Here is a 57,671-nt window from a genome sequence, read left to right on the forward strand (position 1 = left end):
TAAAAATAAGAGATGTTTTTTCAGAACAAAGCATAGAAAAAAGAGGTGTAACCTCATAGACTTGTCAATTCAGTCTATTTCGTTACAGCCTCTTTGTATGTTCAAAAAACTATAGAAAAAAAAGTTATTTCGTATGAAAATACAGAAAAAAACAAAAAAAAACACCAAAATACGCAATCTTGGTGTATATTTATAAAAGCATACTTTTTTGTACGAATGAAGTTACTTTTAATTTCCAGAAATATAATCTTTATTCTTTTTATTTATAACGTATTTTTGGGCATTCGTCAATCTAAATTGGAAAATTTTGGTAATCGCATAAAATTGTTATCATGGACAAATCTTGCTTTGCTTATGCTAAACAAGCTTACAATAAATGAATTTCAAACACACTATCACAAACACATTACAAATATAAAAAGGGTGCTTTTTTTAACACCCCGAAGTATTCTTATAATTGTTTTTCTTTGATAAAATCAATCACACGATTTACATAAGATGCACAAAGTTCATCTGTTTCAGCTTCTACCATAACACGAATCAATGGCTCTGTTCCACTTGGTCTTACCAAAATTCTGCCATTATCGCCTAATTCCTGGGCAACAGCATCTACTTGTGCCTGCAATTCTTTATCTTCTAAAGCAGCCTGTTTATTCTTTACCACCGTATTAATCAATAATTGCGGATATATAAACAACCCTTCGCTCAGCTGTTTTAATGACTTTCCTGTTGCCTTCATTACTTCCAGCAGCTTTAATGCGGTAAACAAACCATCTCCGGTGTTTTCATGTTCATAGAAAATGATATGTCCACTTTGTTCACCACCGATTGAATAGTCATGTTCCCGCATGCATTCAAACACATATTTATCACCGACTGCCGTTTGTTCATAACGAATGCCCTTTTTATCAAACGCATGATATAAACCAAGATTGCTCATAACCGTAGTAACTACGACATCCTCATGTAACTGCCCTTTTTCATGCATATAACAGCCACAGATATACATCGTATAATCACCGTTGATAAGTTCGCCATCCTCATTTACCGCAATCAAACGATCGGCATCTCCATCAAAGGCAAATCCCACATGGTAATCGCCATCCTTCATCATCTGCTGTAATTCTTCCGGATGTGTAGAACCACATTTGGTATTGATATTCACACCATTAGGAGCTGAATGAATAACCTCTACCGTAGCGCCTAATGCGGTTAATGTTTCTGCTGCACAGCTAGTTGCTGAACCATTTGCCAGATCCAAGGCAATGCGCATGCCGTTCAAATCTAAAGGTACGATATCTTTTAAATGAGATTCATATAATTCTAATCCTTCATCCCATTCCAAAACTTTTCCTATTTTATCTTCATGCGCCAAGTCAATCATGATTTCACCATCGATATAACGTTCGACTTCTACTTCGATTTCTGGATTCATTTTGCACCCTTCGTGGTTAAAGAGCTTGATCCCATTATCATGATAAGGGTTATGGGAAGCACTGACCATGATACCACAATCAAAATGCTCCTTTTGTACCAAATACGAAACGGAAGGGGTAGGACATACCCCTAATAGATATACGTTTGCTCCTGTGGAAGTTGCACCAGCTGCTAATCCCATTTCAAACATATCACTGCTAAGGCGTGTATCTTTCCCAATCAAGATTTTTGCATGGCGCTTTTTTCCATAATACCATCCCAGATACTGTCCGATACGCACTGCCATATCCAAAGTGAGTGTATCATTGGCGCGTCCACGTGCACCATCGGTTCCAAAATATTTTCCCATAATGTCATTCCTTCCTTTTACTTTTCTTTCACCGCAATTGTTACTGTCGCATTTTTCACTGCATACGTCGCCAGTTTGTTTTTGCCTTCTACAATAAGTGGTTGCTCATACGTACCTGCCTTATCAATCTTACTGACATCTACATAAACATGCAGATCTTCGATCTTAACTTTATCAATGACCTTTTTTGCCCCGGAAATAGTCACACTTGCATTTTGCTGTGTACCATTTGCCAACGCAAAGGTAAAACCATCCATGCCATTTTCGATTTTGATTGGTACTTTATTCATGACACGTTCTTTTTTATCTGCCAATTTCACAGATATATTTACAACGCTTTCACTGATTTTTGTCACTCCATTAGGAGGAACAATCGGCATCGGGAAGTCACGATTGCTGGTCAGTGTAGATGCCGGTATTGTGATCGGTAATACTTCAATCTGATCCAATACACTTTGTTTTGCGTAGACTGTAACCTTATCATGATTTAATTTATACGATTCAATCGCTTTATTTGCCGGTATTACACCATTTGGCACAATGCTTAAGCTTACGCGCTTATTGGGCTTGCTGACTTTGACATGCGCATTCATCTTATCCGGAATAATATCCACATCCATCTTATTTCCTTTATCATCATATGCAGCTATCGTCGCTTCGGTCGTAAAATCACTTGTGTAATTTTTCTTAACATCAATCAAAGCTTTGACATAAGCAATCGAATCTAAAGTTTCCGCAGATGCCCGGACATGAACTTCGCCCTGCTCTAATTCTGGTTCGCCTAAATCGTAGATACTGTCCATATTCGAACGATTCACAAAATCATATCCTAACGTAAAACTGCGAATTGATTTTTTCTTGATGGTCACGATGCCATTGCTCGGTTCCAATACTACTTCAACACGACTTGGTGCACCCTCTGTCGTATATTTTACTTCATGTGTTCCTTCCGTAAGATCCGTCAAATTCGCAACGACACGGAAATTTTTCTGTTGTTTCACACTTTTGATATCACTGATATCCCCAATGATACGCACCTTTACCATCTCATCCAAACCAGTGACTTCATAAGCTTGATTGGATACGACCGCACTTACCTTATACTCTCCTAAGGTTTCCGCACTCTTCATATTTTCAAACAATCCACTATTATCAGAACTCATCCCGAAATAAAACAAAACAGCAACCATCAAAGCAACAATCTTGCCATGCTTCTGATTAAATAATAATTTATCTACCCAACCGCTAATCCAGCGAAAGACACGGCTTAAACGAATTTCCACATTGGCATATGTTTTCGCAAAAGTTTGGGACTTTTCAGCAATCGCCTTGGCTAACTCTGTCTTTCCTTCTGAGCTTAGCTGTGTTCTTTTTTTCTTCTTTGCCATTAAGAATCACTCCTTTCATCATCATTCTGTAAGGAGGAATCATCTTCTTCATCTGCTTTTTCATAATGCAATACGATTGCCTCAGGTTCAATGACATCATTAAAAAGATCATCGGCCATACCCATACTACTTAATGGATTTACTTTACTATGGTTTTCTGTATCATCATGTGACAGCTTCAAATCTTCTTTCTTTTTCTTTGTTTCTTTCTTCTGCTTCTTATTATCTTGACTTTCCTCTTTCTTACGATCTTCTTTTGCTTTATCCGCTTCTATTTGCGCTTTGGTACGACGTTTACGCTTTTTCTTTACCGGTTCCATCAAAGTCTCTTCCATCATAGATGTCTTATCAATAACCTCTTTGGTTTCCTCTTCCATGTCTTTTTTATCCGTCACGGTATCCGTATCAACAATTGTTTCAAATAGTTGATCTAATGGTGCATCCTGTTTTACAGCAAGATCTTCTATTTCAATCTTTTCCTTACTGTTTTCTACGATCACCACATCCTGTTCATGGACCGGTGCTTGTTTATCCTTCTTTTTCTTCGTATATTTATTAGCTGTTTCAACATTGTTTTTTACCCGTCGATTCTTTCCTTTGAAATAATGTGCAAAAACCCCTTGTTTCTTACCGGCAGGCAGCTTGTTGTCCGGTTTGCTTTCTTTCTTTTTCACACTGCTTTCTTCTTTTTCCTTCACATTGCTTTGTGTGCCTAAGATATTCATCAAGAATTCCCGCAAACTTGCTTCCGAATACACCGTAAGTTTTCCTTCTTGGGCAATCGAAATATTCCCGGTCTCTTCACTGACGATGATCGTGATGGAATCGGTAATTTCACTAATACCAACAGCAGCGCGATGACGTGCTCCATAACTGGTAGGCAGTTCTCTGGAAGTCGGTGGGAAATAGGCAGCAGCACAGGCAATCTTTACCCCTTGGATAATGACGGCACCATCATGCAGCGGCGTGCCATATTGAAAGATGGAGCATAATAACTCACTGGACACGACGGAATTCATCGGTGTTCCGGTTTTAATGAAATCACTTAACGAATGTCCTTGTTCTATCGAAATTAAAGCGCCGGTCTTTGTCTTAGACATCTCCGCACATGCTTTAACTAGCTCATCCACTAAATTTTCACGTTCATTCACTGTCAACGTGGAGATACGTGAAAAGACGCTGGTCTTACCAATTTTCTCCAGAATACTACGAATCTCCGGTTGGAAGATGATGATAATTGCAGGCACTCCCCAATTCATGATGGATGTTGTCATAGCAGCTATCGTATTTAATTCCAGATAAGTGGCAATGGCCTTAACAATGATAACCAATAGAATACCTTTAAAGATCTGAATGGTTCTAGAATTATTCTTAACGATTTTCAAACAATAGTATACCAATGCCCAGACGCAGGCAATATCAGCCAATTGTCTGATCAATACCCATAGATTATTCAGTGTGAAATAGCTCATGAGAAAAACACTCCTCTCGTATGTATTATTATAGCATAGAATCAAACACTCCCATACAAAAAGCGTCAAGATTTTGCCCCACACTTCTATCTTTTTTCGTTTTGTAAACAGATTTTACCAGAAACAAACCCTGCTCCTTTCCTGAAATAAAAAAAGATCCCACCTTTCATAAACAACGTTTATTTATTTCCGTTGTCTACTTTAGAGGGATCCTATCAAACTACATCTCTTTCATTATTTCATTAATACAATCCGCAACACTATCATACACTACACCAATTTGTTCTTTGATTACACTGCGGGCATGTGACAATGTACTGCCATGAAATTCTTCCAGCATCGGCAAATCGTTAAAGGAGTCTCCGATTGCATATATGGCATCATGATCCAACCCGAAATGATCTTCGATATAATACAACCCCTCAGCTTTGGATACCCCATGAGGAACAATGTCTACACAATTCACATTAATAAAAGCTGTCGCATAGCCTTTAAAATTCGCATTAATGTAATGCGCGATTTCCTCTGCCAGAATCGTATCGTTCAAAGATACGACCAGCTGCGCAATCTTACCGCGGTCTAAAATAGTTTCTTCCGCATCAGAAGCATCCGGCATATTTCCATATTTATGATCAATCTGATTTTTATCTACACTGAATTTATATCGATGATATCCATCATTAATAACATAAGAGACACAATCTAAAGTCTTAATATAACTGATGATGTCCAATGCATGATTATATTCCATAAACATACATTCCAACAAATTACCATCCCCATCATATATGACACCGCCATTGTTGGTTATGATAAAATCATACGTAAATCCATTACGCTCGATCTCCTTTTGTAAAGACTCCATGCTGCGTCCGGTAACGATACCAAACAGATTACCGGCCTTGCGAAAACGTGCAATTGCCTCAATATCCTTTTCTGCGACCAGCTCTTCTGTACGCAATGTTCCATCATAATCACTAGCGAGTATCTTCATAATCATCCTCCATCTTGCAGTTTTATTGTATCAAGTTTTACGAAAAAAACAATGTTTTCGTATAACTTTTTAGGAACATCCCATACTACAAGCAGGAGGTGTTAGAAATGGCACGAAAGAAATACCGTCCTGGAATGAACTGCGAAAAAACTGGTAAATATGCTTGCTATGATGCAAATGGCAACGAAATGTACCGTGATATCGACGTTGAAAAGGACAGACGTTTTCCTCCTTCTCAGGAAGAAGGATGCTACTACGAAGAGCAGTAGTATTCTAAATGACTGTTCGCACGTATGTGCATAAGAAAAATCCTTCCCATCCTTATCGGATATATGGAAGGATTTTTTTATGTTTAAACCGTATGATCTCGTTTTATCTGAAAGTTCCTTTTGGTTTTTCTACTATTGAGTTTTTTGATAATCCAACAGACGATATACAGCTCTGCCATTGCGAATACCTAATTGCAAGATTTTGATACTTTCTGTTTCTTCTTGCATCACCTTTACCAGACAATACTTATCTTTTAATAACTTTTCTGCCATCGCCTTGTTCATGGTTTTTCCAATCCCCTGTAAGAATCGATCCTCTTTCCAAAGTGCGAATTTACAGCCATTGCGATAATTGACACAGCCAAAGCCTTTCGTATTTTCCACGATTTTATTTCCGCATACTGGACAAATGCCAACGGCTTCACGTTTGTCATCAATAGGCACACTCTCCACCTTTACATGAGAAAGATCCTCTTTTAGATGGGGGATAAAAGCTTCCAGCACACTGTCTACCAGCGTTTTCACATCTGCTTTCCCTTCCTTGATATCTTCTTGAATGACCCACCATTTGGCAGTTAAATCAGCGGTTTTAATTTCGTCAGGCAATAGGTGATAAAAATCCTTTCCTAGCTGTGTGGATAAGATTTGTTTTCCCTTCATGACGACATATCCTCGTTTCAACAAGGTTTCCACAATTTGTGAACGCGTAGCACTCGTACCGATTGAACCGTTTTCGCCTTTTTTCCCTTTATCCTTTTTCTTTAGAATATCCTTAATTTCTTTATCCTTCACATACTTTGCGATGCTTGTCATGTCTTTGATCAACGTTGCTTGAGTATAACGTTTTGGTGGATTTGTTTCTTTTTCCACAAAGACATCCTCTTGTAAGACTGCCTCATAATTCCCTTTTGGTAAAGTAAACTTGCCACTGTCTGTTTCTTCATGATCGCCATCATCTTCTTTTTCCGGTTGAAAGAACTGTTTATAGCCTTCATCTAAGATAAAGGTACTGACTGCTCTTAATTCCCCTTGTTCGCTTTTGATACTGGCAATCACTTGCCGTTTTTTAATTGGTGGTAAAAATTGCATGATGTAATAACGGCATATTTCTTCATACACTTTCCGTTCATCAGGCAATAGTGCTTGGATAGGGAAATCACTCATGGTAGGAATGATAGCATGATGTGCCGTAACATATTTATCATTAAAGCATTCAGAATGAATTTGATAATCTACCGGATAGCTTTCCTGCAATTTTGCCATAACATGTGGCAATACTTTATCAGCCTCTGTAAAATGTTCTTCCTTTAAATACTGCGAATCACTGCGGTTATACGTGATTGCCTGATATTTATCTCGCAGCGTTTGTGTAATCTGATCTGTCTTTGCCAATGTAAAACCACATTTGGTATTCATATGTGCTTGCAATTTGGCTAGATTAAAAGGTAATGGCGGCCGCACTTCCATTTCTTTTTCCTCAACTTTTACTTTTTGTACATCCTGTTGATGAACCTGTTGTGCAATTTCTTCCAATATCTCTTTATGCAAGATATGTTTTCCATCATCCAACAAATCAGATTTCGGTTTAAAAACAAAAGGAATAAGAACATCTTCATGTAATAGTGCACCATCAACATGCCACTCATAATACTTTTGTTTTACATGGTTATCAATTTGCTCATCCCTTGTCACAATCAATCCAAGGGTAGGACTTTGCACACGTCCCACACTCATCCCACTGCGTCTTAATGCTAAGGAATATAAACGCGAATAATTAATACCCACCACATAATCCGCTACTGCTCTGGCATAGGCACTACGCCCTATAGCTATGAGCTTTTCATCATTATCAATAAGCTCATGGAAGGCTTTTTTTATATTCGCCGGAGTATTATCATTGATATATACCCGCTTAACAGGCTTCGTATTTTGCGCATATTGTAAAATTTCATCGATTAGAAATTGTCCTTCATCATCCGGGTCACCTGCATGAATGATTTGATCACATTGCTCTATCAATGCCATGATCTGCATGACGCGCTCTTTCTTATTGCCATCAGGAACTAGCTTCCAGTTTTCAAAACAAATCGGCAGATCTTCTTTACGCCATTTTTTATATTTTGCATCATACTCATCTGGTTCACAAAGACGCAATAAATGACCATATGCCCAAGTAATCGTCACATTCTTTTTGACAATGACTCCTCGCACTTCTTTACTTGGTCCATCAATGGCCTTTGCGATTGCTCTTCCTAATTCCGGTTTCTCTGCAATGATCAAGGAATGCACACAGCCTCATCCTCTCTTTTACACTCATTAGCTTGCATGGTTTTGGATAATATCTTACCTCATCCAGCCAGCAGGTACTGCCAATTATAGCATATTTCGGCAAAAGCATGAAGAAAATCTTAGTAACCAAACTGCTCATGATCGTGGTATTGCTCGCTATGGCAAAGTGTTCAAAAGACTGACTAGCCCTATATTCTTTTTCACATTTTTGATAATTTTATCGTATGTACCTTTATTCACACACAATAACCTTGAATATGGTATCCAGCATTCCAGATACATTTTTTTATAAGGAGATTCCTATACAAAAAGATCACTCCTTTTGTAAACAACGTTTTATTTATTTACGTTGTCTACGAAAGAAGTGATCATATCACATGTTACTTTCTTTATCCTTCTTTATTTTACAATCAAACGTGCCATGACAATACCTTCACGTTCCTGTAAGCGCTGCACCAATTCTTCACTTACTTCATCATTGGTTTCTAAAATGGTATACGCATAGTCTTTCTTACCTTTACTAGCCATGTTTTCAATATTGATACCATGATTACCTAACGCTGTGGATACGCTGCTGATCATATCCGGAATATTTTTATTAATGATACAGATACGATACTTGGTTTCCTGTGTGATTTGCATATCCGGTAAATTCACAGAGTGCGTAATATTGCCATTTTCCAGATAATCCATGATTTCCTTAGCTGCCATCACGGCACAATTTTCTTCACTTTCCGGTGTTGAAGCACCTAAGTGAGGAACCCCAATAACATTATCAAACTGCATGAGCGCATTGGTAGGAAAATCGGTAACATAGCTGCCAATCTTACCTGCCTGTAAGGCTTTTACCATTGCTTCATCGTCCACAAGACCACCACGAGCGAAGTTTAAGACACGTACGCCATCCTTCATCATGGCAATGCCTTCCGCACTGACAATGTTTTTCGTAGCTTCCATGTAGGGTACATGCACGGTGATATAATCACATTCCTCAAAGATCGTTTTTAAATCCTTTGCATGATGAATGCGGGACTTTAAGGTCCATGCCGCCTGTACGGAAATATAAGGGTCATACCCATACACTTCCATGTCCATGGCTGCCGCTGCATTTGCCACTTGTACACCGATGGCACCTAAACCAATGACGCCCAACTTTTTTCCGGCAATCTCCGGACCGACAAACTGGCTCTTACCTTTTTCAACCGCCTTGGAAATATCTTCACCTTCCAGTGATTTCACCCAGTTCACACCTTGAGCAATTTTACGGCCACTTAAGATCAGCGCCGCAATCACCAATTCTTTAACCGCATTGGCATTTGCTCCCGGTGTATTGAAGACAACAATACCTTGCTCACTGCACTTATCCAATGGAATATTATTGACGCCGGCACCGGCTCTGGCAATACATTTCAAAGAAGCTGGAAATGCTACATCATGCAGCTTCGCGCTACGCACCATGATGGCATCATAGTCATCAAAGTCTTCGCTAAAGCTATATTTGGTTTCATCAAACTGTTGAATTCCTGCTTCTGCTATCTTATTAAATAATTTTACTTTCATATGGTTTTCCCTCACTTATTTTCTTCTTCAAATTTCTTCATGAAGGCAATCAGTGTTTCTACACCTTCCATAGGCATGGCATTATAAATGGATGCCCGCATACCACCTACTGCACGATGGCCTTTCAGGTTGCTCATACCGGCTGCCGCACTTTCCTTCGCAAACAGTGCATCCAATTCTGCATTCGGAGAACGGAAAGTCACATTCATCAAAGAACGATCACTTGGATTTACCTGTGTCTGATAGAAATCGCTTGTATCTAAATACGTATATAACAGCTTCGCTTTTTCTTCATTACGCTTTGCCATGACAGCTAAGCCACCCATCTCTTCGATCCATTCCAATACTAAGCCTAAAATATAGATGGCATACGTTGGTGGTGTGTTGTACATAGAATCTTTTTCGGCAAGTGGTGCATAATCCATCATAACAGGTGTAAATTCCTTCGCATGGCCAATCAGATCCTCACGTACAATGGCAACAGTCAAACCGGCGCAGCCCATGTTTTTCTGTGCTCCGGCAAAGATGATGCCATAATCCTCTACCCGAATCGGTTTTGATAAGATATTGCTGGACATATCCGCAACGATAGGCACTCCCTTTGTATCCGGTACATATTTCCACTCTGTACCATAGATCGTGTTATTGGCGCACAAATAAACATAATCCGCATCCTTGTTTAATGCCAGCTCCTGCTGTTTTGGAATATACGTAAAATCTTTATCCTTACTTGTTCCTGCCAAAGCAATATCCCCATATTTCTTCGCTTCGGCATATGCTTTATTGGCAAAATATCCGGTGACGATATAATCTGCTTTCCCTTTTTGCAGCAGATTTAAAGGCACCATTGAAAACTGTGAAGTTGCCCCTCCCTGCAGAAATAATACTTTATAGTTATTAGGAATTGCCAGAATGGTTCTAAGTCTTTCCTCTGTCTTTTTAATAATGGCATCATATGCCTTGGAACGATGACTCATCTCCATGACCGACATTCCACTGCCCTCATAATTCAGCATCTGCGATTGTGCTTTTTTCAATACCTCCAGTGGCAGCATGGATGGTCCAGCTGAGAAGTTGTAAATTCTTTTTTCGGCCATAATTCGGCACCTTCCTTTCTTTTTACTTTATGTATGTGATGATAATTATAGCACATATGAAATAAAATGAAAGTGATAATGTAAAAAGCTTATAAATTTTCTGAAATAGTTTTCTTAACATAAACAATCCGGCGATGCTTGTCCTTGTATCAAAGACACAATAAAAAAAGCACTATCCTAAAACGCTTTTACATTAACGTCTAAAAGATAATGACTTTTTACTCTATGCAGATGGCATAAGCTCCTCTTTGCTGCCTTCATCATAAACATATGTTTAGGCAAAAACAACTTGAATCAGCATCATATAAACAAACGTGCCGCCAATAATACTGATCATATTATTACGTTTCCATATATGTAACAAGACTACACATCCAATTCCCAGAAACTCTGGAATTCCATAGGGATATGACATAAAGGCTGTATGGCGGACACAATATATGATAAGACAAAGCATGATTGCCATCGGTAATACTTTGCCAAGATATAGGATTCTTTTAGGAAGTTTATCCGGGTTTTTAAAGATGAGAAATGGTATCGCTCTGGTTAGGAAAGTACAAAAAGCTACAACTAAAATAATGCTCAACGATGCCTGTGTCGTTATCATGATCGTTCTTCCTTTCTTCGTTCAACTTTTTTCTCAAAGATCAGCAAGAAGATAACCAGAAGCAATAATGCCGGTAATAAAAAGTTATCAAAGCCAAAGACAACAATACTTATAAGAATGGCGAAAGCCGCAATATAAGCAGGCAGATGATTAACAGTATGCAGCCATTGTTCTACAAAGATGACAGTAAACAAAGCTGTCATAGCAAAGTCAATTCCGGTTGTATCAAAATTTAACAGACTTCCTAAAACGGCACCAATCACTGATCCTATGACCCAGTAGCATTGATCAAAGAGAGAAATGAAAAACATCAACTTCTTCCCATGTTCCTCTTTTTGATCAGGAATGGCACATAATAAAGAATAGGTTTCATCTGTTAAAGAGAATATCATATACCACTTCTTTTTTCCCATTCTGCTAAACACATCTAGAAAAGATAATCCATAAAACAATTGTCTAGCATTTACTGTAAGTGTAACTATTGCCGCCTCTAGCAAATGAAAACCAGAATGAAAAAAAGTTAACATAACGAACTGCATACTGCCTGCATAAACAAAAAAACTCATGAAAAAGGCCCACAGCGCAGAATATCCTTGTTGTTCACATAAGATGCCAAATGCCATACCTAAAAAGACATACCCAATCATAACCGGAAAGCTTAATTTTATAGCTTCTTTCACAATTTCTTTCAATACTATCACCCCTATTTAGTTTCTTATTGTAATGGATTTATTGAAATATTACAACTATACCATAGACAATAGCTTTTCTTTATCAATAAGAAATGATCGCATAGTTAAATTATACTTTTTCGTTAAAGTCGTTTATTGTCAATTTTTTCATTCTTTATTATTGACAAGATGACCCCCTGCATGATATATTATGTAAGCACTCAAGAAATGGGGTTTTAGCTCAGCTGGGAGAGCACCTGCCTTGCACGCAGGGGGTCATCGGTTCGATCCCGATAAGCTCCACCAATAAACATAGTAGATTCCGAAATATCGGGATCTTTTTTTTGGTAAAAAACGATTACTGAGATTGGCAAACACCTTATTGTTAAAACCACAATTGCTTATACGTAATCATAATAAAAAAAAGGCATTGCTGCCTCAATATATAAAAAAAGTAACCTGGGGACAGGTTACATTTAGGAACGCCTTTATCCTGTGCGTGCAAGAATTTAGAGAACAAAGGCTGAAATGTCCAGAATACGTCTGAGATATCGGCGACGCACATTCAAATACTGCATGGGAGTGCAATACTTCAACGTCTGAACATGATCCTTTTCCACCCATTGGGCTTCCCCCGGATCCCCCATTGCAAGAACTCACCCCGTTCTTGCACTTTTATTTTATCCTAAATCTTTATGTAAAACAATATTTTTGGTAAAAGTTGCCATTTATTTCAAAAAAAGTTAATTAAATACAAAATATGGCAAAAACCGTCAAATACGGATATATGTTTTATTGCGTTTAAAAGAACTTCAGCATCTGATACCATACATAAAGAAAACTTCTTTTTTAAGAAAAGAAGTTATACTTTTATATGGATTCTTGAATGTGAAATAGCAGCTGATGGTTTCGTGTCTGCAAATACACAAGTAGCCATTAAGCATAATCCACAAACACCAGCAATAAATAATTTTTTCATAATCATTCCTTATTTTAAAAAGCAAGAAAAGTCTCGTTTTCTGAATATCAGAATGCTATTTTCTTGCTTTTTAATTTTTTTAACTATATTAAAAATCTTTTATACTTTTATATGTATGCGAGATGGTGAAATTGCAGCTGATGGTTTAGTATCAGTAAAAACAAATGTAGCCATCAAACACAATCCACAAATACCAGCAATAACCAATTTTTTCATAATCATTAACCTAATTCCCTGATTATGTTTAGACCATATGCATATCATCATCGACAGGCATATGATAATTGATTATCTTGGATTAAACAATAAAACGGCCTTTTATTAATAATAAATAACTTTATTTTAAAATTTCGCTAAATTATCAAATAATTATCAACTTATATCATTTCTTCTAGAACTTTATCATATATATATAGTTTTTTATAACAATTAGTTTCATTTATTAATTTTCTTAATTCAAATTGGAAGACTATAGCAAGATCTTTATCTTTATTAAAAGGTAAGATTTTTTCCATTATTAAATCCTGTTTTTCTATTGAACTTAGCGCTTTGTAATTTGCATAGAAAAAGTACATATGTTGTGCAAAAACAGGATATTTCTCAATATTTTCAACCGGTGGTATGTTAATGTTTAATTCCAATCTACTCTGACAATTTGCCATATATAATAAGTCAATCAAATTAAATGTTTTTTGGTGTTTTACCATTAATTTAAAATATCTTAGAGATATTTGATATTCTTTTTCATAATGATATATATTGGCAAGTGTAGAGTATGTTTCTCCTATTTTATAATCTGACACTAATGCATTTTCTAATATCCCTTCCATTTTTTCTATGTAATCTAACCTTTTACTTTTATTTATATATGTATATAAGATAATATAGTAATTATATACATCAACTAATCTTATATAATTTTTTGCATGCAGAAAAGTTTGTTCCAAATCTGATAATACTTCATTCATACAATCAAATTTGTTAGTTATAGAAAAGTATTTTACGATTAATAGTTTCATATAGGGCTTATCACTTTTTATTAAATTATATTTTTTTATCGAATTAGTATAAGCCTCACAGTTTTCCGTAGCATAAAGTGCTGCTCTTTCTATAATCAATATTTTGTATAAATCACTATAAACACTTGGGAATATTTCGAGCATTTTCTCATAATGCTTTGCTTTATGTTCTGTTATAAATTCATTTTTTAAATAATGGTTTTTAACATCAGTAATCAATTCATGTATCTCAGAATAATAAACATAATTTTTTAATCTATTCAACAACCTTAGAATTTTATATGATATTGTCATAATAGCATCAATATCATAAAACTCAATCGCTTCATATAAAGAAGTTAAAGATAATTCAACAGCATCATCTACTTTTTTGAAAAATCCAAATTTTAAATTAAACTTTTGTAGAATTTCAGGATAAATGCTATTTCTACAAATATATCCTTGTTCTAACTTTTTTAAAGTATTAACACAACAAACATTCATACAAAAATTACTTTTATTGAACTTTTCAGAATCAAAACTAAATAACTCTTCTCTATAAACACCTATCAATAAACCAATTAAACGTTTTCTCTCTTTTATATTCATAAAGACTCCTAAACCTCATATAAAAAGTATCTTCATAAATCAAAATATTTATATGATTCATTATACCAAAATAAATACATAAATAAAAATCAATTAGATTTTTTTCAAAAAAGCATTAATTATAATCTTCACCATTGTTTTCTATCATTTCTTCAAACATATTCAAATAACTATAATTGTTTTTATTTACAAATGTTTTTCTTAGCTCATATCGTGTTATATCTATTAACCCTTTATCTGATAATAAAGGTGCGATTTTTTTCATGATAATTTTTTGTTTAACAAATGCTTCAACATCATAGTTTTGATAAAAGTTATACAAATATTGTAATACTAAAGGATGTTTTGCAAGAATATCTTGTGTTAAAGTAGGTATATCAATCAATAAATTCAAATGGCTTTGACAATTTGCCATATAGATTATATCAGTTATATGCATATTATCTCTATATTTCATAACTTTATTAAAATAGATAAGGGCTTCTTCATAATTCTTTTCCATGTGCAACGTATTTGCAATACTAGAACAAATTTCACTTACTTTAAATTTAGGAATATTTTCGTTTTCTAAAATCTTATTTATTTTATTGAGATAATGTATTCTTCGCTTTTTCTCAATTTCCGAAAATAATAAAAAGGCATAATTATAAATATCAATCAATCTAACAAAATTCTTCTCTTCTAGAAACTTGTCTTCCAAATAATCAATTTCCTCTTTCAATGATAGATATTGTTCCGTTATCGCATAATATTGTAACATGTACAACCTTAATAATGGATGATTATCATCTTTTATATTTAGCTTTCTTATCTTCTTACGATATTCATCTATGTTATCAATTGCAATCGATAAAGCACTCGCCATAATTAGCTGTTTCAATAAAACATCAAACTTTTTAGGTAATAAATTTAGAATCTGTTCATAATGTTTAGATGTAGTACTGGCAACCTCTTTATCCTCTAAATAATATCTGTTTACATCAAAAAATATATTATATAGTTCTGAATAATATACATAATTTCTAACACGTTCGAGCAAATTTAGAATTTTGTCACAAATCCTGCCAATGCCCTCTAAATCAAAATATTCAATCGCCTCATACAATGGTTCCATCATCATCTCAACAGCAGTGTCAACTTCGGGGAAATAATCAAAACGCAGCTTCAATTTAGCAAGTAATTCATCATATACTTCATCAGAACGACTACATTCGCCACTTTCAATTCTTTTTAAGGTATTGATCGTACAAATACCATCACAAAATCTTAATAACGTATACTCATTCTGTGTATTATGACGTTTTTCTTCACGGTAGATCCTTATTAATTTACCAATGACACGAATTCTGTTTTTGTTTTTAATTCTCACTAAAATTCTCCTCTACATAATCACTCCCCCTCACATAAGTATAAAGTATTTTCCATTTTTTGGAAATAGAATTAACAGAAAAGCGATTGAACTGAATTATTTCAAAAAAACAAAGAAAAAGAGCTATTCGCTCTTTACTAAAAACATTGGTAAATATTCCATAACATGAATAACTTTGTTCAAAATACGGTATATATAAGCAGCTTCTTCTTCACTTTTTGGCGTCATGGATTGGCTTTGTGACAAGGTATTCATACTGCGATAGGTCAATATATTATAGAAATGACAATTGGCAGCCTGTAGATATGGTATAGCTGTTTTAGCCGCAGCATAATTTTCTGTTTTCAATGATAATAGAAAACGTACATAACAATCCATTGCTGAATGCTGATCATATTTCTGTAAGAGCTCTTTGCAACTCTCATATTCTTCAAAATACAAAGATAGCGCATAAAGATAATGATGTGCACAGAAGGCATCAGAAGGATTTAGATTTAAAATCTCCTGGAACTGTTGTTGAGCTTTGCGCATACAGCCAGCTTCATAAAGTGCGCACGCATAAGTGAACTTAATATGAAATAAAGGTTTTGCCTGCTCAATAGAGTAAAAATCATCTACCTTGCGTAAGAAAAAATCTTTACCTAAATTCATAGTAGCTAATTCCATTCCCTCTTTATAACGCTGTATTCTTACTGCATGATCTTCTTCATAGGTTCCAAGCATCATATAGGCCTCAATACAGTCTTCACATATATCTAATGCTTCATAAGCTATTTGCTGTTTCTTCTGCCAGGAACGAACACGCTTACTCTCTTCAAGCTTTAATAAAGCCTGTTGATAGGATTGTTCATTTTTAGTATAGCCGACATGACTTTCTTCTAGAAATGCATCAAGACTCATTTGAAATGTCATGCCTATATCAATAATGTCAATTTGCTCTTTCATACTTACCTCAATTCATTCATAACCTGCGTAATTAAAAAACAGATGTCTGTTTATGTAAAATTTTTAATGTGTTGTAACGCCCATCGCTGATTGATTTCATGAAATTTTTTGGTATCTTCTTCTGGCATGCGTTGCTTAACTTGCAGATAGGATTCCCATGTTAGGGCTAATACATCTTCTTGATCATTTTCTGTATAAGAAAACCAAATCGTTTCACTTTGTTTATCCCTATCTTTATAACGAAGTGTATTAGGATAACGCTGTTGTTTCTTCAGATAGATATAAACTTTTAATTTCAGAATCTCGATGACTCGATCGTCGAAACCTTCTTCCAATATATGAATCTTTTCTGCAATGTCACGAGCATCGGATATATAACGTTTCGTGGCGGACATATCTGCATACAGGTGATGATCCGCCGCTTTCTTTTCTTTTTCTGATTTCATCAATAAGACAAAATGATGTTGTTTATCCGGATATATACAAGTATGAAAAAAAGATATGCGTGTTCCACATCTTGGACAGGTAAACGCATAGAATTCTTCCTGTTCCAATTGTTGCTTTAAATCTGGTTCAAATTCCGGAATTACTACGGTATCACTAGGCTTGTGCGTATGCCAAAGACAAGTCGGACATGTTATTTCTACTAAGATCGATTTCATTAAATCACCAACTATGTACATTATACACGCTTACGCCAAAAAGTCACGTACTACCTGTCTCTACCTTATAGATACCAACACCTTAGTAAAATCGTACCTATCCATTCCTTTTCTTTATCAACTTTTGTAAGAATTTGATGAATATTAACAAAACTTCATAAAAAAGGCTTTCAATCCGTCCTTTTTCTATATTATAATAATGGTTGTTACAAATGAATAAAGTAAAATTACTATATGAGGTAAAGCAATATGAAAAAGAAAGAAAAAAATACCCGTAAACGTAGTCTGATTATTGACATCGTTTTACTGGCAATCATGCTGATTGTCAGTGTCATCAGCTTTTACATCGCTTATACGTTTGGTCTGATACCAATGAAATGGATAACGATCTTTGCCGTTGTTGTCGGATGTAGTTTCCTCATCCTTCTTCTTTTGAACTTTAAGAAACTTCCTACATGGGGATTGGTCATGAAACGTTTTGTATTGATCGTCTTAACGGTATGTATTGGGACATGCGGTTATTTTCTAGATAAGTCGCGAACGACCATTAATAAGATCAGTAAAACGACTGTGAATGAAGATGGCTCAACAACCAAAAAATCTAAAATGTTCGTCGTTGTGAAAAAAGACGCTGATATCCAAGACTTAGACGATTTAAAAGATCAGACGATCGGATTCCAAAATGGCAGTGATGAGGATAATGCAACTTATATGAAAACATTGTTGCAAAAAGAAATTTCCTTTCAAGAAAGAGAAGAAATGGATTATACGGCTTTAATAACAGATTTAGAAAATAATGCTGTAGCTGCTATTGCCATGAGTGAAACTTTCTACAACATGTCAGCGGCCAATATTGATAAATTCTCGGAAGAAACAAAGATCATTGAAACCTATGAACGCGAATTAACAGACAATCAAAAGAAACATAAGGATATTACAAAAGAAACCTTTACCGTTTATCTGAGTGGTTTGGATAATGTAGGCTCTCCGGATCAGCAGACACGTACCGATACCAATCTGATTTTAATCGTCAATCCGCGAGCAAATCATATTGATATGGTGTCCCTTCCAAGAGATGGCTTTATTCCAAATACAGCGACCAACAATGTCAATGACAAATTCACCCATACGGGAATGTATGGAATCGATACCAGCGTAGAAACCTTACAGCAGTTCTTTGGTATTCCTATTGATTATTATGCCCGTGTCAGCTTCAATTCATTGATTCAAATTGTTGATACCATAGATGGTATTGATGTTGATGTTGAGATTGATTTCTGTGAACAAGATGAGAACCGCAGTTTCAAAAAAGATGATCTCATCTGCTTGAAAAAAGGCGAACAACATTTAAATGGAAAACAAGCCTTGGCATATTCTCGCCATCGTAAAACCTTAGGTTATGATAATCCAGGACGTGAACGTGCTCAACAACGGATCATTAAGGCTATTATCAATAAACTTGTTTCCCCTAGTGCTATTACTTATGTAAATGAATTACTGGAAATTGCGCCTAATTACGTGATTACAGACATGCCAGCAAATCAGATTACTAAGTTTGTTTCCAGCGAATTAGAAAATATGAAACCTTGGACCATCTCTTCTATTTCCAGTGATAACGGTGTTTATGATACACGCTATGTCGCAAGTATCGCGGAAAGTGAAGGTAAAAAGGATGTATACCTGTTTAACAAAAATGAGGTTCATGCCTTACTGAATGCTTATGATGGCGCCAGCAAACAATTGGAAATGAAGGAGTATCACTTTGATCTAACAAACCTTTATAAAGATACACCAGCTGTTAACGATGATCCTAACATTGTTTGGGATAGCATGGCAGATGTTCCACATTAATGTTTGTATGCAAGAATGACACACGTCATTCTTTTTTTATACATAAGCGTAGAACAAGCTATACCAAAAAGAAAAGCAGAGAAATCTCTGCTTGCATAAACATTATTCTGTATCAATTTTTCAAAGTTTCATCATTATAAGTACGATGGGTAATCTTATGCAACCAATCCTTCATCATCGCAATATCTTTTTCATCATTTAAGATATATTCCATGATCAAGGTATCCTTGCCACAATTAAACTGCGCAACAATATGAAGATATTCTTCTAACTGTTCAATGATACCCTTTCCTTTGACATCTCCATCCTCAATCACAAAACTTTCTAATGCATTTTGTGGATTGCTCAGCATTTCCAAATAATCCTCAACATTCTTTTCAAATTGATAAACATTTGCTTTGATTAGCCATCGCCAAGGTTCATCACTGGTTTTATACGGAGCCATGAAATGTAATGTTTGTGTACTGTTATCAAAACTATTTTCACTGCATCCATCCACTGGTATGTTCCAATTCCCAAAAGGATACCATACCAGATGGCGGCGATATCCGATATTCGCAATCGGCTCATCTACACCATGATGAATCAACTTTTCGCGCATCAGACAATCACACAATAGTTCATATATATCTAAAGGAAGGCCAATCGTATCATCCGCCTCATATGCAGCTTCTAAGTAATCAATGATTGTATGTGCAATCTTATCTGTAGTCTCATTCATTCCACTGTATTCATAATAACAATCTTTCCATAATAAAGCGATTGCACAATTTTTATAGTACTGGGCATCGCGCGCTAAATTGTTCCATACAAAGAATCGCTGTGCCAGTTCTTCTATTTCCAATGTTTTAAACGCATGTACAGAAAGGTATCCCATAGGTGTAACGACCCTATCGGCTTTACTCATTGGCTGATAATCATCACTGCGCCAACAAATGCACAGATTTTTATATTCTGCAACATGCTCCTCTACATACGTTGCGATATCCTGCAGCCAGCGATAAAAATAGTTATATTTCAGTGTTTCAAAATTGCGTTGTTCATAATACTTGGTGGGATCGCTCACTTCAAAAGGCCATTCACTTTCCGCTATTACATCATCAAAAAAACGACATGCGAAAGCATGAAATCCGGGACCGGCGACATTTGTCTGCGCCGTCAGAGTGATAAAACAGCCTTCATAACTGCATTCAATATAGCCCTGTGGACAGACTTCAATATTCACAAAAGTATCAAAATCTTCAAACTTTAATTTCTTTTCCTCACATTGTTTTTTTAAAAACGCGCTAAATTGCTCACGTTGTGTTTCTTTTTCTAATTTACCTTCTAAGACAATTTCAATTGACATAATGACTCCTTTCATGACATTGTGTACATACCTCTTCCTTTTATGATTGGTTGAAAAAGGAACTGATTACTCAGCTCCCTATTCTACTGCTAATACTCGATAAACCGACTTCATTTCGCCCTCAAAAACCAGATTTCGTTTGGTGTAATCGTAAGAACGATTGAAATCATAATCCATGATCTTCATAACCTTGATACGCATTTCTTTCTTTAAAGCACTTTCTTTTAAATCCGTCTTTGCATAACTGACACTTACCTTAAAAGTGAAACCATCACAAGTTGTGTCATTATATACAAACTGTGCTTCTTCGCTGCTTTCCACCTTCACCGCACTTACTTGCGGAAGCGCATCCTTTCCATATTCATTTACGATGGTAGGATAGTTGCCATAATAATATGCCTCGGCAAACTCTATGTATTCACGAATACTGTCACTTGGCAGATATTGCAGACCACCAATGTCACTGCGTGACTTTTTATTTGCCAAAGTGAAGAAATCATAAACAAAATTCACGGCAACCTGTTTGGCCTCTTCTTCACTGATCGCATGATCTGGATTTTTCTCAACAGCTGCACTTAAGGAATTAAATGCTTTGATTTGTTGTTCGCTTGGGTTTAACGGTTCAACATATCGATCATTTTTAATAAGTTTAACTTCTTCCTTTTTTGTCTCACTATCACTGCCTTTTTTATCATTCTTTTGATCATTGGAACTGCATCCGCCAAGAATTAGTAGGGATACTGCAGCCATCGTCAAAACCAATTTTTTCATTAAAGGTTTCATACTTTACCTCCACAACTATAGTTAAGTATACCACAGATGATAAATGAAAGTACATCTGCCTCCGTAATTTTTAAGAAATCCTTAAGCAAATTACGTAAAAACAGCATGCATTGCTACACTTGTTCAACACATGCCGCCTTTTTCATCTAAACATTTTTGATCAGTTCTTGTATCCTTGTAAGCATATCTTCCTTATATAAACCGCCGCCTTGGGCAATGCTGGATCCAACATTTCCCTTTAAATGATACGTATCCGCAAGCATCTCATACACTGCCTTCACATCCAAACCATTGCCTGGATTTGCAGCAACGACAATATGCGCATTATCATACATCTTGCCAATCAGAATTACCGCCTTCTGATATGTATCACATAAGAAGGAAGCCATTTTTACTAACGATTTATTATCAATATCCTCAAACTGTTCAATGATCAGCTGTTCTTCTCTTTGCCCCAGTTCCTTAGCCAGCATCTTATAGTATTTTTGTTTCCAATCACTTACTTCATTATGAAGTTTCCGCGTTTCATTAATGATACGTCCCACACCGGTATCTAAATACAGATGCGAAATTGCTAATGAATGACTGACTTCATCCAACACCTTATAACGGCGTTCTACACAATCCAATAACTGATCACCGACTAGATATTTGATTTTATACCCCTTATTGGTTTTCTCAAAACCACGAATAAACAACAATTGTAAATAACGTAAAGAAGGGACGTGCATACAACCACATAACGTATAATCTAGGGCTCCGATGCGAACGATACGCAAATCGTCACGCATGACATCCTTTTGTGGCAGATGTGCCAAAGCTTCTGCTCTTGTCGGATATAAAATACTGACATTCAGATCATCGCGAATAAGTCCGTTACATAGCACTTGCAATTCAATTGCCATTTTTTCATTGAAATCCGGAAAATCAAATTCCACATCATTTTCTTCATCCCCGACATGATGAGCCAGGGTGTGTACCTTATAAACATTACTCAATACAGCACTGATAAGATGCTGTGCCGTATGTATTTGACATTTACGGAAACGTTCATGCAAATTGATGCTCATAAAAACAGCACCTTCTAACTTCACATCCAGCAAATGCCATACATAGCCATCTTTTTTCTTAAGACCAAGTACCATATGGTTATCCATCATTCCAATATCACTTGCCATACCGCCACTTTCTACATAGAAAATCGTATCTTTACAGGCATGCCAGTATAACCCGTTTTCTTCCTCAACCTTAAGAACCTTGGTGTTTAATTCGGTTTTAAAGCAATTATCATAAAGTTTATTATACATAAGCGTTCCTCCTTTTTTTATTATCTTTAATTTTATCACAAATTCATCATTATTTCACGGCTATCCTTTCTTTATAATATGTGAAATCATGGGTTTCTATGACTATGCCATATCTTGTACGATATATCGCTTTCATAGTATTGATAATTTTGTGTGAATCCTAAATCTTGCATGTATAAGATTTATGAACAAACGTAATCATTTGTTTTCTTTTGAAATTCGCCTAATCATCTTGAGTTTGTAACATATCGTGATATAATGAATAGGCAAATCACAAGGAGTGGTAGAATGAATCAGGTTGCTGAAAACTGGAAAGATTATGAGTGCATGGACACAGGAAATGGCGAAAAACTGGAACGTTGGAAAGATATTATCTTACGTCGTCCTGACCCTCAGGTTATTTGGCCGATTGCTGAAGAAGATGCGCTTTGGAAACAGCCTCATGCCCACTATCATCGCAGTAAATCCGGCGGTGGCAGTTGGGAATATAAAAAGAAGTTTAAAGACAGCTGGACCATCGAATATAAAAATCTTCGTTTTAAAGTTTCACCAACCGGATTCAAGCATACCGGATTGTTTCCTGAACAGGCAGCCAATTGGGATTTCATGATGGATAAGATCAGTCATGCGGATCAAGATATCCGTGTCTTGAATCTATTTGCCTATACCGGCGGTGCCACAATGGCATGCGCCAGTGCCGGGGCAAGTGAAGTCGTACATGTGGATGCCAGTAAAGGGATGGTAAATTGGGCGAAAGAGAATATGATGCTCTCCCATCTGCAAGATCGCAAGATTCGCTTTATTGTTGATGATGTCTTGAAATTTGTTCAGCGTGAAAAACGCCGGGGCAGAACCTATCATGCCATCATCATGGATCCCCCAAGTTATGGCAGAGGTCCTAATGGTGAAGTCTGGAAAATTGAAGAACAGCTATATCCTTTAATTTCCGCCTGTCTTGAAATCTTGGACGAGGATCCTCTATTCTTCTTGGTGAATTCCTATACAACAGGTTTTCCGCCAACAGTCCTTTACAATCTACTGCATGCTACCATTGCCCGTAAACATGGCAACGGTTATATTGAAGCCGGTGAAATCGGTTTGCCAATCACACGCAGCCAAACAATTTTACCTTGTGGTATATATGGAAGATGGGTTAAAGAATAAGGAGAGTTTAGGAAAGTATGAAACATTTTAAAACATTGGCACTTGCATTCTGTGCCGCTGCACTGTTAGTTGGATGCAGCACAAAAGATGCGAAAGAGGATGTTATGAAAAACACCAAATCCTTTATTGATGATGTGAAGGATAAAGTGAATGTAACTGGCGTAGAATATTATACCGGAGAAAGTCTGTTTTACAATGCAAGCGATAATGATCCACAGGTATTAGTAGGTGATGGAACGATCGTTCATATCAGTGCTGATACAAAGGATGGTAAGAAAGCTAACATGTACTACAGCATAAAAGAAGATGGCAAGATGGAAGAAATCGTAAAATTTGCCAAAGATGAAAAAGGCAAGGAAATCCCTGCCGGAGAATATGCTGTTTATTCTGCTGAAAACGAAGTAAAGGATTGGCAGAAATTATCAAAAGAAGAAGTCAGCGAAATCGCTAAATAAAGCAAAAGAAAACAGTATCTCATAGAAGATAACTTGTACTCTTGACAGTGTAGCCATGTGAAAGTGGCTATGCTTTTTTTATGCCTACACAATCATGGCAAATTATCATTTATTACAAGATATGGGTAGATATGCCATCTTCCTTTTCACATAGCGTCATTCACTGTATAAAAACCCCCTATAAGACTTATACGTTTTTTGTATGTGTCTTACAGGGGGTATGATGTTGTCCTTTTCTACATATCTATGAAACCTTTTACGATAGCAGTAATTGTCATACCAAAATGGTCCATATCCTTTATATGGGTATACTACCTTACGTATTATTCCATATTGGCGTGACGGCCAAACATGGTATCACTTGTCATGTTGCGCTTTTCCATCAACATCATCACAGCAATATCCATGAAAATCCCTTCACTTTGCTCAAATAAAGACCCCATCGGCTGAATAGATTTGATATCTCCTTGTTTGGCACTCTTAGGTGATGGAGCACTGATTTCTACGACGACATCCGCCATCTTTGCTATCGTAGATTCTGTATTGATGGTAATTAAGGCGACACGCGCACCCATTTCTTTTGCCTTTGCGGCATGATTGACTAAACTCTTTGTCTCACCGGAACCACTACAGATGACCAATACGCCATTCTCTGCAATATTAGGTGTGCAAGTTTCCCCTACCACATAGCTATGAATGCCCATATGCATTAAACGCATCGCAAAGCCTTTTACTTGAAAACCACTGCGGCCGGCCCCGGCACAGAAAATTTCATCACCTTGATCGATTAAAGAAACAAATTGCTTTGCCGCTTCTTGATCAATCGCGGTTAATGTATGTGTTAATTCTTTTAAGACAATATCGGCATATTCTTTATTATTCATAATATACTCCTTCTTTCTTTTCTTAATTTCTAAATTGCTAGGTTTATCGAAGATGACGTTTCATTTCTTTCGCTGCTTCAGCACGCGCTTGTGCATTACAGATAGCACCACCTACAACAATAATGCCTGCGCCTTCTTCAACGATAGCATCAATGGTAGAAAGCTTTACGCCACCGGCTACTGCAGATTGGGCATGCTGAATTACGCGATTCACAATCTTTAGTTCATCCAACGGATCTTTTCCACTGGATTGTACATCAAATGCCGTATGCACACAAATATAATCAACACCCATGGCATCAATCTCTTTTGTACGCTCTTCCAAATTTTTAACAGCAATCATATCAATCATTATCTTCCCATGATATTTCTTTGCTGCCTTTACAGCACCAAGAATCGTTTCATCATTACTGGCACCTAATACCGTAACGATATCCGCACCGGCTTTAAAAGCTGTTTCGGCTTCTAATTCACCGGCATCCATAATTTTGGCATCTGCCAATACTTCAATATCAGGAAAGTGTTTCTTAAATTCACGCACGGGGCGCATTCCTTCTTCGATGATAAAGGGAGTTCCCACCTCCGCAATATCGACACTGCCTTTGGTTTCTTCTAATAATGTAAGGCAATCTTCTAATGTTAATGTGTCTAAAGCCACTTGTAATTTCATATGCTGTTTCGCTCCTTTTTCTAACTGCTTATAGGATAGTACGTTTTCTTTTTAATCGCAATAATCACTTTTGTTTTTTTAAAAGAAAAAGCATTATTTCTTTGTTTTCATCTTTAATCACAAAATTTAACCAATTTTTACAAGCAAAAACCAAGCAATGCTTGACATGACACACAACTTGTCTTACGATGAAGAAAGCAAAACAAAGAATGGAAAAGGAGGTTTCTTATGTCAAAAAATACCGATACCAGAAGAGATGAAATTTATCGCCTTATTTTAGCAGAAGGCTCCGTTCGTGTGAATGAGTTAGCTGCACGCATGGAAGTCACAACGGAAACGATTCGTAAGGATCTGAATGCCATGGAAGAGCGCGGATTAATTGTCAAAACGCATGGCGGTGCTGAAATCTTAAACAGCTATTATCAGTTGCCTTTGGATGTGAAATTGAATGAACATGCTTATGAAAAACAACTGATTGCAAAAGCGGCATTATCCTATATTCGTGATAATTCTATCATCTTTCTTGATCCAGGCAGTACGACCTTATATCTGTCTAAATATTTACGTCTAAAGAAAGGCTTAACCGTTGTTACCAATTCATTGGCGATTGCGGAAATCATCTCCGAAACACAACATGATCTTATCATTGCCGGAGGTAAACTGCAAAAACGGGGAAAATCAACCATTGGAACCTTTGCGACTCATATCATCGATACAATTGTATTTGATACTTGTTTTCTAGGCTGTGATGGTTTTTTGAATGGACCGACAACCTTTTCTCATGAAGAATTGGAAGTAAAACAGCATGTCTTAAAACGCAGTGAAACCAGCATCCTATTGTGTGACTCCAGTAAATATCAAAAGCATTCTACCTTTACCTTTGCACAGTGTCAGGAATTTGATGTCATGATAACAGATGCAATCAGTGAAAAAGATGCTGCCGTTGTCAAAGGCATTGCGAATATCATCGTAGCAGAATGATCAATTGCTTTTTAACCTTTCAAAATTGATAGATTACTTTTTCCCTGAATAGTTTTCATCTAGTAGTACTTATGGTATAGTAAGGGTGTTAAAAAGTGAGGTTTTCTTATGAATGTAACATTATTAGCTACCATCCTTGCCATTAGTTTTTTTAGCATTGGGGTTTATGCATATCGTCGCAAAGAAGCCATGTGGTTTTGGTCAAGTCCTACCTATCAACAATTAACGTTTCATGATCCTGTTACATTTAATCATAAAACTGGTATCATGTGGATGTTGTTTGGCATTGCTTTTTTCCTTCCTGTACCATTTCGCTATTTCCATTTCTTTAAAGAAAACATCTTCATCATGTTATTATCCTGTATTCTGACCATTGGCTTATTCGTGATGATGATCTATTGGCATCATTTGTATCAGATACACCGTAAATAAGCCTTACATAAACTGTTTCTTTATATAAACGATAAAAAAGAAGTCTCTTTCATCGTGTGTGCAAACAGTAATCAAAACACGCTATCAGACTTCTTTTTTTGACTTATGCTATTTATTTATATCATTGTATCCTTTTTCTAATCCTGCTGACTTCTAACATATAAAGATATTTAGTCATCCATTTGCTGAATATGGGCGATAATTTGTTGCATGATTTCTACGCGGTGAAAAGGTGTTATTAAATAAAACCCATCCACAAAGGATGCCATTTCATCAATGGTTGCCTTCGCTATCGTAACCGCCAACACTGCCGCTTCTTCCCTGTTTTTATGCTCATAGCGAGATAAGATGGCATCATCTACTTCAATACCGGCAATCTCATTTTTCATATACAATGCATTGCGATAAGAGACGATAGGCATCACACCGCCTAAGATCCATGCATCCAATTCACGATGAGCTTGTTGTAAATTTTGCAGACCCTTGGCCGAATGAATCGGCTGTGTTAAAAAAGCTTGTACACCCTGCTGTATTTTTTGTTTCGCTTTTAATAGCTCCTGCTTAAAATTTGCAGCATTCACATTTAAAGCGCCAAAAATCAAAAAAGGATGAGGGAAGGTAGTTTCATTTAAGTCGCGTATATAACCAGCCAATAATTGTGAGTTAAAGCTGAATACACCTTTTACTTCCTGACGATCTGCCGCCGGTATAGGATCTCCTGTTACGACCAACACATTATAAATATCTTCAATATTTAACCCAAACAACAAAGCTTTTGTCGCATTAATATTACGATCACGACATGTCATATGCGGTATGACATCTATGCCTAATTCACGGTGCAATTTGCAGGCCAACAAAGAACTATCTACCCGTGCACGGGCAATCGGACAATCGGCAATCGTAATTGCGTCTATTCCCTGCTCCTTGAGATATTCCGCATCATTCATAAATCGTTCGATACGGCAATCCATGGGTGGATCAAATTCTACACATATGACTTTTTCTTTTCTTTGTAATTTTTTGCGCAAAGGATTGCAATCCTTATAAAGAACCGGATCATTCGCTGCCGGTGTGGGAAGTGATAACACAGCTTCTTCTTGTAATCTTTCTTTGATCTTTTGAATATAAGAAGGCTTGCTACCGCAGCAGCCACCCAAGATACGAACACCCATACTGCTGATTTTTTCCATTTCCTGCGCATAATAGCTACTATTATCACGAAAATACGTATGGTTGGCTAAAATTGTCGGATAACCGGCATTTGGCATGATGAGAATGGTATCTTTCTTTGTATCAAAATACTTCAATAAACGGCGCATATGCATCGGCCCGCAAATACAATTCAAGCCAAAGCCATGAATATTTTCATCTTCATGTGCTGCTTTCACCAATTTCGTCAAAGGTACCCCTTGCTGCGTATAGCCATCTGCTGTCACAGCAAAACTTACTAGTACGCATACATGGGGACAACGCTCTTTCAGATATGCCGCTATTTCATGAATACCATGATCATTAGGCAAAGTTTCAAATAGAAAACAATCTGCACCCTCTTCTAAAAAAACATCCACCAATTCTTTATATTGCGTAAAAGCACTGCGCGTTCTCGTCTCTACACAGGGACCGATATCCGCAAAGACAGATGCCTGATAAGGGGTTGCTACGCGCTTGGCAATACGATAGCCTTGCCTTAACAACTCTTCTCGTTTCGCCTTACTACAATCCAAGACTGCCTCATTCATCGCAAAGGTATTTGTTTTGATGGCATTTGCTCCCGCCTTCAGATATTCTTCATGAATAGCAGCCACTCGTGTTGGAGCTTTTACATTCGCCATTTCACAAGGCTCTTCATTGCCGTATAAGGATGCATAATATGTACCAAAAGCACCATCAAATAACAAGCGCTTTTGTTTCATGAACAATGGATGCATCACCCAAACACCTCCTTTGCGATATCTGCGCTTGCTTTTGCATCTTTTGCATAATAATCAGCCTGCACTTTATCCGCATATTCTTGACTGACAACAGCACCGCCAATCATGATCTTACAAGGATGCTTACATGCATGCAGTGCTTGAATCGTTTCTTCCATAGCAGCGAGTGTCGTCGTCATTAATGCACTTAATCCAATCAAGGGTATTTGCTTTTCGACTGCCGTTTTTACAATTATATCTACTGGAACATCTTTTCCTAAATCAAATACCTGATAGCCGTAATTTTCCAAAACGACTTTTACAATATTTTTTCCTATATCATGAACATCTCCGCGTACCGTAGCCAATAAAATTTTGCCTTTGGTGATGGTCGTCTTTCCTTGCCGTTGCAATTGCTGTCTAATTTCATCAAAAGCGGCCTGTGATGCACTAGCTGCATTGATAAGCTGAGGAAGATATAGTTGCTTGTTTTCATACAAATTTCCTACCTTATCAAGTGCCGGTATCAGATACGCATCAACGATCGTCAATGGTGTTTCCTTTTCCAATAACTTCTTACATAATGCTCTGGTTTCTTCCTTTAAACCTTTTTGAATCGCCATATCTATCGTGATGCCAGCTTTTTCATTCCCTTTGTTTTGTTCACCATCTTTTTGCTCAGCAAAGCGTTCAATATACGCTTGGGCATCAACATCCAAACCATGCAATACGCGAAAACTATACACTGCCTCCATCATCGCGGCATGATTTGGATTGATAATCGGCATATTCAATCCGGCACTCAAAGCCATGGTAAGAAAACTCTGATTTAATAAGAGGCGTCTTGGTAAGCCAAAAGAAATATTAGATACTCCTAATACTGTAGGTACCTGTAATTTTTCTTTCACCATATGTAATGTTTTTAATGTTTCAATGGCGCTTTTTTGCTGCGCAGATACCGTAAGTGTCAGACAATCAATAAAAACTCGTTCTTTTTCTATATGATATTGTTGCGCTGTAGTAAGAATGCGCTTTGCAATTTGATATCGTTTTGAGGCATCGTTGGCAATCCCTTGTTCATCCAACGTCAACCCTACCACATTTGCCCCATATCGCTCAATGAGCGGTAAAATCTGTTGCATGCTAGATATTTCTCCATTCACTGAATTTACAATGGCAATTCCATTATATATCCGTAAGGCTGCTTCAATAACCGCTGGATCTGTAGAATCAATTTGCAAAGGAACATCAACCAACGTCTGTAAATGACGAATTACTTCCACCATCATCTGTTTTTCATCAATTCCCGGCAACCCCACATTTACATCCAACACTTCCGCACCTGCTTCTATCTGTTCCATAGCAATCGCTGCAATTTCATCTAAATCATGATCAAGTAATGCCTGTTTCATCCGTTTATTTCCGGTTGGATTAATGCGTTCTCCAATGACCCGCACCTCATCCATTGTTACACATTTGGTTGGTGTACAAACACAGGATGGTATTTTTTTCGCAACCATTGTTCCTGTCATAGCGTGCTGTTTTAATTCGGCAATAAATGCAGGCGTTGTACCGCAACAGCCACCTATATAACGGATAGGCAAATGTGTAAAACGCTGTAAACTATTCGCAAACTCATGCGCTTGCATCGCATAAGTATTTGTTAATGGATCCGGTAGCCCGGCGTTTGCCTTGACAATGAGAGGCAGGTTTGTATACGCGGCCATTTCTTCCACGATTGGCAACAGATCATCTGGCCCCAATGAACAATTGACGCCAACGGCATCGACCCTTAAACGTTCAGCTAACAAGGCAAAGCTGGCAGCACAACATCCGGTAAATGTACGATGATCTTTTTCAAAACTCATGGTCACAAAAATTGGCAAATTGCTATTCTCTTTCGCCGCTAAAATAGCTGCCTTAACTTCCATCAGATCACTCATTGTCTCAAACACGATTAAATCAGCACCCGCTTGTTCCCCGGCCATTACCATTTCCTTAAAAATATCGTATGCTTCATCAAACGTTAAATAGCCATTTGGTTCCAGTAATTCGCCAATCGGTCCTATATCAAGCGCTACTCTTGTTGTTACATTGGCTGCTTTTTTAGCTTGTTGGATAGCCGAAGTTATAATTTTCTGTACACTAAAACCACTCTTTTTTAATTTTTTACGATTTGCCTGAAACGTATTTGCATAAATGATATCTGCACCACTTTCCACATACGCTTTATGAATACTTGTCACAATATCACCATGATGATATCCGAATACTTCGGGCAATTCTCCCGGTGTTAATCCTTTTTCCTGCAGCATGGTTCCCATCGCACCATCTAATAATGTTATCACCGCCTTATCTTTCACAAACAGTTCCTCCTTTACGATATTCACAGTGTTCTTTCAATGCACATACGCGACATCCGCGAACGATAGCTGGCTGTACTGTTTTCGCAATGCCGATAATCGCCGTAACACTTTTTTCCGGCACTAGCATGCAGGATTCACTAACGTGTAAACCAATTTTTCGCTCAGCATCTACTACCTGTAAAAAAGTTTTTTGTGTACTCACTGGCAAATCTCCATAACCACAAGAAAAACGATCGGTCAAGAACGCTTGTCGTTTTGCATATTGTCTGCGAAGCTGTTCATTTACATCATCACAAACTGCTTCAATCATTGCATTCGCGCAGGCATTATACACATATGCTTTTCCCATATCACTGATTTCCAACGCACGTAGGCGCCTGTCTGTTTTAATCCCTAAGGTAGCGGCCATGATGATAACAGCATGGCTTTCTTTCAATAAGGCCTGTATGCTCTTCCCTTGCAGTTTTATATAACGGCATTGATGATTTTCTAATGGAAGTGTTCGATAAATGACCTGACATCGCACATCTTGATTAAGAAGTGTCATCATCTCTTCCATTTGCTTATGAAGAAGTTCATCCATCATCTGACTACCCAGATAATGTAAGATATCTTCTTCCTTCACCTTTGGCGTTTTCCATAGCATAAAAAAGCCTCCTTTCAAAAAAACTTTCATCCTTAGGACGAAAGTTTATCGTGTTACCACCTAATTTCATCACTGTTCTTCAGTGACCTCATGAAGCATACCTATGCTCCTGCCTGTAACGCAGCATTTACGCTTTTTTCTACCATATCGAAAAAAGTAGCTCCAAGACCATCTTCTCAGGACATTCCCTAATCTTTTTTCACCATGGCAAGATTCGCTGTATAGTTCTTATCCTGTTACTCTTCTCTTCAACGCATTTTATTGCCTAATTTTACCATTGCGAATCACATTCGTCAATAAAGAGCGATGAAATACCATAACATCCTATTATTCCTATAAAGAATTCATTCTATAAAAGAAGTTGAACATTTCAATTGTCCATGTATTGACACTTCCTTCTTTTTTTGAAGAAAACCATTTCTACAAAGCAGTAATCGAGTAGGGTGAAATAAATCACCCTCTCACACCACCGTACGTACGGTTCCGTATACGGCGGTTCGTTTTAATTTCAAAGTGTGTCTCTCTATATAGTAGTCTAAACAACTGACTAGTCCTTTTGGGGCTAGTTTTTCTTTTGATATTGCTTCCTCTCTTCCATACCTCACGATACGAAACTTGCAAGTCGCTCTTGGGTTCGTCGATAACTACGCCCCGAGGGATTTTCACCCTAGATATGTGGCATGCCCAACACACAACAAAAGATGACCTATCTTAAGATAAGCCATCTATCGTATCTCGATCTACATCTTCATGATCGAGAGAAAGGTTCGCCTTTTTTTACATTTGAAAGATACGTTCTTAACTTCTACTGATTTTAGCGTTTTGTACCATGATCACATCGCCGTTTGTTAGCGTAACTGTCTCGCTCATCAAATTATACTTCCCTTTATATGGGTTTGCATCAAAATATGTATTCCGATATACATAATAGGATGCCGTATCTGCATATGCACTGCTATTTGGTTTCAGCTTCTTGATCGTATAGGTCCCTGCCGCTATGTCTTTCCCTACGCGATAGGTTCCTGAACTTTTTATCGCTATCTTTGAAGGGGCCTTCGTGATCTTGCAATTCATCAATTGTACATATTGCCCCTTCCTTAATGTAACGAAGCCATTCCCCGGATATTGTGTCGTCTTTGTTGGACGATAATAGCTGCCATCATTATAAATTTGATAAGCTGGCAGATTCCTATTGATCGATGTCAAAAGATACTCTCCCGCCGGGATATTCACTCCGACCTTATACCAGCCGGGGTTATATGTACTGCTTGTTGGATTCTTCACCGTTACCTTGACCGTACGCTTCACACCATTCACCGTCGCCGTATAGCTAGCTGTACCGATATACATCGCCTTGATCGTACCATCTGATTTTATGCTGGCTGCATGTTGATTCGATGTCGTCTTCCATGATATATAGGAAGGCTTTGGAGAAGCGCTGATACCGATCTTAGCACTGCTTCCATAATTCAGCGTGATGCTTGTCTTATTGATGTTGAAATATGGATTTGTGACCGTAATGCTTACCGTTCTCGTGATGCCGTTCGCTCTTGCCGTGATCTTCGCTGTTCCTTTGGCTTTCGCTGTGATCGTAACATACGTTCCGCTGCCAGATACCGTAGCTACTTTGGCATTCGATGTTTTCCAGCTCACCTTGGCATATGGTGATACCTTTCCTGACACTTTCAGCTTCCCGCCGACTCCAAGGGTCGCTTTGGATGCATCCAGCGTAAAGCTTCCATTGTTCACGTTTACCTTGAGCGTTCTCGTGATGCCGTTTGCTTTCGCACTTATCGTTGCACTTCCACTTTTTTTAGCAAGGATGACTCCTTTTGTATTCACGGAGGCCACCGCACTGTTGCTTGATCTCCATGTGATCTTTGCTGTTGGCGCTGCTTTCGGCTTCACTATATAAGACTGCCCTTTGCTCAGCGTGATCTTGGAAGCATTCAAGGTGAAGGACGGATTCTTAACCGTGATCGTGCTCGTATATTTCTTAGCACCTATCGCTGCCTTGATCGTCGTCTTGCCGGCCTTTACTCCTGTGACCGTTCCTGTTGCGGATACTTTCGCAATCTTCGTATTGCTGCTGCTCCATTTCACTTTTTGCGTGTTTCCCTTCATGCTCAGCTTATAGCTCTTGCCTTTATACATCGTCACGCTTTTCTTGCTCATATAAGGTGTTTCCACCTTTACGCTGCAGCTATATGTCTTACCGGATACTTTCGCATATATTTTCGCACTGCCATTCTTAACTGCCTTTACTGTTCCTTTTGAACTTACGCTGGCGATCTTTGCATTGCTGGAAGACCAGCGGATCTTCTTCTTGTTGTTATTCAGTCTGAGCTGATAGCTCGTTCCCTTTATCATCTTGAGCGATGATCTGTTCAACGCGACCTTCTTGGTTGCTGCTTGGATCACTGCTTGTTCTGATGGCAGGCACTGCAATCCGGCCGTTCCGCCTAGACAAAGACCGAGCGCAACAAGCAGGTATTTCATTGCTTTCCTCATTATTTATCCTTCTTTCTTTGCTTTCTTCTTGAGTACCAATAGCACCCCTGCACAACCGATCATCGCAAATCCGATAAGCTGTGCGATTCCTTTGCCTCCCGTTATCGGTATCCAGAAATTCTTAACATTATACACCGTCATGTGGATCTCATCCTTTTCCCCTGCTCCTGTCGTCGTGATATGGATCTGATCTTCCTCTTTTGTCTGAGTGATATCCTTTCCATTCACCTTCACCAGCAGCTTGCCTGTTCCTTCTTCCCTCGTTATCTCGAGCTTGATGATTCCTTCTAACAGCTTATAGCCTTTCGGTGACCTTGTTTCCTTTAGATAATAAGTACCTGCTCTTAGATCTTCTATGAACAGTCCTTCTTTTTCTTCGCTTACATAGCTTCCCACGATATTCGTCATCTCTTCATTGCTATATAATGTGAATTCCGCTCCTTCGAGGGCTTCCTTATCGTGATTCATCTTACTGAGGTATAGATCGAGCTTCTTCGGTGTATATACGTTCGTAAAGGTAAAGCTGATGTTTTTATCCAACTTATCTTCTTGCTGTTCTGTCTTGATCACATATTCCACGTTCGTCTGCTTCTCTTCTACCTTATATGTTTCCCCTTGTCTCAGCCCTTTGAAGAATACCGTCTGATTTCCCTTTAACGGAAATTCTCCTTGTTCATTTGTTTTATATGTACTTTCTGAATTTCCGATAGGTATGACATAAATTGCATCTTTTACTGGTTCGTAGACTTCCCCATTCTTTCTGCTCAATACAAAGGTGAACTTGATATCATCCATCGGTATCTCATCCGTCGTATTCTCTATAAGCTTCGTGACAGATAGAACCCCTTCTTCTTTTATCGGTTCATTGACGAATGGCAATATCTCGACGTTATCTCCTACGACCTTATCCTCATACCCTGTCGTGCTCACCGGGGTCTTTTGGATATAGCCAGGCTTCGCCTCTTCCTGTACATCATACAGCGTTCCCGGTTCTATTCCGATAAAGATCGCTGTTTGATTCGCCTTCAATGTGAAATAACCATGTTCATCCGTCTCATATGTTTGATCATCCACACGTTTGCCGCTTACGCTATTATATAAATAATATCTTGCGCCGCTCCATGCTTTCTTTGTATGATCCATCAATAAGAAACGGAACGTATCCTCTGATGTGCTGTTATCGCTCAATGTCTTGTTGACCCCGAAAGAGGCGATCGCATTGGTATATTGCACTGCTGTTACCGGTGCCTGGGTCGCTCCGCTCTGCTTCACATCGCCAATTACTCGCCAGCCATCTGCTTTTTCTTCAGCTACTTCATAATCGATATTCGTCTTGATTTCCTTAAAGACAGCGCTCTGTCCGCCTTTTAAGGTAAACTTACCGTTTTCATCCGTCCTTGCTTCTTTCAGCTCTTCGCCGCTGACATTGTCCTTGATCGTATAGATCTCATTTGCATAAGGTTTTCCTTCCAGCTTCAAAATAAAGTGGAATGATGTTTCTTCTTCGAATACATATCCTTGTGGATATGAGATACGCTTTGTCACAACTAGATCCGTTGTCTTCTTCTCTACATTCGGTACATAGAGATTGACAAATTCTACTCTGCTGCCATCTGGTTTGATCGTACCTGTGGCAGAAGTCCCCGCTGCCGGAGAGATCTGTTGAAAGTTCTCTTGCGGCAGCTCGAAGATCTCATAGGATACACCATTACCGACATATTCAAATTTTGCGGTATGTTCCCCATATAAGGTAAAGTTACCATTACGATCCGTCATGAACGGGATCTTATTCGTCGTATCTGAAGATATCGTACCATCACTATGATTAAATACCTCATCTCCATTTTCATCAAACACACGGTATTGTTCACGGTTAGCAGGCTTTCCACCAAGCTTCAAAACAAAGTGGAAAGCTACATCCTTAGGTATCTCATAACGATCATCCGCACTTTCTACATGCTTAGAAATAAAGAGATCGGGTGTTTTGTTTTCTTCATTCGTGAAGGTCACATTGGTATTATCCTGTGCCTGTACCGCTTGCATCCCTGCGACCATGCAGAAAGCAGCAAGCAGAATGACTCCTATTCGTTTTAGATATTTCATTTAATATTGCTCCTTTCTGTTATGGTTGCCATTCGATGATCACTGTGTCAGGTGCCCCCCAAGGAGAACCTGAAAGCTCACCTTCTGATTTACCTTGAATGATGATTTTATCAAGATTCCTACAGCCGTAGAAAACGTAATTACCTACTATACTTGTAACTGAATCTGGGATTATCAAGTCCCCGGTAAAACCACTACAACCATAGAAGGCAGTACCTTCTATACTTGTTACACTATTTCCAATTGTTAACGTTCCATTGAATCCTTTACAACCATTGAAGGCAGAGCTTCCTATACTTGTTACTGAATTTGGAATTACCAAGTCTCCTGTGAATCCACTACAATCCTGGAAGGTACTATTTCCTATACTTGTTACACCATTTCCAATTGTTAATGTTCCATTAAATCCACTACAACGATCGAAGGCATAATTCTCTAGACTCGTTACTGAATCTGGAATTATCAAGTCTCCTGTGAAACCTTTACAAACACTGAAGGCAGAATTTCCTATCTTTTTTACACTGTTTCCAATTATTAAATTTCCTGTGAATCCAATACATCCAGCGAAGGTATTATTTTCTATACTGGTTACTGAATCTGGAATTACCAAGTCTCCTGTGAATCCACTACAATCCTCGAAGGTATTATTTCCTATCCTTGTTACACCATTTCCAATTGTTAATGTTCCATTAAATCCACTACAATTTTCAAAAGCAAAACTTCCTATACTGGTTACTGAATCTGGGATTATCAAGTCTCCTGTGAAGCCTCTACAACCTTGAAAAGCACTCTCTTCTATTTTGGTCAATGAATCCGGGAGCGTTAACGTTCCATCAAATCCTTTACAACCATGGAAGGCATCAAGCTTTATCGTCGTTACTCCTTCTGGTATTTTTAAATCCCCGGTTAATCCGCTGCATCCCGAGAATGCAAATCTTCCGATCTCTGCTACTGATTCCGGTATCGTTAAGGTTCCTGTTAGTTTTTCACAGTTGAAGAATGCATGATCACCTATGAGCGTGATCGTATCCGGCATCTTTATGCTGGTGATCTCTTGGTTTCCGCTAAATGCGTCAGTGCCGATCGCATTTATTATCCGTAGATTTCCATCCACTAATATTGTTTCAGGTATCACCACATCTCCTGTATTCAAGATAACTGCTTCCTGCGTTTCTGCATCGATCACTCCATTTTCGACCATATCTCTGGTCAGGGTGATCGTTCGGGCTATCTTTAAGGTCTTTGCTCTTTCTATGGATCGTCCTGTCTTCTTATCTGTATAAGTGAACATCAGATCAAATTGATCTGTTTTCGTTGGTACCGTCGTCTGATCTATCTCATAATCGCTTTCCTGCAACAGTTCCATCGTTCCATCTGAATAGATTACCTTGACCCTAAAGTCTGCTTTATCTATTTGACTGTTTTCTGAATAATATTTGCGATCGCTCTCTATCGATAGATCCGCTATGATCACCGGTGCCTTTGCTTGTATCAGCATCACATTATTCGATAATCGTGTCGTATCCTTGCTTCCCGTCATATCGGTCAAGACGAATGGCGTATCCTGTTTCTCACTTACGGTCCAAGCTGTATCATCGCTCAGTTCTAATCTTGCATACTGATTTCCTTGCAGCTTGATCTCTCCTGTCGCTCCCGTATTTCCTGTTCCTATTTGTTCCTTCGTCCTTGCATCATAGATCACATAATTGATATTCGTTCCTTTTCTGCTCTCTAGGATATCCTCTAAGCTCGTGATCACTTCTTGCTTGGAGCGTGTGACCTGTCTCAGCTCGAACGTGAATTCTTGTTCGCTGTCCACATTGAGTACTTTTGCTATCTCTATCGGTGTCGTGCGATTGCTATTGACAAATGTCGTTGCATCTTCGATATCCAAACTGCCATTATAGCTATCCGCTAATTTCAGATATCCCGACAACGTTCCCCATCCATCATCGCTTTCTTCTATGCGTTCTACGATCCGATATGTCCCTTTCGTCGCATTGCTCGGATTGATCCTTACATCCTGCTCCGTGAAATAGAGAATTGGATATCCCTTTTCAGTTTTCTCTACCGTTATCTTTCCATCTGCTTCCGTTTTTTGTATGCGATCATTGATCCATTCCGTATCGTCTCCTACGATGTATGCTACATCTCCTGCCGGATCCCATACGCTTCCATCATAGACCTCTACCCGCAAGACCAAGCGCTCTCCTGTTGGTACTTCTTCAGATCCTAGCTTCATCTTCTTTTGGATGATGGAGCTTTGTTTCTTGCCTTCGATCTGATTCGTGATGATGGCCAGCGGCTTGTTTTCTATCGTATCGCTAATCGCTCCATCATCTGCCGGCTCTTTTTGCGTGATCTCTATGAATGCCGATCCTTCCTTATATAATTTATGCTGGTCCTTGCTGTCTTCGCTCAGGCGATATCGATCATTCTTATCCAGCGAAGTGATGATGACCTGCTTCCATGCTGCGATCGTCAACGTATCGTTGGCTTCCCATGTCACTTTTTCGACCTTATTGCTCAGCGTATCTGTTACCTCTACGACCGTCCTTGTCGTTGGCCAGGTCTTCCACTTTCCGTCCTTATCCTGTACCTCCAGCTTCAGCGTCACCTTTTCTTTTTCTCGTATCGCCGGGTCGTTCTTGATCTTTTCAAGATAGGCTTCCCCTATCTTGTCGACATCGCCTTCTCCTGCGACATATTCTTTCCCGATCATCAATGTGCTTTCCGTTCCGTTCACGAAGGTTACCTTTGAGCCTTCCTTATCGATCGTTCCTTCCCCTGCTTCCTTATTGGTTGGGAAGATCTGCGGATACTCCGGATCCGGTGTCTCTTCTACCTTATAGGAGGTCCCTTCCGGTCCGACATCTTCGAAGGTCACCGTCTGTCCGTTCTTGATGGTGAAGGTCCCGGCTTCGGTAGTGGTCCCTTTCTCATCTGGTTCTCCGCTTCGCCTGATCGTATATTCTTTGTTTCCATAGACCTTTCCTTCCACCGTCAAGGTCATCGTAAATCCTCGCTCATTGATCTCCGCCAGCTTCTCTTCGCTCATTCCATTCGTATCATAGCTGACCAGCTTGGTTATGCTGATCGGACGCAGGATATGATCGTTGATGATCGTCGCATCGCTCTTCAGGGCATACAGCGGCATCGTTCCTTCTACGATCCCCTGGATCGGCTTATAGTTATCCATCGGATCATCGATCTCTTCGATCTTGAAGCTCTTTCCTGCTTCGAATCCTTTGATCTTCACTGTTTTCCCTGCCAGCTTCACCGTGAATCGCCCTGCTTCATCCGTCGTTCCGCTTTCTGTTCCTTCGCTGCCATCTTCGTTCAGCATGACCCATTGTGCATTTGCGAACGCTCTTCCATCGGCATATACCTGGAACGTAAATGCCTGCGTGCATTCTTCTGCTTCTTGATGCCTCAGTTCTTTGGTCAGATACAGGTCCTTCCATTTATAATAGTTCGTGATGCTTTCCGCATTTCCGTTTTCGGCCATCGTTCCGCTGACGCTGTCCTTCCCTGCTTCCGTGAACCAATCCTTGCCCTTTTCGATCTCTTCTATCTGATAGGCGGTCCCTTCTGCTCCCGGGAACAACGCTACGATATCCCCTGCCTTGATCCGGAATTCGCCGTTGGCATCTGTCTTCAGCTCTTCCTTATTCAGTTTCTTTGGCGTTCCGCCATCGACCCTGACGCTGTCTACCAGCCAGTATTCTGCATTTGCCAATGGTTCCCCATTCGCGCTTGCCCTGAAGGTGAAGATCTCTTTCTCGATATCTGCATCCTTGGGATGGTTTTGTAATTTCTTTTGTACGTATAGCACCGGACGATATGTATTCTTGAAGGTCCTTATCTGCTCCTCGCCCTTTTCGCTCGTTTCTGTCTCGACCTCCCAGAATGGGCTCTCTTCTTCCTCTACCGTGAACAGTACCTTGTCCTTTATCTCGAAGACGGCCTTTTCATCCGCATGCAGATAGAAGCTGCCATCTGCTTCCGTCGCATAGACACGATCCGTGCCCTGACGTTCCCAGTTCCCATCGACCTTCTTGTAAAGCTGATATTCCTGTGAGGCATATACGGAACCATTATAGGTCGCGATAAAGCGGAACTCATTATTCTGCTTATCTTTCGGTACGCTGCCGCCAAAGGATTTTACGATTTCTACCCTTTCCTTATCATGCTGCGATACCTGTACCGAGTTGCCGATCACCGTCTGCTTCGTATCGGTCCCTGCTTTTTCTAAATAATAAGCAGCATTATTATACGCATGATATGCCGGATCTTTTCCTGTGGACGTGTTGCTATGATCTGCGCTTTCCTTGGATTCATCTTCCTTCGGGGATACCATATGGATCTGGAAGGTCACTGAGCCCATATCTACGATCTCAAAGGCACTTCCATCCTTCTTCTTGCTCATATCTACGGCTACTGCCTTTACTTCTGCTAATGTATGTCCTTTTGCTTTCCATTCTGCTTCTGTATACCAGCCATTGTCCTCTGTCAATATGGTGCTTGGCAGCTCTTCTCCCGTTGAGATCCTTGCATCTCGATCCGCATTATAATAGATGATCGGTGCGACCCCTGCTTTTTCCAGCCCTGTGGTGATGACACCATCAAAGGTCCCATACCACCAGTTATCATCAAAATGCTTATCTTTTTCTTGCTCCGAACGATAGCGTGCCGCATCTTCCAAGCGATCATATACCACGATATTGCGCAGCGTATCCTTCGCGTTCCTTACCGTGATCTCATAGGTATAGCCTTCACCGGGCGCCACGACGGCTTCTTCTGAAAATACCCCAAAGCGGTCTTCATCTGCCTTGACCAATTTATCGATATTGTCACTGTTCGCGATCACCAGATCATCGACGACGCTGGTATTTGCGTACAATACCGTTCTTTCATCGGTATTGCCATCGCCATCGAGGTCTTTTCCGAATATCTTATATTCATCCTTGGAAAGGGTATCCGGATAATCCTCGCCATTATCCCGCATCACCTGATCGTCTCTGCCCAACAATGGTTCATTATCATCTTTCTCAGGCATGAAGGCGGAGATATTGGTCGCCTCATTGCAGATATCGATATCCTTCCATTCATAATAGGCACCGAAGCTGACGCCCCAGCCTTCCATCCAAAGATGATCGCTGCCACGGCTATATACGCCTGCCGGATCTGCACCATCATAATGGATATGGAAGCGCACCATCGTCCTGCCTGTTCCATTATAGTTCGTTATGACATCTTCCTTGGAATCGATGCTGACCTTGACCTGGCCTTGATCCCAGCTCTTCTCATTTCTCCAATATAACGAGTCGGTCGTCTTCACCCGGCCTGCAATGACCGGTACCGAAGGGTCATATTTCACGCCATATGGCAACAGATCATAGAAGACCACATCCGTTCTTCCCGGTGATCTTACCCCATTATCCTTTAGATAGCTTACGGCTTCTGTTCCATAGAGCTCATAGCCATCGTATGCCATGAGGTTATATTTCAGATGCACCCTTCCGGCTGCTGCATCGTTCCAGCTCGTTCCGTATTTATAGGATCCCGCGTTCTTCTGCACCGAGGTCAGATATGCAAATGCATTATCCCTCATGAGCAACACGCCATATAGATCTTTGGTTCGTTCTATCAGTTCCGGTTCTGAATAATTTCCACCTTCAGCTGATGTATCATGGAAATAGGCACCAAGGACCCCATCTTGTTTCTTCTGTCCCATGATGCCGGCTATGTTCTCCAAGGTCACCGTCTGCTCGCTATCCTCATCCTTTACCATTTCTTTGAATACCGGGGAATCATGCTGGATCCGTACGTTCAGATCGATCGAACATGTTGAGCGATAGTTCACGGATTCATGTTCCACCTTGACCCTCCATGGTCTGCGTGCTATCTGCTCCTGGGTAAAGGTATAGCTCATGCTGCCCTTATCGTTCCATGGGATCACGGCTACCTCTTCCCAGCCTGTTCCATCCTTGAACCATGCGGATACGATCGTATCCTTGGAACGTTCCGGCGCTGTCGCACTGTCTTCCCATGGGTCATAGCCGATATCCTCCTGGTTGATCCTCACCTTGCTGTAATAATAATCATCGCCATCCAATATCTTATATTCCTCTTGGGAACCTTTCGTCGGATATGCATAGATGAAGTCATCGACGGTCGTCATCACATAGCTGGCTCCTTCGATCCGTTCTCCCAGCTTTTCATCATTGGATATGCTGTGCGTGAGCGCATAGCCTCGTGTCACGCCATTTATGGTGAATGGGATGTCCCCGATATCTTTCTTTTGCTTTCTGGCTGCCTTATAGACCTCCAGCCAGCTCTTATAGGTCTCGTCGCTTCTTTTATCGACACCGATGACATCTCCATCATATACCCATTCATAATCCTTATACTTCCAAACGGTCTCGCTCTCCAGCATCTGATCCTTATCTACGTCATCATAAGGATGGGCCACGACCTGGACCTTGTTCTTTATCTGTGTATCCGGTTGGATCTCATCTTCTGGATAGGCCACCGCCACGATGATATGATTCGATGTATCTTCGTATTGGATCAGCTTATCCTTGTTCATGCCTGAGATCTTATAATAGGCATCGTCCCCTTCATAGGTCATCTTGCTGTAATCCCTGTTGAATCCTACGACCTCGCCGCCCAGATCGGGAATATCCTTCAGATACAGTTCCCATGGCTGTGTCGCGCTTCCGCGGATCTGGATCCTCCATGCCACATATTTATACTTGCCGAAGTTGTCTCCCTTATATTTGTCCGGGATGCTCGTTATGACATTGTCAAGCTGCTGCTGCGTATAGATGCCGGGACAATAGCTCTTCCCGCCCAGCGTATATGGTGTTTTTGTCACCTTTGACAGGTCGACCTTGGAATCGATGTGCCCTGTCAGAGGTGTCGAGGTCTTTTCCTCTGTCTTATCATCGAAGCTGACCGTTGCCTTTGGTGCCAGGCTCCAGGTACTGTCATCGATCAGCTCCATGATCTCCAGATCTTTATACAATACCTGGAATGCGATGTTAGCACCGGATGTGATCTTCTCATAGTTGAAGAATACCAGCTCATTTGTTTCTTCATCCAGATAATAATTGAATGGTGTGATCTTATTTCCTACCGGATCCTCCAGGGTTCCCTGTGGGATAGCGATGCTCGAAGGCAGGACGCCCTTTTTATCTCTGTCGTTGTTCAGATATGCCGGTATGCGGATCTCTACCGAGCCCTTTTCCAGGTCACGGCTATTATGAAATTCCACCTGATATTTCAATGAGAAATCATTCGTCTTTTCTACATGATATTTATCATTCTGTCCTACATAATAGGCATTGAATGTCCAATCTTCGGCATCCAGCGTTTCATACAGTGCCCTTGCAAACTCACTGTCTCGTGCATAGGCTGCACCTGCCTTTGTGCTGCTCAGCTTGTTGAGCTGCAATGGGCTCATCAGCGCTTCGCTCTTATTGGCCGCCTTCTTCACCGGCTGCTTGCCTTCTGTTTTTTGTGTCGTATTCGTTTCTGTTTTCTTTTCTGAATTTGTCTCTGTTTTCTTTACTGTATTCGTTTCTGTTTTCTTTGTTGCGTTCGTTTCTTGTTTTGTCGTTTCCTGCTTTGCTGGTCCTGCTTCCTTGCTTGCTTCTGGTGCTTCCTTTTTCTCAGCTTCTTTTTTGTATAGCGCCAGTTCCAGCTCGCTTCCTTCTTTGATCTCTATTTCTTCCTGAGCGATGATATATTTATTGTTTTTTTCGATCAGTTTCTGTTCTTCTTTCTCTCCTCGCTCTTTATCTTCCTTGTTTTCTTGCAGGATCGTATAATCTCTCAGATCCTTTTCGCTGTCGACGCTTTCATATTCGACCTTATAAGTTCCTGCTTCTGCTCCCTTGATCTCATATTCTCCTTTGATGTTGGTCAAGGTATGATAGGCAGCTTCTTTAGCAGCTTCTCCTTCTTCTATCTTATACAGGCGCACCTCCATATCAGGAAGGCCCTTTTCTCCTTCATCGAAGGTATGATCTTTATTCGCATCGAGGTAGATCCTCCCCTTTACATCCGTAAGGAGCGGTGCTGTCTTTTGCGCTCCTGCTTCCGCAGGTGTCTTTTCTTTCTCTTCTTTTAAAGCATCTTCCTTCGTTGACGTTATTTCTGGATCGGTATCCTTGGATCCTTCTATCACTTCAACGCTCCCTGTTCCTGCCTTTGTTTCTTCTTTAGCGAACATTGATGAGTTAACATTCATGAACAGCATCGATAATGCTAATAGAAACACGATAAGTTTCCTCTTATTTTTCATCACTTAGCTCACTTCCTCTCCTATGCTTGCTATATACGATGTACATGCCAAAAGCAGACAGCATTATCAATAAGGCATATAGCCCTTTTCGTGATGCATCTCCGGTCTGTGTGGTCGTGACATCTTTTTTTGGCCCCTCATGTCCATCTGTCGTCGTGGATGTATCTGGTGTTTCTGGTGTTTGTGGCTTGTGAGGTCCGTTGGGATGATCTGAATCCGTTGGGATATCCGGCTCTTCTGGTTTGAGCGGTGGATTCGGCTCATCCGGAGTGTTCGGGGTGTCTGGTGTATCTGGTGTGTCCGGTGTCACCGGCTCATCAGGTTCATCTGGATCGAGCGGTGGTGTCGGCTCGATCGGTTCCTTGTTTGGTGATGCCTTTGGTTCTATCTGCAGATCATAGCTTGGTCCTTGGATCCCGCTGCCCAATTCCTCATACATCGGTAAGGTCACCAGAAACGGATCGATCGTTCCATATGTCTCCATATCGGATGGCACCAACAAATAGATACCATTTCCTATGTCATCAAAAGACAGATGACCATTTGCATCGGTTACTTGTTTTCCCACTTTTTCCTTGCCTGATCGCTCCATCAGTTCTTTTGCGGCCTTTTGCAGTCCTTCTGCCGTATTCGGCAGGCTCATGCCATATCTCTCATACAGCTTCGCTCTTCCATCATCGCTCATCGTCCCGACCTTATACAATGTGAACGTTACCCCTGCCTTTTCTACCTCTGCTTGGGGCAGGTCCTTCAGATCGATCGCGATGCTACCTCCAGCTGCTTTGATCGATGTCAATGTCAAGACCATCAAGACCAATATGCTGCATATTTTCTGTAAGGTTTTCTTTCTCTTTTTCATCTGCTTTTCCTCATTCTTCTTTCTACTTTGCATTCCCATTATATTGATTGATACAATGCCTTATCTAAAACGATGAACGATGCTGCTTTGACCGGTATCCACCATACGGTCCTTCATGCATTGTTGGTTTCCATTGTTTCTGGACCTGTCGTCTCGAAAAAGAAGTCTCTTCTAAATGCAATGCCCTGCTCTTTCTTGCGCACTTTTTCCGATGTCCCATGATAGAATGGTAAGAACATCCTTATTTTGGAAAGAAAGAACAGAAAGAGCAAAACGAAACAGTTGGATATGCCTCGTTTTGTCCAGTTCATGGATCAAGCTTGTTTCTTGTTCTTCTTCATCATGACGACGCTGATCCCCAAGATCCCTATGCCGCCGATGATCAAGAACACGCTGATGCCTGCCCCTCCTGTAGACGGTAAGGTAAAGCCTTTATGATTCTCTACCGCGATGATCGCCGTTCCGCTTTCTTCATCCAATTGGGTCGTGAATTCTCCTGTTGTCGTCGTAACATCCTTATCGTTCACCTTTAATGTAAAGCTTCCTGTCGCTTTCCCTTCGGCATTTACATCTGCGATGATCTCTACCTTGATCGGCTCTGCCAATAAGGTATACCCTGCTGGTGATCGGGTCTCTTTTAGATAATAGGTACCGGCATCCAGATTATGAAATTGCAAATTTCCCATTTCATCCGTTACCGCGCTGCCTAATATATCACTGCCATCGGAAGCTAATAAGGTGAATTCGGCATCGGACAATGCTCTTGGGTCCTCTTCCTTTGTGAACTTCTCTACCTTGATACCAAAGCTATATACTTTTTCCGTGTCTTTCTCACTGGTGGTGATCTCTTGCGGTTTATGATCGTAGCGCAGGCTTGCGGCATTCTCGTTTCCTGCTTGTCCTTGTACCGCTTTCTCCGTTACCTGTGCATAATAGGTGACGGTCACATCCTTACCGCCATTTTCCTTGATGAAGGCCTCCTTGAAGGAGATGATCATATCCGGATCTTCTCCTGTCTTATTTTCCGCACTCAACGTATAGGTGGTCTCTCCTTCTGCAATCACCTGATCCCCAACCGTGACCGTGATAGGATGCTCCACATCCTTCTGGATGGCCAGACCATCCTCCATCGTATCGATGATATCGAATACTGCCGGGTGTTCTTTATTTCCAAAGTAGCTGTCATCATAATCAGGCATCTTTGTCTTTACTTGATACTGTACATGATCTCCTACCTTCACCGAGCCGTCGCTCGTTCCTATGATGTCCTTATCGATGGATACCTGTTCATTCTTAGGTGTGGCCTCGACATCATAGATCCAATGTGTGCCTTGTTGTCCATCGTCCTGATAGTTGTCGGAAGAAGGAATAGCGATCAAGAAAGGTCTGCCGCTCACATAACCGCTCGGTGCCTGGGTCTCCACTACAAGATAATATCCCAATGACAGATCGTTAAATGTGATCGTTCCGCTGGCATCGCTGGTGCCTTCCTGCAATGCATCGATCTTTGCCGCCTTAACGCTCAGCTCCTTGCCCAGCTCTTCCAATTCCTTTGTTGAATAATTGCCTAAGGCATCCGGTGTGATATCTTTCAGGACATCCTTAAAATCATCTTCGATGGTATAGCTAACGTAATTATCCAAGGTACCCCCGGGAGTCAGGCTCATGACCTTATAGATGCTGAAAGATGCACCGGCCAGAGGTTTCTTGTCCAGATCATACTCATGGAGCGTAAGCGAGCCAGATTTCTGTGTGATCGTTGTTTCAGGGGCAGCAGAAATTTCCAATGCCTGCGTTGGCCGGGCATGCGAAAACATACCACCTGTCATAGCCGTAGAGGCGATAATCGCCATCAAAACTCTAGAACATGTCTTTTTCATAAACTTCTCTCCTCAAATGGTTTGTTATGCTAACTCAAAAAAAGAGGTGCCAGGCATGAAGCAAGTAGTTATCAGCGAAGCACATCTTAGGATAGCAATATATCTATAAAAGTCATAGGTCAACTTTTATATCCTAAGCATACAAAAACCTATACTTAATTAGATATCTACATTTTTGGTGTAAATATCCTTTTTTTTACCCTTTTTTTCTATATATAATTACTTTAACGATAAAATTATGAGTATTTAAAAAAGTATACGTTTATTGATACTGTAAATGATTACATAGAAATTATATAACTAATTTCTAGAAACCGCAAGACTGCTGCCTCCTATAAACAACGGCATTTTCCATATTATGTAAAATAGAAAATGGCAAGTGCATGATATTTAGGGATATCTAATATCCACGAATAACACTACCATCACATGTAATAATTGTAAAAATATTTTAAATTACCTTAAAAATAGTAAAAAATATAACCATGAACTATGATTTTTGACATAAAACTAGGATAGATTGGGTGCCAAAAAGAGATGGATCTGAATGTAAGAATGACGATGGACGAAGCTTTTTCAGCATCAAAGTTTCACTTTTTATAACCATCTAACAAAAAGCGCAGAAAATGATAACCCCAAAGGAAAAGGTCATTCCCTCCTTATCTTTAAGAAGAAATGACCTTTTTTGATAATTTTTTAAATATTCTGCCTTTTATCTGGCGCGAATACCAACATACTTCGTATATTCACCATATTTTACTTTATGTGTTGATGACCAGTAATATGGTCTTACACGATAGCGATATACTTCACCTGCTTTTACATTCGTATCATTGTATGTTGTTCCTTTTAAGACACTTTTCATAGTTTCCCATTTCTTTGTCTTGTTGTTATAACGATAAACATTATAGCCTTGTGCTCCTGGTACTTTATCCCATGAGAACTGTATTTTACCCACATAAGATTTAACATCTTTGATTTTTGTCTCTTTCAGCATCATACCTTCAACAGAACTGCTGTATGATCCAAAGAATGCGACACCATTGACTCTACCATATGGTAAAACACGATATAAGTAACGTTTTCCAGCAACTGGTGCTTTATCTGTATACGTTGTTTTTGTGGTGGCACCCAGATACTGCCAAGCTTTCTTAACATTATCATAGCGATAGATGCTATAACCACCTACACCATTTACCTTGCTCCAAGAGAACTTCAATTGTTCATCTTTTTGTGTAACACTGCTCAGTTTTGTACTGTCAAATAATTTTGCCGACTGTGCATTTGAATACTTACTGATTACTGTTTTTCCATTTTTCTTGTAGTAAGCTTTTACACGATACGTATCGATTTCACCCTTAGGCTGATCTTTTAACTGTACAGTGGTATTCTTAGTCCAACCAATATTTTCATATTTCAGCGTTTTACGATTATAATGATAAATATTATAACCAGTAGCATCGCTTACTTTATTCCATGTTAATGTCAAGATACCCTTGCTGGCCTTGATTGGATTCAATTTAGGAGCATTTATTGCTGAAGGTACTGGTTCAGCTTTTGTTTTCAACGTCTTTGGTTTTGTATAGTCACTATAATGGTTTGTTCCATCAATGGTAACAAATGCTCTAACCTTATAAACATACGTTGTTTCCGGAGCTAGATTCTGAAGTTTATAAGAGGTTTGCGTCAATGTTGCAATTGCTACATATTTTTTCGCTTTTGTATCAAGCTTATAAACTTTATATCCTGAAACATTGCTTACTTTATTCCAAGCGATTGTCGCTGAAGTATGTTTAATATCTGTTAATGTAACATTCTCAGGAGTTGTGACAGTCAATGCTTTTGTTCTTACTTTATACGTCGTTGTATAAGAACTATAATAAGTTTTACCATCAGCTTTTGCATAAGCTCTAACTTTAAATGCATATTGCTTATTAGGATTCAAGTTTTGTATTGTACAAGAAGTTGTTTTGACTGTTTTTGCCAAATCATATTTATTTGTTTTCTCGTTATACTGATATACTTGGTATCCTTCCACATCTGCTGCCTTATCCCATGATAAGGTTAAAGCATCTTGTGTGACATTGCTGCTTGTAACATTTTTAGGAGCAGCAACAGCTAATACTTTCGTTGTCACGTTAAGTTCTTTACTATCAGAACTATAATAAGTTTTGCCATCAACATTTAGATAGGATCTAACTTTGAATTTATACTTCGTAGATGATGTTAACTGTTTCACAGTATAAGTATTTACATTAGGATTATCAAATTTTTGAATCATCTCATATGCTTTTGTTTCATCACTATATTGATATAATTCATAACCCGTTATGTTAGAAGCTTTATCCCAAGTTAAGGTTGCTTCATGCATGGTAACATCGCTCGCTGTCATACGTTTTGGATTTTGTACAAGGATATCAAAGCTAAAATACTTTCTACCTGTAATACTTCCACGATGTCTATCTACAGCATCACCGATATTTATTTCAACTGGAATAATTTCAAAATATCCCTTGCCTGGCAATACATTATTAACAGCTGGTTCTGAATCAGTAGCATCTTTTCCATAATGTACTAAATATTCAAAATCCGCGCCTTGTCTAAATACTGTCTTCTTGCCCTTTTCATCCGTATAACTAACGACAATCTTTGGAGTTCTCTTGCCACCGGTATAGTAATATCCATCATATTCCGTAGTAACATCAATCTCATCAACACTTACCTGTCTCCAGCCACATACCTTACAAATTCTAGTGCCATCTGGCTGCGTTTCATATTCATGAAGAGGTGCTCTTGTTCCGACAATTTCTTTATATTCATTCGCTGCAGGACAGTAATATTTCGTACGTTCACGTATCATACAGCTTGGGTCATCATGATACACAATTTCTACATCTTCGGAATAACCATCTGCATTAAAGTAGTACATGGTATCCGCAAATTGTTTCCAGCCGATCTGTTTCTGACCGCCCAGGAATCCCATATATTTACCGGTTGCTTTATCTTTAGCGATACCTGTAAATGATTTCAGGCTAATTGTTTCTTTACAGTGAATACAAACAGCATAGCCATCAACAATTTCATATTCATGTCCATCTTTATCACATTTGTATTCTTTGGTTCTTGTATAAGTATCCAAGATGTTTCCATTTGCTTCGCGTGCTTCAATTGTGAATTCTTTTGTCGTAGCTGAAACACTCATATATACGCCATCAAATGTTGTGATATATTTGTCAAATTCGAAACCTGTATCTGTAGTTGGATATGTCTTATCACCAGTTGTTCCACTAATCAAATAGACAGTTCCATTGTCTTTATCAACTTTTCCACCTTTTAAAGGTTTCGTACGATTGTACGTATGATCATGACCTGAGAAAACAAAGTCAATACCAGCTGCATCACATGCAGGCGGAATAATTTTATTGATAATGTCATTACCACCGGTTGGATTGGTGTAATATGCAGGCTGATGAATTGCTAAAACTTTCCAAGTTGCATCACTCTTTTTAGCGTCTTCTACAAGCCAACTAGCTGCACGATTTAGCCTATTCGTATCTTTCGTAAAGTTGATTACCGCAAAATACATATTGCCATATTCGAAGGAATAGTAATCACCATTGTTTTCACTTGGTATATTATAAATAGCCTTACTGTTATCGCCAGTTAAATCTCCTTCATATTCATGGTTACCAAAGACATGGATCATATCGAGACTATTAAACAATTCTCCATAAAGATTTGCAATACCGTCCCAATATTCAAATTTTGCGCCATTATCTACTGCATCACCTGTTTGCAATCCAAAATCATATTTGATACCATTGTTCATTAACGCATCAGCAATACGATGGGTTCTATCCATATCCAATGTCTGGATATCACCTAATACAAAGAAGTTTACGTTCTTATTTTTGTATGGTGTTGTAAATGATTTCAGATCTGACCATTTATCACCGTCACCAACACGATAAACATACGCTGTTCCAGAACTTAAACCCGTTGCAATTACGCTATTTAAACGGAACGCATGGTTATCTTCCACGTTTGCGGAACCATCAAGTTTAATTAATTCTGTCGTTCCGGTTACATTCTTAAATGCCTTTTCTTTGTTTGCATCAAAATCAGCCTTAGTAGCTATCTGCATAATGGCTTTGTTTTGTGATTTAAATGGATCTGTAAACCATGTAACACTCTTTTGTGTATTAACATCTTTACTTGCATGGCTCATAACGTATTGTGGTGAACCATCCTCATTTCCTGCTATAGCAAAACTATAATCAGTTAAGATGAAGGATACATCTTCGCCTTTTTTAGCATAGATGGAGAACATAGCAACAGCCTGGTTTAATGCATCTGTTTCTATATAGCCATCCGCATTTGTGGTACCTAACGATTGGTTAGTATCCACATTGAAAATTTCTGCACCTTCAACTGCTTTTCCACTAGCATCTACAACATAAATTTTTCCGCTCATTCCAACAAACATCGTATCTGTTTTCAGTGTTAAAGGCGCAATGATTTCGATACTTGTTTTTTTCGTTGAGAATGATTTTGCATAGTGTTCCGGTTTTTCACTGTTATAAGTCGCTTGACCACTTTGTACTAAATAAGTTAATTGAGTACCTTTTTTAACATCACTTGGCATTTTCAAACGAATGGTTGCTACGACTCCTTCACCGGTAACGGCAGCTTCTGTGTTTCGTTTCCCTTTTAAGGTAAGTACTCCCTTAGCACTATTATAGGAATCCTCTACTTTTCCAAAATCTTCATTCCAAATGATTTCATAATTTTGAGCAAATTCTTTCTTTATCGCGATTTTGGTAGTAATTTCATCCAGATCTTCTAAGCGATTTGTTTTGATTTCCAGATCATAAGGTTTATTTAATACTGGATTTTCCGTTGTCGCAGGCTCTAGGGATAACGTTGTATGCTTTGCGTTCTCACCTTTTACCATAAAGTAATGTGTTTGCTCTGTTTCATTACCACCCTTATCACGAATAACGGTTCTGATGGAATGTACACCATTTGCCAGTTCCATATCATACAGATAAGAAACGTTTTTACTGCTATCTACAATAAAGTTATCCGCAAATATAGTACCGCCTGATTCATCTTGTCCTTTAACACCGACATTAACACCATCAACATACATACGGATCAGATCATATTCCATTCCTTTTGTATATTTATTTTCAACATCATGGAAAGTACTCATGAAGGAAATTTTATTACTTGTGATAACATCGTTGTCACCAAATGTTTGGAATTTTTGATTGTCTGTACTATATTGTACCTTGTCAATGATAGGTGAATCCGTATCATCTACATTCGTACCGTAGACAAATTGCATGTTATCCAAATAGATTTCACCGGCTGTTTTGCTTCCCATCTCGATGCCTGGAACATACATGATTCTAAAAGTAGCACCTTTAGCCAGTTTAAATTTTGTTGCCCCTTTGCCAGTCAAATCCGCTTCTAGGTATTTCCATCCTGTCCAGTTGATTCCGGCATCTTCTTTTGAGACATGCGAATGATCCGGTAATTCCTGATTCGTCTGATAGGTAAAGTCAACATACATGCTAGAGCCAGCCTCTACCCATTCACCATTTGCCTGCTGATAAGCTACCTGTCCACGCAACCAGAAATTATCAATACCTTCAGGCGCATATACCCAAACACCGATTGCTGTAGGTGAACCTGGTATTTCATAATTATCCTTTGTACCAAAATAAGCACCACGGGTCGTATTCGCTGAATTCGTGAAGTCATAAGATAATTTTAAAGCATTTTTACCCATTCTGACTTCGCCTGTATCGATATCAACAATTTCTGCTGATACTCCGGTATCTTCAGCACTTGCCATAGTGATAAATGGCGTATCTTCACCATCATGTCCGATTTTCCAATATTCTTTTGCAGGAATGATCGTTTCTTCTCCTGTTTCTTCATTTATTTGTTTCTGATCTTCAAAATCCCATGCAACAGTAGGGAGCTTACCAACGATGACATGAATACTGCCCTTTACATCACGATTATATTTTGAATAACCGGTAACGGTTCCTTCCAGTGTCTCACCATCCGATGTAATAAACGTATTTCCATCGAAATGACCCATTTTTGGATTAGAAACTTCCCATTCAATATCTCCGCCTTTGATATGCACATTACGTTTTTGCCAGCGAACCTCTAGTCCTAAAGAAGATTCCGCTTCAAAGCCAAGACTTATTTCTTCTGTCTTAAACGAAATTTCATCAGGATGACGCACTTCGATAGATGCCGTTCCCACTACTCTTCCTTGATACATCTGGTTTACAACAAGCGTTCCTTCTTTATCTTTTAAAGTAACAACTCCGGTATTCGCATCGATAGTACCAATACTTTGATCTTCAACAGCCCATGTAACCCCTGCTGGCATTGGTGCTTCTCCACCGCCGCCATCAACACCGGTCGCATTGAATTTCACCGTTTGATTTGGAGTATATACTTCATCATTTGGCGAAATAGAACTATGGTCAAATTTTCCATCTTTCACACTTGTCGATAGGAATAATAAACCGCTGGAAACAGCACGTAATTTACCATCAGAAGGATTATTGCGTGCTTCTAAAGCATTCGTTCCCTCGTATCTAGCCATATAGGTAGCACTTCCGCCACCATCTAAGTTAATGGCCGTTACACAGCCAGCAGCAGCTAACAAACTAGCCATCTCTGGAACAGTGTGTCCAGATGATTGATCAGAAATACCATGTGTGGTAAAAGTAACAATAGAGCCATCTGCCTTTAAGCCGATTGCTGCTCTTGTCATTCTTACCATATCAGGAATCATTTGCGGCTCGCCATTCTTTACTAAGAATGGTCCACCACCAACAGCCTGTTCACAGTCATCCATTGGCTGACTGGCATCACGTATCTCTGCTTTTCCTTCTTTTGTAATACAAAAATATGTATCAATTGGTTGTTTGATAATCTTGCCATTCATTACCAGGGCACCCTGTGGTTCCCCTGTCCCCATATGGAAGAAGTCAGCATTAACTGCCGCAACTACCGTTTCATTTTTGATACCATTTTTCTTCATGTAGTCTTCATAGCCCTTGGCCTGTTCTGCCATCGTAGCTAATTCCCATGAAGATGCATCATAATTAGAACCATAACTTGCTACTACTTTTGTTGGAGAATCTTTTGACATCTGGACTTCCATCATGTAGTCAATCTGCTGTTTATCTCCTTTTGTAGTATTCGTAACGATTTCCGTTTCACTGATACCCGGTGCTATTGTTTTATCTGTTTTCTTTACTAAAACATAGCCATCAGGTAATTTGTCGTTATTAACATTGATCTTAGCATGTGCTTGTTCCATTTGAAATGAAAAAACAACATTAAAAACCATGATGAATGTCAATACAAGACTTAAGCCTTTTTTCAACCTTTTTCTCATGAACTTTCTCATCCCTTCTCCTTTACCCTGGAAGCATCAAAACATTTTTATAATTCTAACCATATAAAAAAATACTAAAAATGTTGCGAACTTCTACTATAATGATATAATAATTAGCCTCAATATTCAACTGTCTTCCGTTTTTTCTAAGCCTTTTCCCACAGTAAAAACTAGCCCAGAAATGGTGCTGTATATTCTTTTGACTTAGCTTCTCATACGATTTATTTTAATTGTTAGACGAAACAATCTTCCTTTTTTTTCATTCGGTAAACAAAAAGGGTTCACTTCATCAGTATTTCTTAAACTGTTCTACCTGCTTTTTTAATAGCTTTAATCTCTTATTCGTTTATCGGTTTCTTTCTCAAAACCACTTGTTTATTTAGATGACCCCAAAAAAGACAATGAGTGTTTAAACTCACTGTCTTCTTGATCTTTTCACTTTTTCTACTTCTTACTTATTTTGCCACTCCAGAGCGAATATCACTAAATGGAGAGAATACACGTTTTCCACTTACCCATTTGTAAGAACGAACTTTGTAATAGTAGCGTCTTCCAGAAGTAAGTGATGTACTGCGCTTATAAGTTGTATATTTGTCATACGTACCTAATAAAGCGTATTTTCCATTCAAACTGCTTGCACGATATACTTGATAATAAGAAGCTTCACTATCAAAACTCCAAGTGATTGATAATGTCTTTTTCCCTGACTGTGCAACTGTTAAATTCTTAGGTGCCTTTAACGATGGTGTTGCACTTACCACTGGACTAAATGCTCCCATGACACGTCTTTTATTAATTACACGATAGCCACGTACTTTATAATAGTATTTTGTACCTGTTTTTAAACCAGTGCTATACTTAGTATCATAATATTTATTGTAAACACCGAGCAGAGAATATTTTCCTTTTTCACTAGTCGCACGATATACCTGATAATAATCAAATGCATTATTTTGATCCCATGTTACCTTGATTTCTGTAGAACTCAATTTCTGTAATTTAACATTTTTTACTGTAGGTACTGTTCCTGCGGTCCAACTCAGCTTATATTTGCCGCCGTCATCCCATGAACCAGAGCTTACTTTTACATAATATACATTAGAACCACAGAATTCTAAAATTTGCTGATCAGGTGAAGCAGGTTTACCATATAAATAATCATAATCCAATGTTTCTGATAAATCTTGATTATAGACATTGATATCCATATCTTCATAAGCTGAGATACTTAATCTTACAAACTTAGAAGTTGTTGTAATTTTATACCAATCTTCTCTATCTTGAGTAGTTAATGCCCCAGTAATCGTAGCACCTTTATTTAATGTCATTGCGTGATCAAAGTCATTAGGTTCTATATCATTTGCCCCTAAAGAAGATATAGAAGCTTTAATTTGATATCTGCTGGCAGCAGATCTTTCATTATCAATTACAACTTTATAAGTACCTGGTGATACATAAGCTGTAATCACTTTTGTCACAGGTGAAGCAGCAGAATCAGTATAAGCATATACTGTGTCATATCGCTCAGATAAATCTGCAGAATAGTAAGACATGCTAACATCGCCATAAGACATACATGTCAACACCATTTTTGAAGCTTGACTTACTTTTAAATCATAAGTTACTTTTGCATTGTAACCTTTATCCGTACTGCCACTGATAAAAACATTTGATGTAGGCAGTGTTGCCGCATGTGTAACAATTAAATTTTCATTGCCAATGATGGTAACTGCTAATAATAGACTAACAATCCCTGCTAATAATCTTTTTACTCTTTTCATATGTTTCTCCTAATCCGTCGTCTAACTAAATTTTCACCTTTACTGGTGTGCTGAATGGTGAGAACACACGTGTTCCTTTTACCCATTTATAAGCACGCACTTTGTAATAATAGGTGTTTCCCTTCTTTAATTTTTTACTAGTACAAGTAGTTGTGTTTTTGTCATAAGTTGCCAACAATGCATATTTCCCATTCGCACTTGTGCCACGATATACTTGATAGTAGGTTGCCCCTTCAATTTTATTCCAAGTTATTTTAGCCGTTGTACTACTTGTCGCCTTAGCTGTTACTTTACTT

General features: G+C 38.9%; 35 protein-coding genes, 1 tRNA gene and 1 other annotated feature (1 of these 37 running past the window's edge). Of the genes, 7 read left to right on the forward strand and 29 right to left on the reverse strand.

Annotation, left to right across the window (positions count from 1 at the left end; genetic code table 11):
• Nucleotides 1-451: 451 nt before the first annotated feature.
• The 4 genes from glmM to EDD61_RS07985 all read right to left on the reverse strand — a co-directional run bounded on the left by glmM (nucleotide 452) and on the right by EDD61_RS07985 (nucleotide 5,640).
• Nucleotides 452-1,786, reverse strand: coding sequence for a phosphoglucosamine mutase (gene glmM, locus EDD61_RS07970; protein WP_008687141.1), 1,335 nt, complete (start codon nucleotides 1,784-1,786; stop codon nucleotides 452-454).
• 17 nt (nucleotides 1,787-1,803) lie between these two features.
• Nucleotides 1,804-3,174, reverse strand: a complete 1,371-nt coding sequence (locus EDD61_RS07975) for a CdaR family protein (RefSeq protein ID WP_008687140.1) — start codon at nucleotides 3,172-3,174, stop codon at nucleotides 1,804-1,806.
• Nucleotides 3,174-4,646, reverse strand: coding sequence for a diadenylate cyclase CdaA (gene cdaA / locus EDD61_RS07980; RefSeq protein WP_132224919.1), 1,473 nt, complete (start codon nucleotides 4,644-4,646; stop codon nucleotides 3,174-3,176). The genes EDD61_RS07975 and cdaA overlap by 1 nt, the downstream gene beginning before the upstream one ends.
• Before the next feature lie 220 nt (nucleotides 4,647-4,866).
• Nucleotides 4,867-5,640, reverse strand: coding sequence for an HAD-IIB family hydrolase (locus EDD61_RS07985; protein WP_008687138.1), 774 nt, complete (start codon nucleotides 5,638-5,640; stop codon nucleotides 4,867-4,869).
• A 107-nt stretch (nucleotides 5,641-5,747) separates the two neighbouring features.
• On the opposite strand from EDD61_RS07985, the gene EDD61_RS13830 reads away from it, so the two are divergent.
• Complete coding sequence (locus EDD61_RS13830) at nucleotides 5,748-5,909, forward strand: hypothetical protein (RefSeq protein WP_008687137.1); 162 nt, start codon at nucleotides 5,748-5,750, stop codon at nucleotides 5,907-5,909.
• 132 nt (nucleotides 5,910-6,041) lie between these two features.
• Here the strand turns inward: EDD61_RS13830 and EDD61_RS07990 are convergent, their stop codons facing one another.
• From EDD61_RS07990 to EDD61_RS08010, 5 genes are all read right to left on the reverse strand, one after another.
• A complete protein-coding gene (locus EDD61_RS07990) occupies nucleotides 6,042-8,198 on the reverse strand; it encodes a DNA topoisomerase (protein ID WP_132224921.1) in 2,157 nt (718 codons plus the stop codon).
• 399 nt (nucleotides 8,199-8,597) lie between these two features.
• Complete coding sequence (locus EDD61_RS07995; RefSeq protein ID WP_008687134.1) at nucleotides 8,598-9,758, reverse strand: 3-phosphoglycerate dehydrogenase family protein; 1,161 nt, start codon at nucleotides 9,756-9,758, stop codon at nucleotides 8,598-8,600.
• Between the two features lie 11 nt (nucleotides 9,759-9,769).
• On the reverse strand, nucleotides 9,770-10,855 hold the full coding sequence (gene serC / locus EDD61_RS08000) for a 3-phosphoserine/phosphohydroxythreonine transaminase (RefSeq protein ID WP_008687132.1): 1,086 nt from the start codon (nucleotides 10,853-10,855) through the stop codon (nucleotides 9,770-9,772).
• A 274-nt stretch (nucleotides 10,856-11,129) separates the two neighbouring features.
• The gene (locus EDD61_RS08005; RefSeq protein WP_008687130.1) at nucleotides 11,130-11,462 is read right to left on the reverse strand and encodes a branched-chain amino acid transporter permease; all 333 of its coding nucleotides are present in this window, start codon (nucleotides 11,460-11,462) and stop codon (nucleotides 11,130-11,132) included.
• Nucleotides 11,459-12,163: an AzlC family ABC transporter permease gene (locus tag EDD61_RS08010; RefSeq protein ID WP_243642704.1), complete on the reverse strand. Its 705-nt coding sequence runs from the start codon at nucleotides 12,161-12,163 to the stop codon at nucleotides 11,459-11,461. The genes EDD61_RS08005 and EDD61_RS08010 overlap by 4 nt, the downstream gene beginning before the upstream one ends.
• A gap of 200 nt (nucleotides 12,164-12,363) precedes the next feature.
• Between EDD61_RS08010 and EDD61_RS08015 the strand changes: the two genes are divergently transcribed.
• Nucleotides 12,364-12,439, forward strand: a tRNA-Ala gene (locus EDD61_RS08015).
• A 1,050-nt stretch (nucleotides 12,440-13,489) separates the two neighbouring features.
• Here EDD61_RS08015 and EDD61_RS08020 read toward each other — a convergent pair.
• From EDD61_RS08020 to EDD61_RS08035, 4 genes are all read right to left on the reverse strand, one after another.
• A complete protein-coding gene (locus tag EDD61_RS08020) occupies nucleotides 13,490-14,719 on the reverse strand; it encodes a hypothetical protein (protein WP_132224925.1) in 1,230 nt (409 codons plus the stop codon).
• Between the two features lie 115 nt (nucleotides 14,720-14,834).
• On the reverse strand, nucleotides 14,835-16,088 hold the full coding sequence (locus EDD61_RS08025; RefSeq protein WP_132224927.1) for a hypothetical protein: 1,254 nt from the start codon (nucleotides 16,086-16,088) through the stop codon (nucleotides 14,835-14,837).
• 123 nt (nucleotides 16,089-16,211) lie between these two features.
• Nucleotides 16,212-17,033 (reverse strand): hypothetical protein, encoded by an 822-nt coding sequence (locus EDD61_RS08030; protein WP_008687071.1) that lies wholly within the window; start codon nucleotides 17,031-17,033, stop codon nucleotides 16,212-16,214.
• Between the two features lie 50 nt (nucleotides 17,034-17,083).
• On the reverse strand, nucleotides 17,084-17,695 hold the full coding sequence (locus EDD61_RS08035; protein WP_008979395.1) for a CpXC domain-containing protein: 612 nt from the start codon (nucleotides 17,693-17,695) through the stop codon (nucleotides 17,084-17,086).
• Between the two features lie 249 nt (nucleotides 17,696-17,944).
• Here EDD61_RS08035 and EDD61_RS08040 point away from each other — a divergent pair, with 249 nt between their 5' ends.
• Nucleotides 17,945-19,546: an LCP family protein gene (locus EDD61_RS08040; protein WP_132224929.1), complete on the forward strand. Its 1,602-nt coding sequence runs from the start codon at nucleotides 17,945-17,947 to the stop codon at nucleotides 19,544-19,546.
• A gap of 112 nt (nucleotides 19,547-19,658) precedes the next feature.
• On the opposite strand, the gene EDD61_RS08045 is transcribed toward EDD61_RS08040, so the two are convergent.
• From EDD61_RS08045 to EDD61_RS08055, 3 genes are all read right to left on the reverse strand, one after another.
• Nucleotides 19,659-20,894, reverse strand: a complete 1,236-nt coding sequence (locus tag EDD61_RS08045) for a hypothetical protein (protein ID WP_008687064.1) — start codon at nucleotides 20,892-20,894, stop codon at nucleotides 19,659-19,661.
• Nucleotides 20,895-20,972: 78 nt separating this feature from the next.
• Entirely contained in the window at nucleotides 20,973-21,677 is a 705-nt protein-coding gene (locus tag EDD61_RS08050) for a hypothetical protein (RefSeq protein ID WP_008687061.1), read from the reverse strand.
• A gap of 146 nt (nucleotides 21,678-21,823) precedes the next feature.
• Nucleotides 21,824-22,984 carry an alanyl-tRNA editing protein gene (locus EDD61_RS08055; protein ID WP_020991156.1) on the reverse strand — a complete coding sequence of 387 codons (1,161 nt, stop codon included), beginning with the start codon at nucleotides 22,982-22,984 and terminating at the stop codon, nucleotides 21,824-21,826.
• 288 nt (nucleotides 22,985-23,272) lie between these two features.
• On the opposite strand from EDD61_RS08055, the gene EDD61_RS08060 reads away from it, so the two are divergent.
• Both EDD61_RS08060 and EDD61_RS08065 read left to right on the forward strand, forming a co-directional pair.
• A complete protein-coding gene (locus tag EDD61_RS08060) occupies nucleotides 23,273-24,148 on the forward strand; it encodes a class I SAM-dependent methyltransferase (protein WP_008979399.1) in 876 nt (291 codons plus the stop codon).
• A 17-nt stretch (nucleotides 24,149-24,165) separates the two neighbouring features.
• The gene (locus EDD61_RS08065) at nucleotides 24,166-24,603 is read left to right on the forward strand and encodes a hypothetical protein (RefSeq protein WP_008979400.1); all 438 of its coding nucleotides are present in this window, start codon (nucleotides 24,166-24,168) and stop codon (nucleotides 24,601-24,603) included.
• A 323-nt stretch (nucleotides 24,604-24,926) separates the two neighbouring features.
• On the opposite strand, the gene hxlB is transcribed toward EDD61_RS08065, so the two are convergent.
• Both hxlB and hxlA read right to left on the reverse strand, forming a co-directional pair.
• Complete coding sequence (gene hxlB, locus EDD61_RS08070; RefSeq protein ID WP_008687052.1) at nucleotides 24,927-25,487, reverse strand: 6-phospho-3-hexuloisomerase; 561 nt, start codon at nucleotides 25,485-25,487, stop codon at nucleotides 24,927-24,929.
• A 43-nt stretch (nucleotides 25,488-25,530) separates the two neighbouring features.
• Nucleotides 25,531-26,157, reverse strand: a complete 627-nt coding sequence (hxlA, locus tag EDD61_RS08075; protein WP_119983397.1) for a 3-hexulose-6-phosphate synthase — start codon at nucleotides 26,155-26,157, stop codon at nucleotides 25,531-25,533.
• 228 nt (nucleotides 26,158-26,385) lie between these two features.
• On the opposite strand from hxlA, the gene EDD61_RS08080 reads away from it, so the two are divergent.
• Both EDD61_RS08080 and EDD61_RS08085 read left to right on the forward strand, forming a co-directional pair.
• Nucleotides 26,386-27,138 (forward strand): DeoR/GlpR family DNA-binding transcription regulator, encoded by a 753-nt coding sequence (locus tag EDD61_RS08080; RefSeq protein ID WP_008687049.1) that lies wholly within the window; start codon nucleotides 26,386-26,388, stop codon nucleotides 27,136-27,138.
• Nucleotides 27,139-27,246: 108 nt separating this feature from the next.
• A complete protein-coding gene (locus tag EDD61_RS08085) occupies nucleotides 27,247-27,570 on the forward strand; it encodes a sodium:proton antiporter (protein WP_132224931.1) in 324 nt (107 codons plus the stop codon).
• Between the two features lie 170 nt (nucleotides 27,571-27,740).
• On the opposite strand, the gene EDD61_RS08090 is transcribed toward EDD61_RS08085, so the two are convergent.
• From EDD61_RS08090 to EDD61_RS08145, 11 genes are all read right to left on the reverse strand, one after another.
• On the reverse strand, nucleotides 27,741-29,501 hold the full coding sequence (locus EDD61_RS08090) for a bifunctional homocysteine S-methyltransferase/methylenetetrahydrofolate reductase (RefSeq protein WP_132224963.1): 1,761 nt from the start codon (nucleotides 29,499-29,501) through the stop codon (nucleotides 27,741-27,743).
• The gene (locus EDD61_RS08095; protein ID WP_132224933.1) at nucleotides 29,501-31,846 is read right to left on the reverse strand and encodes a homocysteine S-methyltransferase family protein; all 2,346 of its coding nucleotides are present in this window, start codon (nucleotides 31,844-31,846) and stop codon (nucleotides 29,501-29,503) included. Before EDD61_RS08095 ends, EDD61_RS08090 begins: the two co-directional genes overlap by 1 nt.
• Nucleotides 31,836-32,495, reverse strand: a complete 660-nt coding sequence (locus tag EDD61_RS08100) for a vitamin B12 dependent-methionine synthase activation domain-containing protein (RefSeq protein ID WP_132224935.1) — start codon at nucleotides 32,493-32,495, stop codon at nucleotides 31,836-31,838. The genes EDD61_RS08095 and EDD61_RS08100 overlap by 11 nt, the downstream gene beginning before the upstream one ends.
• 30 nt (nucleotides 32,496-32,525) lie before the next feature.
• Nucleotides 32,526-32,756, reverse strand: a binding site (T-box leader).
• 537 nt (nucleotides 32,757-33,293) lie between these two features.
• Nucleotides 33,294-35,006, reverse strand: coding sequence for an Ig-like domain-containing protein (locus tag EDD61_RS08110; RefSeq protein WP_132224937.1), 1,713 nt, complete (start codon nucleotides 35,004-35,006; stop codon nucleotides 33,294-33,296).
• 3 nt (nucleotides 35,007-35,009) lie between these two features.
• The gene (locus EDD61_RS08115; RefSeq protein ID WP_132224939.1) at nucleotides 35,010-37,109 is read right to left on the reverse strand and encodes a DUF7601 domain-containing protein; all 2,100 of its coding nucleotides are present in this window, start codon (nucleotides 37,107-37,109) and stop codon (nucleotides 35,010-35,012) included.
• A 19-nt stretch (nucleotides 37,110-37,128) separates the two neighbouring features.
• Nucleotides 37,129-45,420: a leucine-rich repeat protein gene (locus EDD61_RS08120; protein WP_132224965.1), complete on the reverse strand. Its 8,292-nt coding sequence runs from the start codon at nucleotides 45,418-45,420 to the stop codon at nucleotides 37,129-37,131.
• Nucleotides 45,410-46,279, reverse strand: a complete 870-nt coding sequence (locus tag EDD61_RS08125) for an isopeptide-forming domain-containing protein (RefSeq protein WP_132224941.1) — start codon at nucleotides 46,277-46,279, stop codon at nucleotides 45,410-45,412. The genes EDD61_RS08120 and EDD61_RS08125 overlap by 11 nt, the downstream gene beginning before the upstream one ends.
• A gap of 314 nt (nucleotides 46,280-46,593) precedes the next feature.
• On the reverse strand, nucleotides 46,594-48,159 hold the full coding sequence (locus tag EDD61_RS08130; protein WP_132224943.1) for a SpaH/EbpB family LPXTG-anchored major pilin: 1,566 nt from the start codon (nucleotides 48,157-48,159) through the stop codon (nucleotides 46,594-46,596).
• Between the two features lie 712 nt (nucleotides 48,160-48,871).
• On the reverse strand, nucleotides 48,872-55,594 hold the full coding sequence (locus EDD61_RS08135; protein ID WP_243642705.1) for a phosphodiester glycosidase family protein: 6,723 nt from the start codon (nucleotides 55,592-55,594) through the stop codon (nucleotides 48,872-48,874).
• 455 nt (nucleotides 55,595-56,049) lie between these two features.
• Entirely contained in the window at nucleotides 56,050-57,375 is a 1,326-nt protein-coding gene (locus EDD61_RS08140; protein WP_132224947.1) for a fibronectin type III domain-containing protein, read from the reverse strand.
• A gap of 25 nt (nucleotides 57,376-57,400) precedes the next feature.
• Nucleotides 57,401-57,671 carry the end of a transglutaminase domain-containing protein gene (locus EDD61_RS08145; protein ID WP_132224949.1) on the reverse strand. Its footprint extends 2,357 nt past the window's final position, so only the last 271 of its 2,628 coding nucleotides appear in the window; its start codon lies beyond the right edge, outside the window; its stop codon occupies nucleotides 57,401-57,403.

The organism is Longicatena caecimuris, assembly GCF_004341945.1.
GTDB classification, from domain to species: domain Bacteria; phylum Bacillota_I; class Bacilli_A; order Erysipelotrichales; family Erysipelotrichaceae; genus Longicatena; species Longicatena caecimuris.

What these genes read in the sequence shown, in the direction of transcription:
- EDD61_RS13830 (WP_008687137.1), top strand. Translation starts at nt 5,748, where the DNA reads ATGGCACGAAAGAAATACCGTCCTGGAATGAACTGCGAAAAAACTGGT.
- EDD61_RS08040 (WP_132224929.1), top strand. Translation starts at nt 17,945, where the DNA reads ATGAAAAAGAAAGAAAAAAATACCCGTAAACGTAGTCTGATTATTGAC.
- EDD61_RS08100 (WP_132224935.1), bottom strand. Translation starts at nt 32,495, where the DNA reads ATGCTATGGAAAACGCCAAAGGTGAAGGAAGAAGATATCTTACATTAT.
- EDD61_RS07975 (WP_008687140.1), bottom strand. Translation starts at nt 3,174, where the DNA reads ATGGCAAAGAAGAAAAAAAGAACACAGCTAAGCTCAGAAGGAAAGACA.
- EDD61_RS08080 (WP_008687049.1), top strand. Translation starts at nt 26,386, where the DNA reads ATGTCAAAAAATACCGATACCAGAAGAGATGAAATTTATCGCCTTATT.
- EDD61_RS08085 (WP_132224931.1), top strand. Translation starts at nt 27,247, where the DNA reads ATGAATGTAACATTATTAGCTACCATCCTTGCCATTAGTTTTTTTAGC.
- hxlA (WP_119983397.1), bottom strand. Translation starts at nt 26,157, where the DNA reads ATGAAATTACAAGTGGCTTTAGACACATTAACATTAGAAGATTGCCTT.
- serC (WP_008687132.1), bottom strand. Translation starts at nt 10,855, where the DNA reads ATGGCCGAAAAAAGAATTTACAACTTCTCAGCTGGACCATCCATGCTG.
- EDD61_RS07995 (WP_008687134.1), bottom strand. Translation starts at nt 9,758, where the DNA reads ATGAAAGTAAAATTATTTAATAAGATAGCAGAAGCAGGAATTCAACAG.
- EDD61_RS08030 (WP_008687071.1), bottom strand. Translation starts at nt 17,033, where the DNA reads ATGAAAGAGCAAATTGACATTATTGATATAGGCATGACATTTCAAATG.
- EDD61_RS07985 (WP_008687138.1), bottom strand. Translation starts at nt 5,640, where the DNA reads ATGAAGATACTCGCTAGTGATTATGATGGAACATTGCGTACAGAAGAG.
- EDD61_RS08055 (WP_020991156.1), bottom strand. Translation starts at nt 22,984, where the DNA reads ATGTATAATAAACTTTATGATAATTGCTTTAAAACCGAATTAAACACC.
- EDD61_RS08065 (WP_008979400.1), top strand. Translation starts at nt 24,166, where the DNA reads ATGAAACATTTTAAAACATTGGCACTTGCATTCTGTGCCGCTGCACTG.
- hxlB (WP_008687052.1), bottom strand. Translation starts at nt 25,487, where the DNA reads ATGAATAATAAAGAATATGCCGATATTGTCTTAAAAGAATTAACACAT.
- cdaA (WP_132224919.1), bottom strand. Translation starts at nt 4,646, where the DNA reads ATGAGCTATTTCACACTGAATAATCTATGGGTATTGATCAGACAATTG.
- EDD61_RS08045 (WP_008687064.1), bottom strand. Translation starts at nt 20,894, where the DNA reads ATGTCAATTGAAATTGTCTTAGAAGGTAAATTAGAAAAAGAAACACAA.
- EDD61_RS08135 (WP_243642705.1), bottom strand. Translation starts at nt 55,594, where the DNA reads ATGAGAAAAAGGTTGAAAAAAGGCTTAAGTCTTGTATTGACATTCATC.
- EDD61_RS08140 (WP_132224947.1), bottom strand. Translation starts at nt 57,375, where the DNA reads ATGAAAAGAGTAAAAAGATTATTAGCAGGGATTGTTAGTCTATTATTA.
- EDD61_RS08110 (WP_132224937.1), bottom strand. Translation starts at nt 35,006, where the DNA reads ATGAGGAAAGCAATGAAATACCTGCTTGTTGCGCTCGGTCTTTGTCTA.
- EDD61_RS08020 (WP_132224925.1), bottom strand. Translation starts at nt 14,719, where the DNA reads ATGAATATAAAAGAGAGAAAACGTTTAATTGGTTTATTGATAGGTGTT.
- EDD61_RS08120 (WP_132224965.1), bottom strand. Translation starts at nt 45,420, where the DNA reads ATGAAAAATAAGAGGAAACTTATCGTGTTTCTATTAGCATTATCGATG.
- EDD61_RS08090 (WP_132224963.1), bottom strand. Translation starts at nt 29,501, where the DNA reads ATGCATCCATTGTTCATGAAACAAAAGCGCTTGTTATTTGATGGTGCT.
- EDD61_RS08005 (WP_008687130.1), bottom strand. Translation starts at nt 11,462, where the DNA reads ATGATAACGACACAGGCATCGTTGAGCATTATTTTAGTTGTAGCTTTT.
- EDD61_RS08050 (WP_008687061.1), bottom strand. Translation starts at nt 21,677, where the DNA reads ATGAAACCTTTAATGAAAAAATTGGTTTTGACGATGGCTGCAGTATCC.
- EDD61_RS08130 (WP_132224943.1), bottom strand. Translation starts at nt 48,159, where the DNA reads ATGAAAAAGACATGTTCTAGAGTTTTGATGGCGATTATCGCCTCTACG.
- glmM (WP_008687141.1), bottom strand. Translation starts at nt 1,786, where the DNA reads ATGGGAAAATATTTTGGAACCGATGGTGCACGTGGACGCGCCAATGAT.
- EDD61_RS08125 (WP_132224941.1), bottom strand. Translation starts at nt 46,279, where the DNA reads ATGAAAAAGAGAAAGAAAACCTTACAGAAAATATGCAGCATATTGGTC.
- EDD61_RS08035 (WP_008979395.1), bottom strand. Translation starts at nt 17,695, where the DNA reads ATGAAATCGATCTTAGTAGAAATAACATGTCCGACTTGTCTTTGGCAT.
- EDD61_RS08115 (WP_132224939.1), bottom strand. Translation starts at nt 37,109, where the DNA reads ATGAAATATCTAAAACGAATAGGAGTCATTCTGCTTGCTGCTTTCTGC.
- EDD61_RS08060 (WP_008979399.1), top strand. Translation starts at nt 23,273, where the DNA reads ATGAATCAGGTTGCTGAAAACTGGAAAGATTATGAGTGCATGGACACA.